At 64.1% G+C, this 55,599-nt stretch carries 55 protein-coding genes (1 of these 55 only partly in view); 29 read left to right on the top strand and 26 right to left on the bottom strand.

Annotated features, from left to right (window positions below; translation table 11 throughout):
• From B3361_RS20455 to ydcS, 5 genes are all read right to left on the bottom strand, one after another.
• A protein-coding gene (locus B3361_RS20455; RefSeq protein ID WP_286920337.1) for a gamma-aminobutyraldehyde dehydrogenase crosses the window boundary here: on the bottom strand, nt 1-631 show its start. It extends 794 nt beyond the left edge of the window; the window shows 631 of its 1,425 coding nt (coding positions 1-631); its start codon is at nt 629-631; its stop codon lies off the left edge, out of view.
• Between the two features lie 17 nt (nt 632-648).
• Complete coding sequence (locus B3361_RS20450) at nt 649-1,455, bottom strand: ABC transporter permease (RefSeq protein ID WP_009683459.1); 807 nt, start codon at nt 1,453-1,455, stop codon at nt 649-651.
• Entirely contained in the window at nt 1,445-2,356 is a 912-nt protein-coding gene (locus B3361_RS20445; protein WP_009683460.1) for an ABC transporter permease, read from the bottom strand. Before B3361_RS20445 ends, B3361_RS20450 begins: the two co-directional genes overlap by 11 nt.
• A complete protein-coding gene (locus B3361_RS20440) occupies nt 2,353-3,390 on the bottom strand; it encodes an ABC transporter ATP-binding protein (protein WP_154211456.1) in 1,038 nt (345 codons plus the stop codon). Before B3361_RS20440 ends, B3361_RS20445 begins: the two co-directional genes overlap by 4 nt.
• 102 nt (nt 3,391-3,492) lie before the next feature.
• Nucleotides 3,493-4,644: a putative ABC transporter substrate-binding protein YdcS gene (gene ydcS / locus B3361_RS20435; RefSeq protein WP_154211457.1), complete on the bottom strand. Its 1,152-nt coding sequence runs from the start codon at nt 4,642-4,644 to the stop codon at nt 3,493-3,495.
• A 157-nt stretch (nt 4,645-4,801) separates the two neighbouring features.
• On the opposite strand from ydcS, the gene B3361_RS20430 reads away from it, so the two are divergent.
• From B3361_RS20430 to B3361_RS20360, 15 genes are all read left to right on the top strand, one after another.
• On the top strand, nt 4,802-5,485 hold the full coding sequence (locus B3361_RS20430; RefSeq protein WP_029886743.1) for a tellurite resistance TerB family protein: 684 nt from the start codon (nt 4,802-4,804) through the stop codon (nt 5,483-5,485).
• Nucleotides 5,486-5,759: 274 nt separating this feature from the next.
• Nucleotides 5,760-7,382: a methyl-accepting chemotaxis protein gene (locus tag B3361_RS20425; RefSeq protein WP_029887718.1), complete on the top strand. Its 1,623-nt coding sequence runs from the start codon at nt 5,760-5,762 to the stop codon at nt 7,380-7,382.
• 5 nt (nt 7,383-7,387) lie between these two features.
• Entirely contained in the window at nt 7,388-7,894 is a 507-nt protein-coding gene (locus B3361_RS20420; protein ID WP_029887717.1) for a chemotaxis protein CheW, read from the top strand.
• Entirely contained in the window at nt 7,891-9,171 is a 1,281-nt protein-coding gene (locus B3361_RS20415) for a CheR family methyltransferase (RefSeq protein WP_154211458.1), read from the top strand. The genes B3361_RS20420 and B3361_RS20415 overlap by 4 nt, the downstream gene beginning before the upstream one ends.
• Complete coding sequence (locus B3361_RS20410; RefSeq protein ID WP_178126183.1) at nt 9,168-9,833, top strand: chemotaxis protein CheW; 666 nt, start codon at nt 9,168-9,170, stop codon at nt 9,831-9,833. The genes B3361_RS20415 and B3361_RS20410 overlap by 4 nt, the downstream gene beginning before the upstream one ends.
• Nucleotides 9,830-12,148: a hybrid sensor histidine kinase/response regulator gene (locus B3361_RS20405; RefSeq protein WP_154211459.1), complete on the top strand. Its 2,319-nt coding sequence runs from the start codon at nt 9,830-9,832 to the stop codon at nt 12,146-12,148. Before B3361_RS20410 ends, B3361_RS20405 begins: the two co-directional genes overlap by 4 nt.
• On the top strand, nt 12,145-13,158 hold the full coding sequence (locus tag B3361_RS20400; RefSeq protein ID WP_054881192.1) for a chemotaxis response regulator protein-glutamate methylesterase: 1,014 nt from the start codon (nt 12,145-12,147) through the stop codon (nt 13,156-13,158). The genes B3361_RS20405 and B3361_RS20400 overlap by 4 nt, the downstream gene beginning before the upstream one ends.
• A gap of 51 nt (nt 13,159-13,209) precedes the next feature.
• Nucleotides 13,210-14,214: a Wsp signal transduction system regulator diguanylate cyclase WspR gene (gene wspR / locus B3361_RS20395; protein ID WP_029888047.1), complete on the top strand. Its 1,005-nt coding sequence runs from the start codon at nt 13,210-13,212 to the stop codon at nt 14,212-14,214.
• A 128-nt stretch (nt 14,215-14,342) separates the two neighbouring features.
• A protein-coding gene (gene prfB / locus B3361_RS20390; protein WP_104148317.1) for a peptide chain release factor 2 occupies nt 14,343-15,438 on the top strand; the annotation gives its coding sequence in 2 pieces (ribosomal slippage) (nt 14,343-14,414 and nt 14,416-15,438; 1,095 coding nt in all).
• A gap of 92 nt (nt 15,439-15,530) precedes the next feature.
• Nucleotides 15,531-17,033 (top strand): lysine--tRNA ligase, encoded by a 1,503-nt coding sequence (gene lysS / locus B3361_RS20385; RefSeq protein ID WP_009686998.1) that lies wholly within the window; start codon nt 15,531-15,533, stop codon nt 17,031-17,033.
• A gap of 150 nt (nt 17,034-17,183) precedes the next feature.
• A complete protein-coding gene (locus B3361_RS20380) occupies nt 17,184-17,900 on the top strand; it encodes a TetR/AcrR family transcriptional regulator (RefSeq protein ID WP_029888049.1) in 717 nt (238 codons plus the stop codon).
• A 28-nt stretch (nt 17,901-17,928) separates the two neighbouring features.
• On the top strand, nt 17,929-18,477 hold the full coding sequence (locus B3361_RS20375; protein ID WP_029888050.1) for a hypothetical protein: 549 nt from the start codon (nt 17,929-17,931) through the stop codon (nt 18,475-18,477).
• Nucleotides 18,478-18,570: 93 nt separating this feature from the next.
• Nucleotides 18,571-19,890 carry a flavohemoglobin expression-modulating QEGLA motif protein gene (locus B3361_RS20370; RefSeq protein ID WP_154211460.1) on the top strand — a complete coding sequence of 440 codons (1,320 nt, stop codon included), beginning with the start codon at nt 18,571-18,573 and terminating at the stop codon, nt 19,888-19,890.
• Nucleotides 19,862-20,785 carry an alpha/beta hydrolase gene (locus tag B3361_RS20365; RefSeq protein ID WP_286920336.1) on the top strand — a complete coding sequence of 308 codons (924 nt, stop codon included), beginning with the start codon at nt 19,862-19,864 and terminating at the stop codon, nt 20,783-20,785. The genes B3361_RS20370 and B3361_RS20365 overlap by 29 nt, the downstream gene beginning before the upstream one ends.
• Nucleotides 20,782-21,108, top strand: a complete 327-nt coding sequence (locus B3361_RS20360; RefSeq protein WP_154211462.1) for a hypothetical protein — start codon at nt 20,782-20,784, stop codon at nt 21,106-21,108. Before B3361_RS20365 ends, B3361_RS20360 begins: the two co-directional genes overlap by 4 nt.
• 64 nt (nt 21,109-21,172) lie before the next feature.
• Here the strand turns inward: B3361_RS20360 and B3361_RS20355 are convergent, their stop codons facing one another.
• The 3 genes from B3361_RS20355 to B3361_RS20345 form a co-directional block, all read right to left on the bottom strand.
• Nucleotides 21,173-21,964, bottom strand: coding sequence for an OmpA family protein (locus B3361_RS20355; protein WP_009686992.1), 792 nt, complete (start codon nt 21,962-21,964; stop codon nt 21,173-21,175).
• A 50-nt stretch (nt 21,965-22,014) separates the two neighbouring features.
• The gene (locus tag B3361_RS20350) at nt 22,015-22,428 is read right to left on the bottom strand and encodes a DUF4398 domain-containing protein (protein ID WP_009686991.1); all 414 of its coding nucleotides are present in this window, start codon (nt 22,426-22,428) and stop codon (nt 22,015-22,017) included.
• 304 nt (nt 22,429-22,732) lie between these two features.
• Nucleotides 22,733-23,080, bottom strand: a complete 348-nt coding sequence (locus B3361_RS20345; protein ID WP_029885104.1) for a hypothetical protein — start codon at nt 23,078-23,080, stop codon at nt 22,733-22,735.
• 264 nt (nt 23,081-23,344) lie between these two features.
• Here B3361_RS20345 and ppc point away from each other — a divergent pair, with 264 nt between their 5' ends.
• From ppc to B3361_RS20310, 7 genes are all read left to right on the top strand, one after another.
• The gene (gene ppc, locus B3361_RS20340) at nt 23,345-25,972 is read left to right on the top strand and encodes a phosphoenolpyruvate carboxylase (protein ID WP_286920335.1); all 2,628 of its coding nucleotides are present in this window, start codon (nt 23,345-23,347) and stop codon (nt 25,970-25,972) included.
• Between the two features lie 257 nt (nt 25,973-26,229).
• Nucleotides 26,230-26,880, top strand: a complete 651-nt coding sequence (gene adk, locus B3361_RS20335; protein WP_029885102.1) for an adenylate kinase — start codon at nt 26,230-26,232, stop codon at nt 26,878-26,880.
• Nucleotides 26,881-27,112: 232 nt separating this feature from the next.
• On the top strand, nt 27,113-27,787 hold the full coding sequence (gene tsaB, locus B3361_RS20330) for a tRNA (adenosine(37)-N6)-threonylcarbamoyltransferase complex dimerization subunit type 1 TsaB (protein ID WP_029885101.1): 675 nt from the start codon (nt 27,113-27,115) through the stop codon (nt 27,785-27,787).
• 131 nt (nt 27,788-27,918) lie between these two features.
• Nucleotides 27,919-28,206, top strand: a complete 288-nt coding sequence (locus B3361_RS20325; protein WP_009686986.1) for a hypothetical protein — start codon at nt 27,919-27,921, stop codon at nt 28,204-28,206.
• 3 nt (nt 28,207-28,209) lie between these two features.
• A complete protein-coding gene (locus B3361_RS20320; protein WP_154211463.1) occupies nt 28,210-29,079 on the top strand; it encodes a DUF72 domain-containing protein in 870 nt (289 codons plus the stop codon).
• Between the two features lie 28 nt (nt 29,080-29,107).
• A complete protein-coding gene (locus B3361_RS20315) occupies nt 29,108-29,938 on the top strand; it encodes an isocitrate lyase/PEP mutase family protein (protein ID WP_154211464.1) in 831 nt (276 codons plus the stop codon).
• Nucleotides 29,938-30,624 carry an extensin family protein gene (locus B3361_RS20310; RefSeq protein ID WP_154211465.1) on the top strand — a complete coding sequence of 229 codons (687 nt, stop codon included), beginning with the start codon at nt 29,938-29,940 and terminating at the stop codon, nt 30,622-30,624. Before B3361_RS20315 ends, B3361_RS20310 begins: the two co-directional genes overlap by 1 nt.
• 2 nt (nt 30,625-30,626) lie before the next feature.
• Here the strand turns inward: B3361_RS20310 and B3361_RS20305 are convergent, their stop codons facing one another.
• A complete protein-coding gene (locus B3361_RS20305) occupies nt 30,627-31,247 on the bottom strand; it encodes an energy transducer TonB (protein WP_154211466.1) in 621 nt (206 codons plus the stop codon).
• Between the two features lie 103 nt (nt 31,248-31,350).
• Between B3361_RS20305 and B3361_RS20300 the strand changes: the two genes are divergently transcribed.
• Nucleotides 31,351-32,127, top strand: coding sequence for a class I SAM-dependent methyltransferase (locus tag B3361_RS20300; RefSeq protein ID WP_029885096.1), 777 nt, complete (start codon nt 31,351-31,353; stop codon nt 32,125-32,127).
• Between the two features lie 202 nt (nt 32,128-32,329).
• A complete protein-coding gene (locus B3361_RS20295; RefSeq protein WP_166524969.1) occupies nt 32,330-33,292 on the top strand; it encodes an RHS repeat-associated core domain-containing protein in 963 nt (320 codons plus the stop codon).
• 89 nt (nt 33,293-33,381) lie between these two features.
• Here the strand turns inward: B3361_RS20295 and B3361_RS20290 are convergent, their stop codons facing one another.
• Nucleotides 33,382-34,023, bottom strand: a complete 642-nt coding sequence (locus tag B3361_RS20290) for a TetR/AcrR family transcriptional regulator (RefSeq protein ID WP_029885094.1) — start codon at nt 34,021-34,023, stop codon at nt 33,382-33,384.
• A gap of 164 nt (nt 34,024-34,187) precedes the next feature.
• Here B3361_RS20290 and B3361_RS20285 point away from each other — a divergent pair, with 164 nt between their 5' ends.
• Both B3361_RS20285 and B3361_RS20280 read left to right on the top strand, forming a co-directional pair.
• Nucleotides 34,188-35,288, top strand: coding sequence for an efflux RND transporter periplasmic adaptor subunit (locus tag B3361_RS20285; RefSeq protein WP_029885093.1), 1,101 nt, complete (start codon nt 34,188-34,190; stop codon nt 35,286-35,288).
• A gap of 6 nt (nt 35,289-35,294) precedes the next feature.
• On the top strand, nt 35,295-38,351 hold the full coding sequence (locus B3361_RS20280) for an efflux RND transporter permease subunit (RefSeq protein ID WP_280086584.1): 3,057 nt from the start codon (nt 35,295-35,297) through the stop codon (nt 38,349-38,351).
• Nucleotides 38,352-38,408: 57 nt separating this feature from the next.
• Here B3361_RS20280 and B3361_RS20275 read toward each other — a convergent pair whose 3' ends face one another.
• The 5 genes from B3361_RS20275 to plsB all read right to left on the bottom strand — a co-directional run bounded on the left by B3361_RS20275 (nt 38,409) and on the right by plsB (nt 43,057).
• A complete protein-coding gene (locus tag B3361_RS20275; protein ID WP_029885091.1) occupies nt 38,409-38,810 on the bottom strand; it encodes a hypothetical protein in 402 nt (133 codons plus the stop codon).
• Nucleotides 38,811-38,953: 143 nt separating this feature from the next.
• On the bottom strand, nt 38,954-39,640 hold the full coding sequence (locus tag B3361_RS20270; protein ID WP_029885090.1) for a DUF4197 domain-containing protein: 687 nt from the start codon (nt 39,638-39,640) through the stop codon (nt 38,954-38,956).
• 33 nt (nt 39,641-39,673) lie between these two features.
• Entirely contained in the window at nt 39,674-40,072 is a 399-nt protein-coding gene (locus B3361_RS20265) for a YbaY family lipoprotein (RefSeq protein ID WP_029885089.1), read from the bottom strand.
• Between the two features lie 66 nt (nt 40,073-40,138).
• A complete protein-coding gene (locus B3361_RS20260; protein ID WP_286920334.1) occupies nt 40,139-40,498 on the bottom strand; it encodes a YbaY family lipoprotein in 360 nt (119 codons plus the stop codon).
• Nucleotides 40,499-40,570: 72 nt separating this feature from the next.
• The gene (gene plsB / locus B3361_RS20255) at nt 40,571-43,057 is read right to left on the bottom strand and encodes a glycerol-3-phosphate 1-O-acyltransferase PlsB (RefSeq protein ID WP_029885087.1); all 2,487 of its coding nucleotides are present in this window, start codon (nt 43,055-43,057) and stop codon (nt 40,571-40,573) included.
• A 233-nt stretch (nt 43,058-43,290) separates the two neighbouring features.
• Between plsB and B3361_RS20250 the strand changes: the two genes are divergently transcribed.
• Nucleotides 43,291-43,500 carry a cold-shock protein gene (locus B3361_RS20250; RefSeq protein WP_003252255.1) on the top strand — a complete coding sequence of 70 codons (210 nt, stop codon included), beginning with the start codon at nt 43,291-43,293 and terminating at the stop codon, nt 43,498-43,500.
• Between the two features lie 90 nt (nt 43,501-43,590).
• Here the strand turns inward: B3361_RS20250 and B3361_RS20245 are convergent, their stop codons facing one another.
• The 4 genes from B3361_RS20245 to B3361_RS20230 all read right to left on the bottom strand — a co-directional run bounded on the left by B3361_RS20245 (nt 43,591) and on the right by B3361_RS20230 (nt 48,635).
• Complete coding sequence (locus tag B3361_RS20245; protein WP_009686969.1) at nt 43,591-43,968, bottom strand: hypothetical protein; 378 nt, start codon at nt 43,966-43,968, stop codon at nt 43,591-43,593.
• Between the two features lie 17 nt (nt 43,969-43,985).
• A complete protein-coding gene (locus tag B3361_RS20240) occupies nt 43,986-44,798 on the bottom strand; it encodes a putative RNA methyltransferase (RefSeq protein ID WP_029885086.1) in 813 nt (270 codons plus the stop codon).
• Nucleotides 44,798-45,949, bottom strand: coding sequence for a succinyl-diaminopimelate desuccinylase (gene dapE / locus B3361_RS20235; RefSeq protein WP_029885085.1), 1,152 nt, complete (start codon nt 45,947-45,949; stop codon nt 44,798-44,800). The genes B3361_RS20240 and dapE overlap by 1 nt, the downstream gene beginning before the upstream one ends.
• 94 nt (nt 45,950-46,043) lie before the next feature.
• Entirely contained in the window at nt 46,044-48,635 is a 2,592-nt protein-coding gene (locus B3361_RS20230; RefSeq protein WP_029885084.1) for a glycosyltransferase, read from the bottom strand.
• Between the two features lie 119 nt (nt 48,636-48,754).
• On the opposite strand from B3361_RS20230, the gene tcdA reads away from it, so the two are divergent.
• Nucleotides 48,755-49,564 carry a tRNA cyclic N6-threonylcarbamoyladenosine(37) synthase TcdA gene (tcdA, locus tag B3361_RS20225; RefSeq protein ID WP_009686964.1) on the top strand — a complete coding sequence of 270 codons (810 nt, stop codon included), beginning with the start codon at nt 48,755-48,757 and terminating at the stop codon, nt 49,562-49,564.
• Between the two features lie 71 nt (nt 49,565-49,635).
• Here the strand turns inward: tcdA and B3361_RS20220 are convergent, their stop codons facing one another.
• The 6 genes from B3361_RS20220 to B3361_RS20195 form a co-directional block, all read right to left on the bottom strand.
• A complete protein-coding gene (locus tag B3361_RS20220; protein ID WP_125920129.1) occupies nt 49,636-50,046 on the bottom strand; it encodes a SufE family protein in 411 nt (136 codons plus the stop codon).
• Nucleotides 50,043-51,248, bottom strand: coding sequence for a cysteine desulfurase (locus tag B3361_RS20215; RefSeq protein WP_154211468.1), 1,206 nt, complete (start codon nt 51,246-51,248; stop codon nt 50,043-50,045). The genes B3361_RS20220 and B3361_RS20215 overlap by 4 nt, the downstream gene beginning before the upstream one ends.
• Before the next feature lie 81 nt (nt 51,249-51,329).
• Complete coding sequence (dapD, locus tag B3361_RS20210; protein WP_009686960.1) at nt 51,330-52,364, bottom strand: 2,3,4,5-tetrahydropyridine-2,6-dicarboxylate N-succinyltransferase; 1,035 nt, start codon at nt 52,362-52,364, stop codon at nt 51,330-51,332.
• A 31-nt stretch (nt 52,365-52,395) separates the two neighbouring features.
• Nucleotides 52,396-52,743 carry an ArsC family reductase gene (locus B3361_RS20205; protein WP_054881204.1) on the bottom strand — a complete coding sequence of 116 codons (348 nt, stop codon included), beginning with the start codon at nt 52,741-52,743 and terminating at the stop codon, nt 52,396-52,398.
• A gap of 125 nt (nt 52,744-52,868) precedes the next feature.
• Nucleotides 52,869-53,168, bottom strand: a complete 300-nt coding sequence (gene graA, locus B3361_RS20200; RefSeq protein WP_029885078.1) for a type II toxin-antitoxin system antitoxin GraA — start codon at nt 53,166-53,168, stop codon at nt 52,869-52,871.
• An 8-nt stretch (nt 53,169-53,176) separates the two neighbouring features.
• Nucleotides 53,177-53,455 (bottom strand): type II toxin-antitoxin system RelE/ParE family toxin, encoded by a 279-nt coding sequence (locus tag B3361_RS20195; RefSeq protein ID WP_029885077.1) that lies wholly within the window; start codon nt 53,453-53,455, stop codon nt 53,177-53,179.
• Between the two features lie 248 nt (nt 53,456-53,703).
• On the opposite strand from B3361_RS20195, the gene B3361_RS20190 reads away from it, so the two are divergent.
• Nucleotides 53,704-55,350 carry a Na+/H+ antiporter gene (locus B3361_RS20190; RefSeq protein WP_029885076.1) on the top strand — a complete coding sequence of 549 codons (1,647 nt, stop codon included), beginning with the start codon at nt 53,704-53,706 and terminating at the stop codon, nt 55,348-55,350.
• Here the strand turns inward: B3361_RS20190 and B3361_RS20185 are convergent.
• Nucleotides 55,343-55,599, bottom strand: a 257-nt coding sequence (locus B3361_RS20185; RefSeq protein WP_286920333.1) for a hypothetical protein, incomplete at its 5' end; no start/stop codon positions are given. The two genes, B3361_RS20190 and B3361_RS20185, sit on opposite strands and share 8 nt — an antisense overlap.

The raw sequence follows: 55,599 nt of genomic DNA, 5'->3' as shown, positions 1-55,599 counted from the left end.
GTGGGTTGCCGACCGTCTGGCCACGGCCAAACAGAATGTTGAGCACCCCGGCCGGCAGCAGGTCCTTGGCCAGTTCCCCCAGGCGCAAGGCGGTCAACGGGGTCAGCTCGGAGGGTTTGATCACCACCGTGTTGCCGGCCGCCAGGGCCGGGGCGATCTTCCAGGCCAGCATCATCAGTGGGTAGTTCCACGGTGCAATCGAGGCCACCACGCCCAAGGGGTCGCGACGGATCATCGACGTGTGGCCCGGCAGGTATTCACCTGCCGCCGAGCCGCCCAGGCAGCACGCCGCACCGGCGAAAAAACGAAACACGTCGGCAATCGCCGGAATTTCGTCGTTGCGCGCGGTACTCAAGGGTTTGCCGCAGTTCTGCGATTCCAGCCGAGCCAGTTCATCGCCATGCGCCTCAATGGCGTCTGCCAGGTTCAACAACGCCTGGGCGCGGTCCTTGGAGCTGGTTTGCGACCAGCTGTCGAACGCATGGTCAGCGGCACGCACGGCGCTGTCCACCTGGGCTTCGCTGGCTTCGTTGATCTGCGCCAGGGCGGTGCCCAGCGCCGGGTCGAGCACGGTCCAGGTCGGGCCTTGGCCGGCGACCAGTTGGCCATTGATCAGCATCTGCGTTTGCATCGGGTACTCCTCCAGGGTCATTTGCCACTGCCCGCAACGCTGTCGCCGCCACGGGTCAGGTAATAGGCGCCAAGGATCGGCAGCATGGTCACCAACATCACCAGCATGGCTACCACATTGGTCACCGGCACGTCGCGCGGCCGGCTGAGCTGGTTGAGTAGCCAGATCGGCAGGGTGCGTTCGTGGCCGGCGGTGAAGGTCGTGACAATGATTTCATCGAACGACAGGGCAAAGGCCAGCATACCGCCGGCCAGCAGTGCCGAGCCGAGGTTGGGCAGGATGATGTAGCGAAAGGTCTGCCAGCCATCGGCACCCAGGTCCATGGAGGCCTCGATCAGGCTGTGCGAGGTGCGCCGCAGGCGAGCGATCACATTGTTGTAGACGATCACCACGCAGAATGTGGCATGGCCGACCACGATGGTGAACACCCCGGGCTCCACGCCCAAGGTCTTGAACGCCGAGAGCAGGGCGATGCCGGTGATGATGCCGGGCAGGGCGATGGGCAGGATCAGCATCAGCGATATGGCCTCTTTGCCGAAAAAGCTGCGCCGGTACAGTGCGGCCGATGCCAGTGTGCCGAGCACCAGGGCGATCAGGGTCGCCAGGCAGGCGACCTGCAACGACAGCTTGATCGCGTCCAGCACATCGGTGCGGGCGAAGGCCACGGCAAACCACTTCAGGGTAAACCCCGTGGGCGGGAAGCTGAATGCTGCGTCTTCGGTGTTGAAGGCGTACAGGAAGATGATCAGGATCGGGAAATGCAGGAACAACAGCCCGCCCCAGGCCGCCAGGCGCAACCCTACAGAGGCTTGTTCAGAGTGCATCGAAGGCCCCCAGGCGCTTGACGATCGACAGGTACAGCGCAATCAGCACGATCGGCACCAAGGTAAATGCCGCCGCCATCGGCATGTTGCCGATCGCCCCTTGCTGGGCATAGACCATGCTGCCGATGAAGTAGCCGGGTGGGCCCACCAGCTGCGGCACGATGAAGTCGCCGAGGGTAAGCGAGAAGGTGAAGATCGAGCCAGCGGCGATACCGGGAATCGACAGCGGCAGTATCACCTGCATGAAGGTTTGCCCGGGGCGTGCGCCAAGGTCTGCCGAGGCCTGCAACAGCGACGGCGGCAAGCGCTCCAGCGAGGCCTGGATCGGCAGGATCATGAATGGCAGCCAGATGTACACGAACACCATGAAGCGCCCCAGGTGCGAGGTCGACAGCGTGCTGCCGCCCACGCCCGGCACCGTCAGCACGGCTTGCAGCAGGGCGTCCAGGTGCAGCTGGTGGACGAACCACTGGGCCACCCCACCCTTGGCCAGCAGCAGGGTCCAGGCGTAGGTCTTGACGATGTAGCTGGCCCACATCGGCATCATCACGGCGATATAGAAAAATGCCTTGGTCTTGCCGCGTGTGTAGCGCGCCATGTAGTAGGCGATGGGAAACGCCAGTACCGCGCTGGCCAGTGACACCGCCACCGCCATGCCCAAGGTCCGCAGGATGATGTCGAAGTTCGACGGGTTGAACAGCGCGGCGAAGTTGCCCAGGGTCAGGTCCGGGGTGACCGCCATGGTGAAGTCGTCGAAGGTGTAGAAACCCTGCCACAACAGGTTCAGCAACGAGCCCAGGTAGATGGCGCCGAACCAGGTCAGTGGCGGGATCAGCAGCAGGGCCAGGTACAGGTTGGGGCGCCGGTACAACACATCGGCCAGGCCTCGGAGCGCGCTCATGGCAATGGCCCAGCGCTTTCCTGCAGCACGGTCATCGCCTCGCGCGGCCAGTGCGCCTGCACCCGCTGCCCGGGCTGCCAGGCCTGGGGCTGTGCCTGCCAGCGGTCGTTGGCCTGGGTTACCGCCAACAGTTGGCCATTGTCCAGTTGCAACTCGTACCGGGTGGCGCTGCCCTGGTACTGCACATCGCGCAGCAGGCCGCTGACCTGGACCTCGTGGCTGGTAACCACCGGGTCGCCCAGGCGGATGTGCTCAGGGCGGATGGAAAACGGCGCCGGGTGGCCGTTGAGCGCCCTCGCCAATTCGCCACGCATCACGTTGGACGTGCCGACGAATTCGGCGACGAAGGTGGTGGCGGGTTTCATGTACAGGTTGCGCGGGGTGTCGACCTGTTCGATGCGGCCGCGGTGGAACACCGCGACCCGGTCCGACATCGACAGCGCCTCGGTCTGGTCATGGGTGACGAAGATGAAGGTGATGCCTAGCTGGCGTTGCAGCTTCTTCAGCTCGCCCTGCATCTGTTCGCGCAGCTTGAGGTCCAACGCGCCCAGCGGCTCGTCCAGCAGCAGCACACGGGGCCTGTTGACCAGTGCCCGCGCCAGGGCCACACGCTGGCGCTGGCCACCCGAAAGCTGCGCCGGCTTGCGCGCGCCGTAGCCGGCCAGGGCCACCATGGCCAGGGCTTGCTCGGCACGGCTATGGCGCTCGGCCTTGGCCACGCCTTTCACTTTCAAGCCATAGGCGATGTTGTCGAGCACGTTCATGTGCGGGAACAACGCGTAGTCCTGGAACACGGTATTGACGTCACGCTGGTAGGGCGGGACGCCGGCAGCTTCCAGGCCGTGTATACGGATCGAGCCGCTGCTTGGCTGCTCGAAGCCGGCGATCAGGCGCAGGCAGGTGGTCTTGCCGGAGCCGGACGGGCCGAGCATGGAGAAGAACTCCCCATCGCTGATGTCGATGCTGACCTGGTCTACGGCCTTGACCTCGCCGAAGCTACGGGAAACCTGGGTGAACTGGACGGCTAGGGGCATACGCGGTTCTCTGTTGTTCTTGTCTTGCCTGTATCGGCCCTGTCCCCGGCAAGCCGGCCCCACAGGGATCACACCACAGGGCCGGAACAGGCGGAAAAACCCTCAGCGCCCACCCATGATGGCAATGTAGTCTTGAGTCCAGCGGCTGTAGGGCACGAACTTGCCACCCTGGGCCTGCGGGGTTTTCCAGAAGGCGATCTTGTCGAAGTTGTCGAAGCCGTTGGTCTTGCAACCCTCGGCGCCGAGCAACTCGCTGCCACTGCAGGCTGCCGGCACCGCGGGCAACGACCCGAACCAGGCGGCCACGTCACCCTGGACCTTCGGCTGCAGCGACCAGTCCATCCATTGGTAGGCGCAGTTGGGGTGCTTGGCATCGGTGTGCAGCATGGTGGTATCGGCCCAGCCGGTAGCGCCCTCCTTGGGGATGGTCGACGCCACGGGCTGGTGCTCGGCCTTCAGGCCATTGACCATGTAGCCCCACGAACTGGAGGCGACCACGCCTTCGTTCTTCACGTCGCTCATCTGCACTGTGGCGTCGTGCCAGTAGCGATGGATCAGCGGTTGCTGCTGGCGCAGCAGTTCGAGCACCGCCTGGTATTGCGTTTCGGTCAGTTCATACGGGTCCTGGATGCCCAGTTCGGGCTTGGCCGACTTCAGGTACAGCGCCGCGTCCGCGATGTAGATCGGCCCGTCATACGCCTGTACGCGGCCTTTGTTCGGCTTGCCATCGGGCAGGTCCTGCGGCATGAACACCACGCCCCAGCTGGTCGGTGCCTGCTTGAACGTGTTGGTGTTGTACAGCAGCACGTTCGGCCCCCACTGGTACGGGGTGCCATAGACCTGTTTATCGACCACATACCAGCCACCGTTCTGCAGGCGCGGGTCGATGTTTTTCCAGTTGGGGATCAAGGCGGTGTTGATCGGTTGCACCCGTTTGCCGGCGATCAGCCGTAACGAGGCATCGCCCGAGGCGGTAACCAGGTCGTAGCCCCCCTTGGCCATCAGGCTGACCATTTCGTCCGAGGTGGCAGCGGTTTTCACGCTGACCTTGCAGCCGGTTTGCTGTTCGAAGCCGGTCACCCAGTCATACGCCTTGTCGCTTTCACCGCGCTCGATGTAGCCGGGCCAGGCGACGATGTCCAGGCGCCCTTCGCCAGGCCCCAGGGCCTTGGGCGGTTCGGCGGCCAGCAGGCCGGTACTGGCCAGCACGGCACAGGTGGTGGCGCCGAGCAATGCGGTCTTGTGCACGGGCATGGGTGTTCCCTCTTGTTGGAGATTGTGGTCGCGGCAGTGGTCGAGTCTAGTTGGCTTTTTGCCAGTCAATGCAACATCCAGAAGCAAATCCGCGCATGGTCCTTTACCGGGCAGGCCTTAATCTGGCGGATGACTTCCCATGCCTGGAGACTTGCACATGAACACCCGTGGCTTGCTGGACCAACTGCTCAAATCTGGCCAGGAGTTGCTGAACAAATCGTCTGCTTCCGGCAAACCCGGCGCTGGCGCCAGCGGGCTTGGCGGCCTGTTGTCCGGGGCCGGTGGTGGCTTGCTGGGCGGTGGCGCACTGGGCGTGCTGCTGGGCAACAAGAAGGCGCGCAAATATGGGGGCAAGGCCCTGACCTATGGTGGCCTCGCGGCACTCGGGGTGCTGGCCTACAAGGCCTACGGCAACTGGCAGGCGCGCCAGCAGGTGGCTGCCAGCGAGCCGCAGACGGTCGACCGCTTGCCGCCGGCCCAGGTCGAGCAGCACAGCCAGGCGGTGTTGCGGGCGCTGGTGGCTGCGGCCAAGTCCGACGGCCATATCGACGAACGCGAACGGGCGCTGATCGAAGGTGAGTTCACCCGCCTGGACAGCGACCGCGAGTTGCAGCATTGGCTGCACGCCGAACTGAACAAGCCGCTGGACCCGGCTGAAGTCGCCCGCGCCGCACAGACGCCCGAGATGGCTGCCGAGATGTACCTGGCCAGCACGATGATGGTCGACCAGGAAAACTTCATGGAGCGCGCCTACCTCGATGAGCTGGCCCGCCAGTTGCGTCTGGACCCGGGTTTGCGCCAGGAGTTGGAGAGCCAGGTGCGCTCAGCCGCAGGCCAGTAAGCGACGCGGTCCTTGTGGGAGCGGCCTTGTGTGTCGCGAAAGGGCTGCGCAGCAGCCCCAAAGATTTTAGCTTCGCCGCATGAAATGCCGGGGCCGCTGCGCGGCCCTTGCGCGACACAAGGCCGCTCCCACAAACGAAGCGACTTTTCCGTGATGGGCTCCGTCCATTAGCGGGGATGCCAGGTTACCCCACATTTCACCCGCAAAAGCGTAAGGCCTCTAGGCTATACTTCGGCGATTTTCCCCGCTCGTTGTGAATTCCTGAGGGCTGAATGTGAAGAACTGGACGTTGCGCCAACGGATCCTGGCAAGTTTCGCCGTGATCATCGCCATCATGCTGCTGATGATCGTGGCCGCCTACTCGCGGTTGGCCGCCATCGAAACCGCCGAAGCCGCCGTAGGTACAGACAGCATTCCCGGGGTCTACTACAGCTCGATGATCCGCAGCGCCTGGGTCGACAGCTACGTCACCAGCCAACAGTTGGTCGGGCTGTCCAACCACCGGGAAATCACCTCGGCCGACATGGAACTGTTCAAGAGTTTCGAAGACCGGCTGAAGCAATTCATGGCCAGTTACCAGAGCACCATCCAGGGCCATGACGACCAGGCCCGCTTCGACAGCTTCGTGCAGCTTGAAGAAAACTACATGAAGATTGTCGGCCAGGTGCTGGATGCCTACCGTCAGCGCAACTACGCCGAAGCCCAGCGCCTGATCAACGACGTACTCACACCCGCCTGGGTCGACGGTCGCAAGCACCTGAACGATGTCATCGAGAACAACCGCGCCTCCGCTGATGCCGCCACCCGCGATATCGTCAGTGCCGTGACCACCGCCAAGGGCAGCATGATCGTCTCGCTGTTGCTGGCCATTGTCGCAGCCGGGGTGTGCGGCCTGTTGCTGATGCGCGCCATCACCGCGCCCATGCAGCGTATCGTCCGAGCCCTCGACAAGCTGCGTTCGGGTGACCTGAGCGTGCGCCTGAGCCTGGAACGCAAGGATGAGTTCGGCGCCATCGAGAGCGGCTTCAACGAAATGGCCGAAGCGCTGGCGAACCTGGTGGCCCAGGCCCAGCGCTCGTCGGTGCAGGTCACCACGTCGGTTACCGAGATCGCCGCCACGTCCAAGCAGCAGCAGGCCACTGCCACCGAAACCGCAGCCACCACCACGGAAATCGGCGCCACCTCGCGGGAAATTGCCGCCACTTCGCGTGACCTGGTGCGCACCATGACTGAAGTCACTTCGGCCGCCGACCAGGCCTCCAGCCTGGCCGGCTCCGGCCAGCAGGGCCTGGCCCGCATGGAAGAGACCATGCACCAGGTGATGGGCGCCGCCGACCTGGTCAACGCCAAGCTGGGCATCCTCAACGAGAAGGCCAGCAACATTACCCAGATGGTCGTGACGATCGTCAAGGTGGCCGACCAGACCAACCTGTTGTCGCTCAACGCCGCCATCGAGGCGGAAAAGGCTGGTGAGTATGGCCGTGGCTTTGCCGTGGTGGCCACCGAGGTGCGGCGCCTGGCCGACCAGACCGCCGTGGCCACCTACGATATCGAGCAGATGGTGCGCGAGATCCAGTCGGCGGTGTCGGCCGGGGTCATGGGCATGGACAAGTTTTCCGAAGAAGTGCGCCGGGGCATGTTCGAAGTGCAGCAGGTCGGCGAGCAACTGAGCCAGATCATTCACCAGGTACAGGCCTTGGCACCGCGCGTGCTGATGGTCAACGAAGGCATGCAGGCCCAGGCCACCGGTGCCGAGCAGATCAACCAGGCGTTGGCCCAGCTCAGTGATGCCAGCACCCAGACCGTCGAGTCGCTGCGCCAGGCCAGCTTTGCCATCGATGAGCTTAGCCAGGTGGCCGCTGGCTTGCGTGGCGGCGTGTCGCGTTTCAAAGTCTGACCGCGATGACCGACACGCAAGCGCCGGCCGCACAGCCGGGCAACACCAAGGGGGCGCTGTACCTGCAGTTCCGTATCAGGGAACAACGCTTTGCCCTGAGCGTGCACGAGGTGGTCGAAGTGCTGCCACTTCGGCCACTCAAGCCGATTGCCCAGGCGCCAGCCTGGGTGGCGGGTATTCTGGCCCACCGTGGCCTGCTCATACCCGTCATCGACCTGGCCGCGCTCAGCTTCGGCCAGCCGGCGGCGCAGCGCACCAGCACCCGGCTGGTACTGGTGCACTACCGGGCTGGGCTGCAGTTGGGGCTGGTGCTGGAGCAGGCAACCGAGACCCTGCGCTGCCGGCCCGATGAGTTCCAGCCCTATGGTGTAGACACCAGCGAAGCCCCTTACCTGGGGCCGGTGCGGCAGGATGCCTTTGGCATGCTGCAGCGCATCGAAGTCAATGACCTGCTGCCCGACGCCGTGCACGCATTGCTGTACACGCAGGGCCCGACCGGGGGGCCGACATGACCGAACAGCGTTTTTTCCGTTTCTTGCGTGAGCGGATTGGCCTGGATGTGGAGTCTGTCGGCACGCCGATGGTCGAGCGTGCACTGCGCCAGCGCAGCGTAGCGGTGGGCGCTGCCGATCTGGACGACTACTGGCTGCGCCTGCAGCAGTCCGGTGAAGAGCAACAGGCACTGATCGAAGCGGTGATCGTGCCAGAGACCTGGTTCTTCCGGTACCCCGAGTCCTTCACCGCGCTGGCGGCCCTGGCGCACAAGCGCCGTGCCGAACTGGACGGCGCGCGGCCGCTGCGGTTGCTCAGCCTGCCGTGCTCGACGGGCGAGGAGCCCTATTCGCTGGCCATGGCCTTGTTTGATGCCGGTATGGCGCCGGGGGCGTTCCTGGTCGATGGCATGGACATCAGCCCCAGCTCGGTGGCCAAGGCCGGGCAGGCCGTGTATGGCCGCAATGCCTTTCGCGGCAGCGAGCTGGGTTTTCGCGAGCGTTACTTCGATGTGGTCGACGAAGGCCACCGCCTGCACGAGCGGGTACGCCAGCAAGTCAGCCTGCAGGTAGGCAATGTGCTCGACCCGCTGCTGGCCAGCCGCGATGGCCTGTATGACTTCGTGTTCTGTCGCAACCTGCTGATCTACTTCGACGTGCCGACCCAGCAACGCGTCTTCGAAGTGCTCAAGCGCCTGCTGCACCCACAGGGGGTGCTGTTCATCGGTCCGGCCGAGGGCAGCCTGCTGGCGCGCCTGGGCATGCGCCCGCTGGGGATCGCCCAGTCGTTTGCCTACGTACGAGACCCAGGCAGCAGCACGCCTGCGCCTGCGCCGGCGGCAGCGGCAGCACCTGCCAGGCGCAGTTGGCGGGGGGCCGGGCCTGCCGGGTATTCGCAGCCGGCCTTGCCGGAGCCGCGGCCGCAGCGTGCGCTGCCGGTGGTGGCCCGGCCAGCGCCGGCCCGCGAGGCTGCGGGTGAGGGCCCCAGCGAACTGCTGGCCGGCATCGCCCGGCTGGCCAATGCCGGCGCCAGCGCACAGGCTCGCCACGAATGCCAGCGCTACCTGGGCCAGTACCCGCCGGCGGCGCAGGTGTATTACTGGCTGGGGCTGCTCAGCGATACCGAGGGCGACGCACAGCAAGCGCTGACCCACTACCGCAAAGCGCTGTATCTGGAGCCACAACACCCCGAGGCGTTGCTGCACCTGGCGGCCCTGCTTGCGGCCCAGGGTGACCTGGCCGGGGCCCGGCGCCTGCAGGAGCGGGCGGCGCGGGCTGGGCGGGAGTCTGAACGGTGAACGGTGAATCCGCGATGCAACTGCTGGCCGATGACGATGCGCTCATCGACGACTGCTGGAACCGCATTGGTGTACATGGCAACAAGCAATGCCCGCTACTGGAGCGGCACGTGCATTGCCGCAACTGCGAAGTCTACGCCGCTGCGGCTACCCGCCTGCTTGACCGCTATGCATTGGCGCAGGAGCACTCGGCGGCCGAGCGTGAGCCGCTGCAAGAGCACATGGGTCGCTCCATGTTGCTGTTCCGTCTGGGTGAAGAATGGCTGGCGCTGGCGACCGCCTGCCTGGCCGAAATCGCCCCGTTGCAGGCCGTGCATTCGTTGCCGCACCAGCGCTCGCGGGTGTTGCAGGGGGTCGCCAACGTACGTGGGGCGCTGGTGCCATGCCTGTCATTGGCCGACTTGCTGGGGGTTCAGGCGGGTGCTGCCGAGCAGCGCAGCGGCCGGGCGATGCCACGCATGCTGATCCTGGCCAGCGAGGGCGGCCCGGTGGTGGTGGCGGTCGAGGAAATCGACGGCATCCACCGGCTCGACCCGCTGTTGCTGGGCAGTGGCCAGGACGCCACCCGCTATACCGCGGCGGTGCTGCAATGGCGCGGGCGCAGCGTGCGGGTACTGGACGATCAACACTTACTGGCTGCCGTGCAGCGGAGCTTGTCATGACCCCAGAGCAAATGCGCGACGCCTCGTTGCTCGAGCTGTTCAGCCTGGAGGCCGAAGCGCAGACCCAGGTGCTCAGCGCCGGCCTGATGGCACTCGAGCGCAACCCTACCCAGGCTGACCAGCTCGAGGCGTGCATGCGCGCGGCCCACTCGCTCAAGGGCGCCGCCCGTATCGTTGGCGTGGACGCGGGCGTCAGCGTCGCGCATGTCATGGAGGATTGCCTGGTAGCCGCCCAGGAGGGGCGCCTGAGGTTGAATGCCGAGCATATCGATGCGCTGTTGCAGGGGACCGACTTGCTGATGCGCATTGCCACACCGGGCGACAGCGCAGCGCAGGCGACCCTGCCGGTGTTTCTTGCGCAGATGGCCAGCCTGCTCGACCCAGGCGGCGCCGGCGTGCCGCCGCTGCCCGTGGCGGCAGTGGCCGTATCGCCGTCGTCGCCGTCGGTCAGCCCGCCGCCGGCACCGTTGGTGCTGCCCAGTGAGCTGTCAGAGCCCGACGCCGAGCCTGAGCCCGAGCCCGAGCCAGCGCTGCGGCGCAAGGTGGGCAAGCGCGTCGGCGATGCAGGCGAACGGGTGTTACGGGTCACTGCCGACCGCCTGAACAGCCTGCTCGACCTGTCCAGCAAGTCGCTGGTGGAGACCCAGCGCCTGAAGCCTTACCTGGCCACCCTGCAGCGCCTCAAACGCACGCACGGCCAAGGGATGCAGGCGCTCGACGGCGTGCGCATGCAGCTGGAAGACAGCGGCCAGAACAGTGAAGTGCTCGAAGCCTTGGCGCAAACCCAGCGCCTGCTGGTCGAGACCCAGCAGATCCTGCAACAGCAGGCCGCCGACCTCGATGAGTTCGGCTGGCAGGCCAGTCAGCGTGCGCAGTTGCTGTACGACACGGCCCTGGCCTGCCGCATGCGGCCATTCGCCGATGTGCTGGCCGGGCAGAGTCGCATGGTCCGAGACCTCGGCCGTTCGCTGGGCAAGCCGGTACGGCTGGTGGTGGAGGGCGAAAAAACCCAGGTCGACCGTGATGTGCTGGAAAAGCTTGAAGCGCCATTGACCCACCTGTTGCGCAATGCCGTGGACCACGGCATCGAACTTCCGGAACGGCGCCTGCTGGCGGGCAAGCCAGCGGAAGGGCTGGTGCGCCTGCGTGCCTCGCACCAGGCTGGCATGCTCAGCCTGGAGCTGATCGACGATGGCGCCGGTATCGACCTGGAGCGCCTGCGCGGCAGTATCGTCGAGCGCGCCCTGTCGCCGGCCGACACCGTGGCGCGCATGAGCGAAGCGGAACTGCTGACATTCCTGTTCCTGCCCGGCTTCAGCCTGCGCGACAAGGTGACCGAAGTGTCCGGGCGCGGCGTCGGGCTGGATGCGGTGCAACACATGATTCGCGAACTGCGCGGCTCGATCGAGCTGAGCCAGCAGCCAGGGCAGGGCTGCCGCTTCCATCTGCAGGTGCCGTTGACCCTGTCCGTGGTGCGTAGCCTGGTCGTCGAGGTCGGTGGCGAGGCTTACGCTTTTCCGCTGGCGCATATCGAGCGCACCCTGGACGTCACCGCCGAGCAGATCGTGCAGATCGAAGGCCGCCAGCACTTCTGGCACGAGGGCCGGCACATCGGCCTGGTGGCGGCCAGCCAGTTGCTCAACCGCCCGCTGGGGCAAAGCGACGGCAGCAGCCTGCGGGTCGTGGTGATCCGTGAGCGCGAGCAACTGTACGGTGTGGCCGTGGAGCGCCTGGTAGGCGAACGCGTGCTGGTGGTGATGCCGCTCGATCCACGGCTGGGCAAGGTGCAGGACATTTCTTCGGGTGCCTTGCTCGATGATGGTTCAGTGGTGCTGATCGTCGATGTCGAAGACCTGCTGCGCTCGGTGGATAAACTGCTGAGCACCGGCAGCCTGGAGCGTATCGAACGCGGCAGCGGCGGCACCCGTGGGGTGGCGCACAAACGCATCCTGGTGGTCGACGATTCACTGACCGTGCGCGAGCTGCAGCGCAAGCTGCTCAGCCACCGTGGCTACGACGTGGCGGTAGCGGTAGACGGCATGGACGGCTGGAACGCCTTGCGCAGTGAAGACTTCGATTTGCTGATCACCGATATCGACATGCCCCGCATGGACGGTATCGAACTGGTCACCCTGGTGCGGCGCGACCAGCGCCTGCAAGGCTTGCCAGTGATGGTGGTGTCCTACAAAGACCGTGAGGAAGACCGGCGGCGTGGCCTGGATGCTGGGGCCGACTACTATTTGGCAAAGGCCAGTTTCCACGACGACGCGTTGCTGGATGCTGTGGTGGAACTGATCGGAGGGGCTCAGGGATGAAGATCGCCATCGTCAATGACATGCCCATGGCGGTCGAGGCCCTACGCCGCGCAGTCGCCCTTGAGCCCGCGCACGAGCTGGTGTGGGTCGCCAGCAATGGCGCCGAGGCAGTGCAGCGTTGTACCGAGCAGCTTCCGGACCTGATCCTCATGGACCTGATCATGCCGGTGATGGACGGCGTGGAGGCGACCCGGCGGATCATGGCCGAAACCCCATGTGCCATCGTCGTCGTCACGGTCGACCGCAAGCAGAACGTGCACCGGGTGTTCGAGGCCATGGGCCATGGCGCGCTCGATGTGGTGGACACCCCAGCGCTGGGCGCGGGTGATCCCCGCGAAGCGGCGGCCCCGCTGCTGCGCAAGATCCTCAATATCGGCTGGCTGATTGGCCAGCAGCGTGCACCGGTTGCGCGCCCGGTTGAGCTGCCGCTGCGCGAAGCTTCACAGCGTCGCGGCCTGGTGGCGATTGGTTCGTCGGCCGGTGGCCCGGCAGCCCTGGAGGTGTTGCTCAAAGGCTTGCCGCCGGCGTTTCCGGCGGCCATCGTGCTGGTCCAGCATGTGGACCAGGTATTTGCCGCAGGCATGGCCGAGTGGCTCGGCACCGCCGCCAAACGGGAGGTGCGGCTGGCCCGTGAAGGCGAGCCGCCGCAGCCGGGCGTGGTGCTGCTGGCCGGCACCAATCACCATATCCGCCTGCTAAAGAACGGCCAACTGGCCTACACTGCCGAGCCGGTGAATGAAATCTACCGGCCGTCGATCAATGTGTTTTTCGAGAGCGTGGCCCAACACTGGCACGGCGATGCGGTGGGGGTATTGCTCACCGGCATGGGCCGCGACGGTGCCCAAGGCCTGAAGCTGATGCGTCAGCAGGGTTTCCTGACCATTGCCCAGGACCAGGCCACCAGTGCGGTGTACGGCATGCCCAAGGCCGCCGCAGCCATTGATGCTGCCGTGGAAATTCGCCCGCTGGACCACATCGCCGGGCGCTTGACGGAAATTTTTGGAAAATGACGACACGTATTGAATCACGCCGCCACGCCGGTAGTGATCGGGTGACCATGTATGGATGATTTACCGATCGAAGGTTTCGCGACCACCAACGAAAACGCGGCGATGGTACTGCTGGTTGACGATCAGGCCATGATCGGCGAGGCCGTGAGGCGAGGGTTGGCCAACCAGGACAACATCGACTTCCACTTCTGTGCCGACCCCCACCAGGCGGTTGCCCAGGCCATGCGCATCAAGCCCACGGTCATCCTTCAGGACCTGATCATGCCGGGCCTGGATGGCTTGACCCTGGTGCGTGAGTACCGCAACAACCCGGCGACCCAGGACATTCCGATCATCGTGCTCTCCACCAAGGAAGACCCTCTGGTCAAGAGTGCGGCGTTTGCGGCCGGGGCCAATGATTACCTGGTCAAGCTGCCGGACACCATCGAACTGGTGGCGCGCATTCGCTACCACTCGCGTTCCTACCTGACCCTGCTGCAGCGCGACGAGGCCTACCGCGCCCTGCGCGTCAGCCAGCAGCAGCTGCTGGATTCAAACCTGATGCTGCAGCGGCTGATGAACTCCGATGGCCTGACCGGGCTGTCCAACCGCCGGCACTTCGACGAATACCTGGAACTGGAGTGGCGCCGGGCCATGCGCGAGCAGCAACAACTGTCGCTGCTGATGATCGACGTGGACTACTTCAAGGCCTTCAACGACAGCTTCGGCCACCTGGCCGGTGACGAGGCGCTGCGCCAGGTGGCCGAGTCGATCCGCGGCTCGTGCTCGCGGCCCAGTGACCTGCCCGCGCGTTACGGCGGCGAGGAATTCGCCCTGGTGCTGCCCAACACCTCGCCTGGCGGGGCACGGCTGGTGGCCGAAAAGCTGCGCCAGACCGTGCATGGCCTGGGGATCCCGCACACTGCACCGGCGGCTGATGCGTTTCTGACCGTGAGCATCGGCCTGGCCACCCAGACCCCGAGTATCGGCAGCCATTGCCGGCAACTGATCTCGGCGGCCGACAAGGGCCTGTACCTGGCCAAGAATGGCGGGCGCAACCAGGTCGGCATTGCCTGACGCGCCGATAACAGCACCGGCCCTCGTGGTAGCTCATGTACAGGCTACCGCCCGGCGGGTCTGCCGCCCTGCGGCGGACTCGGTTATACTCGCAGGCTTTTCACCGAATTCGTGCGAGTAGCCAGCCCATGGAAATCCAACCGATCCTGAACACCATCAAGGACCTCACCGAGCGTTCCCAGTCAATTCGGGGGTATCTTTGACTACGATCAAAAGCATGACCGCCTGATCGAAGTCAACCGCGAGCTGGAAGACCCCAACGTCTGGAACAAGCCCGAGTACGCGCAGGCCCTGGGCCGCGAGCGTGCCATGCTGGCACAGGTGGTCGAGACCCTGGACAAGCTGTCCAACGGCCTGGGCGACTGCCAGGACTTGCTCGACATGGCTGTCGAGGAAAATGACGAAGGCGCCGTCGGCGACGTCGTGACCGAGCTGGAGGGCCTGGAAGAAAACCTGGCTCAGCTTGAGTTCCGTCGCATGTTCAGCGGCGAAATGGACATGAACAACGCCTACCTGGATATCCAGGCCGGCTCTGGCGGTACCGAGGCGCAGGACTGGGCCAACATCCTGCTGCGCATGTACCTGCGCTGGGCCGACAAGCGTGGTTTCGACGCCACCATCATCGAACTGTCCGAAGGTGAAGTAGCCGGTATCAAGGGCGCCACCGTGCACATCAAGGGCGAGTACGCCTTTGGCTGGCTGCGCACCGAAATCGGCGTGCACCGCCTGGTGCGCAAGAGCCCGTTCGACTCCGGCGCCCGTCGCCACACCTCGTTCTCGGCGGTGTTCGTTTCGCCAGAAATCGACGACAAGGTCGAAATCGAGATCAATCCGTCCGACCTGCGCATCGACACCTACCGTTCCTCCGGTGCCGGTGGCCAGCACGTCAACACCACCGACTCGGCCGTACGTATCACCCACGTACCGACCAACACCGTGGTGGCGTGCCAGAACGAACGTTCGCAGCACGCCAACAAGGACACCGCCATGAAAATGCTGCGGGCCAAGTTGTACGAGCTGGAAATGCAAAAGCGCAACGCCGCCTCGCAGGCGTTGGAAGACAGCAAGTCGGACATCGGCTGGGGCCACCAGATCCGCTCCTACGTGCTGGATGACTCGCGTATCAAGGACCTGCGTACCGGCGTGGAACGCAGCGACTGCCAGAAGGTGCTGGACGGCGACCTCGACCAGTACCTGGAAGCAAGCCTGAAGCAGGGCCTGTAAGCCGTACTCCACCGCCGCGCCATCGGCTAACCGCCGCTGGCGCGTGCCCTGCCCGAAAAGGGCAACGAATACCTGATGGAAAAAATGACCAGATGAGCGACCTCAAGACCGAATCGCAAGACCTGCAACAGGAAGAGAATGCCCTGATCGCCCTGCGCAAGGAAAAACTTGCCGCCGAGCGTGCCAAGGGCAATGCCTTCCCCAATGACTTCCGTCGCGACAGCTACTGCAACGACCTGCAGAAGCAGTACGCGGACAAGACCAAGGAAGAGCTGGAAGCAGCTGCGATTCCGGTCAAGGTGGCGGGCCGCATCATGCTCAACCGTGGCTCGTTCATGGTGATCCAGGACATGACCGGCCGCATTCAGGTCTACGTCAACCGCAAGACCCTGCCGGAAGAAACCCTGGCCGCAGTCAAAACCTGGGACCTGGGCGACATCATCAGCGCCGAAGGCACCCTGGCCCGCTCTGGCAAAGGCGACCTGTACGTCGAAATGACCAACGTGCGCCTGCTGACCAAGTCGCTGCGCCCGCTGCCCGACAAGCACCACGGCCTGACCGATACCGAGCAGCGCTACCGCCAGCGCTACGTCGACCTGATGGTCAACGAAGAAACCCGCCACACCTTCCGTGTGCGCTCGCAGGTGATCTCGCACATTCGCAAGTTCCTCATCGAGCGTGACTTCCTCGAAGTCGAAACGCCCATGCTGCAAACCATCCCGGGTGGTGCTGCGGCCAAGCCGTTCGAAACCCACCACAACGCCCTGGACATGGCCATGTTCCTGCGCATTGCACCGGAGCTGTACCTCAAGCGGCTTGTCGTGGGCGGGTTCGAGAAGGTGTTCGAGATCAACCGCAACTTCCGTAACGAAGGTGTTTCGACCCGGCACAACCCGGAATTCACCATGCTCGAGTTCTACCAGGCCTACGCCGACTACCGCGACAACATGGACCTCACCGAGGAACTGTTCCGCGAGCTGGCGCAGCTGGTTCTGGGCAGCACCGACGTGCCGTACGGCGACAAGGTGTTCCACTTCGGCGAGCCGTTCGCCCGCCTGTCGGTGTTCGACTCGATCCTCAAGTACAACCCGGAGCTGACCGCTGCCGACCTGCAGGACGTCGACCGCGCCCGTGACATCGCCAAGAAGGCCGGTGCCAAGGTGCTGGGCCACGAAGGCCTGGGCAAGCTGCAGGTGATGATTTTCGAAGAGCTGGTCGAGCACAAGCTGGAGCAGCCCCACTTCATCACCGAGTATCCGTTCGAGGTGTCGCCGCTGGCCCGTCGCAACGACGACAACCCGGCCGTGACCGACCGTTTCGAGCTGTTCATCGGTGGCCGCGAAATCGCCAACGCCTATTCCGAGCTCAACGATGCCGAAGACCAGGCCGAGCGCTTCCTGGCCCAGGTGGCCGAGAAAGACGCCGGTGACGACGAAGCCATGCACTACGACGCCGACTTCGTTCGCGCGCTGGAGTACGGCATGCCGCCGACCGCGGGCGAAGGCATTGGTATCGACCGCCTGGTGATGCTGCTGACCAACTCGCCGTCGATCCGCGATGTGATCCTGTTCCCGCACATGCGCCCGCAGGCCTGAGTGAGCTGAACGAGCCGCCTTTTCAGGCGGCTTTTCTTTGCGAGCGGCAAGCCATAAGCGGCAAGCTACAAGAAACGGCAGTCCGCGTGCATTCCGCTTTTTCTGGTGGCTTGCCGCTTGTAGCTTGCCGCTTCTTCCGTGAGGTCCCCTATGACACCCGCCACCCCTCACCAGGGCGCCGCCGGCATCGCCACCGCCGTCGCCGAAAGCGTGCAATACCAAGGCCGCAAAGCTGCCCGCCAAGGCAGCGAACAGCGTCGCCAGCAGATTCTCGATGCCGCCATGCGCATCGTCGTGCGCGATGGCGTTCGCGGCGTGCGTCACCGGGCGGTGGCTGCCGAGGCCGGCGTGCCTTTATCGGCCACCACCTACTATTTCAAGGACATCGAAGACCTGCTCACCGATACCTTCGCCCAGTACGTCGAACGCAGCGCCGCCTACATGGCCAAACTGTGGGCCAACACCGAGGTGGTGCTGCGCCAATTGCTGGCCCAAGGGGATGGCAGCCCGCAGGCGCGGGCACGGCTGGCTGACGAAGTGGCACGCATGACCGCCGACTACGTGCAGCGCCAACTGCTGAACCGCCGCGACTTCCTGATGGCCGAACAGGCGTTCCGCCAAGAGGCGCTGCTGTGCCCGCGCCTGGCGGAACTGGTCTGTGCGCACGAGCAGATCCTGCTGCACGGCACCCGTCAATTGCTGCAGGTGGTCGGCTCGCGGCAACCGGAACAGGACGCCCAAATGTTGACGGCGATTATCGAGCAGATGGAATATCAGGGCCTGCTCAAGGATGCCAATGCGCAAGCCGATGGGCAGATGCTCGCTATGCTTACCCGATACCTGCAACTGGTGCTGGCATCGGCCTGAGCGAGACCGACTTTTCAAGGAGAACCTGATGAAAGCCTGGCGTGTGGTGTTGTTGACTTTGTCATTCCTGCTGCTGGGCGGTTGTCTGGTGACCTTCCATGAGCCATTGCCCAGCAATCAGGCCGCGCCCAAGGCCTTGCTCGGCAAGTGGAGCAGCAAGGACGCCTGGGGTGAGCCGTTGAAGCTCACCATCACCCGCAGCAGTGGCAATGCCTACAAGGCGGTCGCCACGGCCAAAGGCAAGGCACCGGAAGCCTACATGTTCACGGTGTCGCGCCACGGTAACCGCTGGTACCTGTCGGCCGGTGTGCCCAAGCGCCTGGGCGGCAATTTCCTGATTGGCGGCTTCGATATCGTCGATGGCAAGGAACTGGTGCTGTACAACCTGGATGTCGAGCAGGTGCAGCAGGCAGTGGACAAACAGGAACTGACCGGGCGCAGTACCGAGGTGCCGGAAGGCAACGGCGATGGTGTGTTGATCGATAGCCCGTCGGCGCGGGTGCTGGCGTACCTGGACGACCCGGCCAACTCGGACCTGTTCGTTGAAGTGGCCCGGTTCCAGCGGTCCGGCAAATGACCGTGCTGGCTTCATCGCCGGCAAGCCAGCTCCCACAGGTACAGCACAGGGCTCCAAGGCAGTGATAAACCTGTGGGAGCTGGCTTGCCGGCGATGAGGCCGGTACAGGTTTTCTGTACTAGAAAGGAGTCCCCGGTGGACGAATACCAGCAGACCATCCGCGCCCTGTCCGACCGCATCGTCGCGGCGCAAACACCGATTCGGGTGCTGGATGCGGTGAAGTGGGACGACAGCATTCGGCAGGGCTTCCTGCAAGGCAAGGGCAAGGAGCCGCCAGCGGTCGACCGCGCCTATTACCAGTCGCGGCCCCTGTCGTTCGACTCCAGCGCCGTCAAGGCCGAGTTCCAGGGGATCGAGCGCGACATCATTCGCCAGCTAGGCCAGTTCAACCCCGTTGGGCAGATCATGAAGCGCATGTGCCGCGAGTACCGCATGGTTGTGCGCATGCTCGAAGCCCGTGGCACCGAGGAGTTCGGCCTGATCTCCCAGGAGTTGTATGGCGCCGCTTCCGACGCCTTTCATGCCGGTGACCCGACCTTGGCCGACCTCGGCCTGATGCTGTCGGACTACCTGAACAACATCGATGGCCGCGGCGACCTGAAGGACGAACCGAAGAACCTGACCGCCAAAGAGGCTGTCGATACCCTACAGCGGCGCCTGAACACGGTGTTCGGTGAAGCCGAAGGCACCATCCGTGTGTTCGAGTCCGACGGCATTGTCGCTGACGCCGCCGCCGGTGCCGACTACATCAAAGTGCGCGCCGATGCCATGTTCAATGCCCGTGACGTGCGGGCGCTGGAAGTGCACGAAGGGCTGGTGCACGTCGGCACCACGCTCAATGGCCTGAACCAGCCGATCTGCACCTTCCTGGCCAAGGGCCCGCCCTCGTCGACGGTGACCCAGGAAGGCCTGGCCATCCTCATGGAGGTGATTGCCTTTGCCTCCTACCCCAGCCGCCTGCGCAAGCTCACCAACCGCACCCGTGCCATCCACATGGTCGAGGAGGGCGCCGACTTCATGCAGGTGTACGGCTTCTTCCGCGAGCAGGGCTTCGAGATGGGGCAAAGCTACAGCAACGCCAGCCGGGTATTCCGCGGCTCGGTGCCCAACGGCCTGCCATTTACCAAGGACTTGTCCTACCTCAAGGGCTTCATCATGGTTTACAACTACATTCAGTTGGCTGTGAAGAAGGGCAAGCTCGAGCAGATACCGCTGCTGTTCTGTGGCAAGACCACCCTGGAAGACATGCGCACTTTGCGTCAACTGGTCGAGGAGGGGCTGGTCGAGCCGCCCAAGTACTTGCCCGAACAGTTCCGTGACCTCAACGCGCTGTCGGCCTGGATGTGCTTCTCCAACTTCCTCAACCACCTGAGCCTGGATCGCATTGAAGCCGACTACGCGAATATTCTCTAAGTCCTGCCGCCCGCTGCTGCTGGGGCTGGTGCTGCTGTCCCTGGCCGGCTGCAGCAGCCTGCTGTTCTACCCCGAGCGCGGGCAGGCGTTCACCCCTGAACGGGCCAAGCTGGCGTACCGTGATGTCACCCTGACCACTGCCGATGGCGTTCGTCTGAACGGCTGGTGGCTGCCGGCCAAGCCGGGTGTGGAGGTCAAGGGTACGGTGCTGCACCTGCACGGCAACGGCGGCAACCTGCCCGGGCACCTGGGTGGTAGCTACTGGCTGCCGGAGCAGGGTTATCAGGTGCTGATGGTCGACTACCGCGGCTATGGCCTGTCTGAGGGCAAACCCAGCCTGCCAGAGGTATACCAGGACATCGCCGCGGCCATGGCCTGGCTGGACCAGGCGCCCGAGGCCAAGGGCAAGCCGCTGGTGTTGCTGGGGCAGAGCCTGGGCGGCGCCATGGCGATTCATTACCTGGCAGGCCACCCGGAGCAGCGCCAGCGCTTCGCTGCCCTGGTTTTCGACGGGGTGCCGGCCAGCTACCGGGCGGTGGGGCGCTATGCCCTCAGTACCTCGTGGATGACCTGGCCATTGCAGGTGCCACTGTCGTGGCTGGTGCCCGACGGCGACAGCGCGATCCGCTCGATCGAGCAACTGCGCAGCCCGCCCAAGCTGTTCTTCCAGAGCATCGATGACGACCTGGTGCCGCTGGAAAACGGTATCCGCCTGTATCAGCACGCGCCACCGCCACGGGTGCTGCAACTGACCCGAGGTGGCCATGTGCAGACCTTCGCCGACCCTACATGGCGCCAGGTGATGTTGCGCTTCCTCGATGACCCTAGCCATTTCAACGGCCTGCGGCGGCTCGCCGAAGTGCCGGATTACCCTGACGAGAAGAACAGCCAATGAGTGAAGAACGCAACGCCATCCCGCTGATCCTGACGGGTGTGGGCAGCATCATCGTGACGGTGGGCGCCTTGTGGTACTACGGCTACCTGCATTTCGCCAAACCCGAGGATGCCCTGTTGCTGCAGGATTACACCATGCTCAAGACCGTCCCCGGCGAGGATTACAAGGTTTCGCTGGACCCGGCACCGCAAGTGGCGCAGTGCTTGGACGGGGTATTGGTGCTGTTCGATACCCAGCAGAAAGGCCTGACGGGCGTGCTGGTGGACAACCGCAAGCGTGCAGTGCGCTGCATGGGTGAGGAAACGCCGCAGCGGATACAGTGAGCGGCAGCGAAGCAAAAAAAAGCCCCGCGTCGATCGCGGGGCTTTCTCTGTCAGCCAGCCAGTATTACTGCTTGGCCTGGCTCATGGAGCGTGGCTGCACCGGCTGGTTGTCGTTGGAGATGGTCACCTCCACACGACGGTTCTGTGCACGCCCGGAATTGCTGGAGTTGTCCGCAACCGGGTACTCCTTGCCGTAGCCTTGGGCCACGATGCGCGCTGGGTCTACGCCGGCGCGCACCAGGGCCATGCGTACGCTGTTGGCGCGGCGCTCGGACAGGCTCTGGTTGTAGCTGGCCGAGCCGACGCTGTCGGTGTAGCCCTCTACGATCACCTTGCGCTCAGGGTTTTCCTGAAGGAACTGGGCCAGTTTGGTGATGTTCGGGTAGGCGTTGCTTTTCAGCTCGGCCTTGTTGAAGTCGAACAGCACGTCACCGAAGGTCACCAGCGTACCGCGGTCGGTCTGCTTGGCGTTCAGGCTGTTCTGCAGCTTGGCGATCTGGGCATCGCGGGCATCCAGCTTGGCCTGGGCACGCTGGGCGGCTGCGTTCTTAAGCTCACCCTCGGCAGTACGCAGGGCAATGGTCTGCTTGGCCACTTCGACGCGCTGGTTGGTCAGGTAGGCCAACTGGTCGACTTTCTTCTCGTCTTCACGGTCCATGTAGGCCTTGTCGGCCTTGTTCAGCCAATCCTGGGCATCCTTGGTTTCCAGCGCGGCGACTTTGCTCGCCTGTGGATCGCTCTGCAGGGCCGAGAAGTTGGTGCGCGCGGCTTCCAGGTTGGCGTTAGGGTCGTGCGAGCACGCAGCAAGACCGACGCTCAGGGCCAGCAGGGCGGGAATCATGACGTAATTGCGCATAGTGTTCATCCTTTGATCGTGTGCGAAGGCTAAGGTTGGCGGGGCAGGGCTCACTGAGCGCTGCGCAGGCCTTCCTCACGTACGTCCTGAACGCCCTGGCGGGCATCCTGCACGGCCTTCTGAGCCTTGGCCGCCTGGGCCTTGCGTTCGGCCAGGCGTGCGTCCCATTCGGCCTGTTCGGCCAGGCGCTTGGCTTCGTCGTACTTCTTGTCGTGCATGGCGATTTCAGCCTGCTTGAACTTGTCTTGCGCGGCTTTCATTTCCACGGCGGCGAACTCGGTGCCGCCAGCGCTGACAGCGGAATTCACGGCGGACTGGGTAACCGCATATTGCTCGGTAGGCGGGTTGCCCGCACAGCCGGCCAGGACCAGGCTACTGCCCAGGGCCAGCGCGGCCAGCTTGAACCCGCGCACATGAGTGGATGACGGTTTGCTAGTGCGGGTTTTCATGGTGGTCAGCTCCATTGGATCACTCCTGATAACGATGTCCGTAGCAGTCCATCGCTCATTCCCTGACAAGTCCGCGCGCTTGGAATCAACGGTGCACAACGGCAGGTGTGCAGGGTTTTAGCGTGATGGCTATTAGCTGTGACTGAGTGTTTTTTTGGATAGTTCCGAAAAATTTCTGACTCGGTGGAGGGTTTTTGCCAAGTGCCCGAGGCAATTGCAGCGGGCGGGGGGGCGCGGTGACGTGTTCGTCACGGCGCATGTAGTGCCTGGAATCAGGCGCCGCGCGCGCGGCGCTCGATCACACAAGGCTGCGCAAGGCCTACGCCCCTGCGTCCTCGCTGTCGCCGGTGGTAAGGCTGTGCAGATGCTGCTTCGACAGCGACAAAAACCGCGGTGTCGGCCCCACATCTTCATACATCGGGTCACCTTCTTCATCGGTGGCGATGACCTGGCGACCGGGCACATAGGGAAAACTGGCTTCCACTTCTTCAAGCGCGGCCGCGACCAGTTCGCCGAGCAGTTCCTCGGCGGTACGTTTGGGGTACATGTCGATCAGCGCGGCCAGGCGCGCTTCGGACTCCAGGTCCAGATGCAGGACATGGCCGGTACGGCTCAAGGTGCCGGCGGCATTCTGTTCCCAGTGCTGGGCGAGTTCACGGATTTTCATGATGACCTCTGGTTACGCCTCGAAGGCTGCATGGCATGGGAGTGCTCAACCTTCACTTTAGTTTGCTTTGGCCGATCCCTGCTTGCCATCGCTGCTTGGCTGGGGGCACTCTTGGGTGAATGTCACCGCCCCAATGTGGGAGCGGGCATACCCGCGAACACCGGCGCAGCCGGTGCCAGCCACCGCGTTGGATTTTTCGCGGGCATGCCCGCCCCCACAGGAAGGGCGTGGAGCCTGGAAGGGATGCAACGGAGAGAGGGGCCAATGACCGATATCGATGTGCGCTTGCGTGAAGATGTGCATGTGTTGGGTGAACTGCTGGGCGAGACCATCCGCCAACAGCATGGCGATGCATTCCTGCAGAAGATCGAAGCCATTCGCCACAGCGCCAAGGCCGACCGTCGCGGCCCCGGGGAGCAACTGAGTTCGACCCTGGCAGACCTTGCCGAGGAAGACCTGCTACCCGTGGCCAGGGCCTTCAACCAGTTTCTCAACCTGGCCAACATGGCCGAGCAGTACCAGTTGATCCGCCGACGCGATGCCGACCAGCCCGAGCCGTTCGAAGCGCGGGTGCTGCCCGAGTTGCTGGCGCGGCTGAAGCAGGCCGGGCACAGCAATGATGCCCTGGCCCGGCAGCTGGCGAAGCTGGATATCCAGCTGGTGCTCACCGCGCACCCCACCGAAGTGGCGCGGCGCACGCTCATTCAAAAGTACGATGCCATCGCCGGCCAACTGGCTGCCCAGGACCACCGCGACCTGACCCCGGCAGAGCGCGAGCACGTGCGCGAACGCCTGCGCCGGTTGATCGCCGAGGCCTGGCACACCGAGGAAATCCGGCGCACCCGGCCGACCCCGGTCGATGAGGCCAAGTGGGGCTTCGCCGTGATCGAGCATTCGTTATGGCACGCTATCCCCAGCCACCTGCGCAAGGTCGACAAGGCCTTGTTGGACGCTACCGGGCTGCGCCTGCCGCTGGAGGCCGCCCCTATCCGCTTTGCCTCGTGGATGGGCGGGGACCGCGACGGCAACCCCAACGTGACCGCCGTGGTGACCCGCGAGGTGCTGCTGCTGGCCCGCTGGATGGCTGCCGACCTGTTCCTGCGCGACATCGATGCGTTGGCCGCCGAGTTGTCCATGCAGCAGGCCAACGCCGCCCTGCGCCAGCAGGCCGGCGACAGCGCTGAACCCTACCGGGCGGTGCTCAAGCAGTTGCGCGACCGCTTGCGCGCAACGCGTGCCTGGGCGCACTCGGCATTGAACAGCAGCCAGCCGCCCAGCGCCGAGGTGCTGGTCGACAATCGTGACCTGATTGCCCCACTGGAACTGTGCTACCAGTCCCTGCATCAGTGCGGCATGGGCGTTATCGCCGAGGGGCCGCTGCTGGACTGCTTGCGCCGCGCGGTCACATTCGGCCTGTTCCTTGGCCGGCTCGACGTGCGCCAGGACGCGGCCCGGCACCGTGACGCCCTGACCGAAATCACCGATTACCTGGGCCTGGGCCGCTACGCCGACTGGGATGAAGAGCAGCGCATCGAATTCCTCCAGGCCGAGCTGAAAAACCGCCGGCCGCTGCTGCCGGCACACTTCAAGCCGCAGGCGGATACGGCCGAGGTGCTGGCCACGTGCCGCGTAGTGGCGGGTGCACCTGCTGCCTCGTTGGGCTCTTACGTCATCTCCATGGCCGGGGCTGCCTCGGATGTGTTGGCGGTACAACTGCTGCTCAAGGAAGCTGGCCTGACCCGGCCGATGCGCGTGGTGCCATTGTTCGAAACCCTCGCCGACCTGGACAACGCCGGGCCGGTGATGCAGCGCCTGCTGGGCCTGCCAGGTTACCGTGCAGGGCTGCGCGGCCCGCAGGAGGTCATGATCGGCTACTCCGACTCCGCCAAGGACGCCGGGACCACGGCAGCGGCCTGGGCGCAGTACCGTGCCCAGGAAAACCTGGTGCGTATCTGTGCCGAGCATCAGGTCGAACTGCTGCTGTTCCATGGCCGCGGCGGCACTGTGGGCCGTGGCGGTGGGCCTGCCCATGCGGCGATCCTGTCGCAGCCACCGGGCTCGGTGGCCGGGCGTTTCCGTACCACCGAGCAGGGCGAGATGATCCGCTTCAAGTTCGGTTTGCCGGGCATTGCCGAGCAAAATCTCAACCTGTACCTGGCTGCCGTACTCGAAGCCACGCTGTTGCCACCGCCGCCGCCGCAGCCGGCCTGGCGCGAAGTCATGGACCAGCTGGCCGCCGATGGCGTCAAGGCGTACCGCAGTGTGGTGCGGGACAACCCGGACTTCGTCGAGTATTTCCGCCAGTCGACGCCGGAACAGGAACTGGGGCGCCTGCCACTGGGCAGCCGCCCGGCGAAACGCCGCGCCGGTGGCATCGAAAGCCTGCGGGCCATCCCATGGATCTTCGGCTGGACCCAGACGCGGCTGATGCTGCCGGCCTGGTTGGGCTGGGAAACCGCGCTGAGCAATGCCTTGGCGCGTGGCCAAGGCGAACTGCTGGCGCAGATGCGCGAACACTGGCCGTTCTTCCGCACACGGATCGACATGCTGGAAATGGTACTGGCCAAGGCGGATGCGCAAATTGCCGAGGCCTACGACGAACGTCTGGTGCAACCGCAGTTGCTGCCTTTGGGGGCGCACCTGCGCGACCTATTGTCGCAGTCGTGCCAGATAGTGCTTGGCCTTACCGGGCAGCCGGTGCTACTCGCGCACAGCCCCGAGACACTGGAATTCATCAGCTTGCGTAACACCTACCTGGACCCGCTGCACCGCCTGCAGGCCGAATTGCTGGCGCGCTCGCGCAGCCGCGAAGCCGCTCTGGACAGCCCATTGGAGCAGGCCTTGCTGGTAACGGTGGCGGGCATCGCCGCCGGCTTGCGCAACACCGGTTGAGCGCAGGGCCGGGTGCGGCAGTCGGCATGCCGTAACGGCTGTACGGCAGCAGCGAAAGGGTGGTTGCGCCGGGCGCAACCACCTGCCTGCTTGGTCGCAAGTGGCGCATTCCTGCAACTTTGGGACGCTTGTCTGGCTGCCGGGCGCTGTGTATCTTGAGCAGCCCTCTGACCGAATTATGGTCATACCCGATTTTCCGGACTTGGCCCTGGTCGCCGAATCCATTGAAGTTCATAAAAAAATTTGAGGAGCACAAGATGCGCGTTATTCTGCTGGGAGCTCCCGGGGCCGGTAAAGGTACTCAGGCAAAGTTCATCACCGAAAAGTTCGGTATCCCCCAAATTTCCACCGGTGACATGCTGCGTGCTGCCGTCAAGGCCGGCACCCCGCTGGGCCTGGAACTTAAGAAAGTCATGGATGCCGGCCAGCTGGTGTCCGACGAGCTGATCATCAGCCTGGTCAAGGAGCGCATCGCCCAGCCGGATTGCGCCAACGGCTGCCTGTTCGACGGCTTCCCACGGACCATTCCACAGGCCGAAGCCATGGTTGCGGCCGGTGTCGATATCGACGCCGTGGTTGAAATTGCCGTCGACGATGAAGAAATCGTGGGTCGCATGGCAGGTCGCCGTGTGCACCTGGCCTCGGGCCGTACCTACCACATTCAGTACAACCCGCCGAAAGTGGAAGGCAAGGACGACGTCACTGGCGAAGACCTGATCCAGCGCGACGACGACAAGGAAGAAACCGTTCGCCATCGCCTGTCGGTCTACCACAGCCAGACCAAGCCGCTGGTGGACTTCTACCAGAAGCTGTCGGCGGCCAATGCTGGCAAGCCGAAGTACAGCCACATCGAAGGCGTAGGCTCGGTTGAAGCCATCACTGCCAAGGTCCTGGCAGCTCTGAGCTGATCTAGCACCTGGCGCACGGTCCGCTTTTTGTGGGGGCGGCCTTGCGTCGCGAAAGGGCTGCACAGCAGCCCCATCAATTTTTTGCCACGTCGCTGACACCCTGGGGCCGCTTTGCGGCCCTTTCGCGACGCAAGGCCGCTCCCACAGGGGCCATACAGCGGCCCCTTGGGGACACAACGGCGCAGCTGCTCTATAATGCCGCACTTTTTCTTCGCACCTGGATACCCGTTCGATGACCACCCTGTTGGCCCTGGATACCGCCACCGAAGCCTGTTCCGTTGCGCTGCTGCATGACGGCAAGGTAACCAGCCATTACGAGGTGATCCCGCGCATGCATGCCCAGAAGCTGCTGCCGATGATCAAGCAGTTGCTGGCCGATTCCGGTGTGGCACTGAATGCGCTCGATGCCATCGCCTTTGGCCGGGGCCCGGGTGCGTTCACCGGTGTGCGTATCGCCATCGGTGTGGTCCAAGGGCTGGCGTTCGCCCTCGAGCGCCCGGTGCTGCCGGTCTCCAACCTTGCCGCGCTGGCCCAGGGCGCGTTGCGCAAACAGGGCGTGCAGCAGGTCGCCGCGGCCATCGATGCGCGTATGGACGAGGTGTACTGGGGGTGCTACCAGGCCACGGCAGGGGAAATGCGCCTGGTCGGCAGGGAGGCCGTGTTGCCGCCCGAGCAGGTGGCGCTGCCGTTAGAGAGCACCGGTGCCTGGTTCGGTGCCGGCACGGGTTGGGGTTATGCCGAACGCCTGGCAGTGAAAGTCGCGGCCAGCGATGCCCAGGCCCTGCCCAGCGCTGTGGACGTACTGGCCCTGGCCGGTTTTGCCTGGGCGCGTGGCGAGGCAGTTACCGCCGAACAGGCGCAGCCGGTGTATCTGCGCGACAATGTAGCTACCCCGAAGCAGCAATAGCTGCTGTCCGTCGGTTATTGCCGATCACACTAAAACCTTTTTCGCATTCTGTGGTCAAGTTATCAATGAAGCATTAGCGACGGAGCTCTGATGCTGCTAAATTGCCATCATTGATCCCGAGTGCTCATGCCATGCGTATCGACGGTTTCTCATCGCAGTACCCGATCAAGCGCACGCCGCGCAAGGCAGCGGTGCGTGAGGATGCGGTCGATGATGCTGAGGTCGTCGATGACCTTGAAGCCGCGCCACCCGAGCCTGCCGCGCGCCGCCTTGGCGCTGGCCTGCCAGCCCGCCAGCAGGACATGGTATTCCCTCGCGCCCGTGACCGGCGTACCGCCAATGCCTTGGCCAGTTACCTGAGCACCGCCGGTTTTACCGACTGGGACATGGAAGTACTAGGGCTCGACCTGTACATTTGATGGATGAGTCCATCAGCACTGCCTTACTTTCTCGGTTGCCCGTCATGGAGTGAAAACGCCTGGCGCGACTACCTGTACCCCGCCGACGCCAGCAGCGGCCAGATGCTGGGTTTCTACAGCCAGGTGTTCAACGCGGTAGAGGGCAACACCACCTTCTACGCCCGGCCTGCTCCTGGCACCCTTGCCCGCTGGGCACAGGTAATGCCCGAGCATTTCCGGTTCACGGCCAAGTTCCCCCGCGACATCAGCCACGCCGGTGACCTGCGCGACCAGCTGGAGCCTGCCTTCGATTTCACCCGGTTGATGGCGTCATTGGGCAGGCGAGTGTCCCCCTACTGGTTGCAATTGCCGGCCCAGTTCGGCCCTGCGCGCCTGGGCGAGCTGTGCCATTTTCTGGATGAGCTGGCGGTGCCCGTGGCAGTTGAAGTGCGTAACCAGGCGTTTTTCGCCAAGGGTGAAGAAGAGCGCATGCTCAACCGGGTGCTGCACGAGCGCGGCGTCGAGCGTATCTGCCTGGACCCGCGCGCGCTGTTCAGCTGCACTTCGCGTGACCCTGCCGTGCTGCATGCGCAGTCGAAAAAGCCCAAGGTGCCGCCGCGCCCGGCCGCCTTTACCCAACACCCGCAGGTACGCTTCATCGGCCACCCGGAACTGCAAGCCAACGACGTGTTTCTCACCCCGTGGGTAGACAAGGTGGCCAGCTGGATCGAAGAAGGCCGCAGCCCCTATATCTTCCTGCATACCTCGGACAACCGCCTGGCGGCGGCACTTGCCCGGCATTTTCACCAGCGCCTGATGCTGCGTTTGCCGGGCCTTGCCGCGCTGCCGGAATTGCCGCGCGCACCCGAGGTCGAACAGCTGGGGCTACTGTGACCCTTCCCTGACTGCCGGAGGTTCTACCATGGATGTGCAAACCCTGCGAGCCGAAGCCTTCAAGGCCTTGCACCAGCGTGACGGTGCATTCGTCATCCCCAACCCGTGGGATGCCGGGTCGGCCAGGCTGTTGGCGAGCCTGGGCTTTGAAGCGCTGGCCACGACCAGCGCCGGCCTGGCCTTCAGCCTGGGCCGCCCGGATGCCGAGGGGGCCCTGAGCCTGGACGACACATTGGACAACGCCGGTGAAATCGTCGACGCCACCGCGTTGCCGGTGGCCGCCGACCTGGAAAACGGCTTCGGCGACCTGCCCGAGGACTGCGCGCAGACCATTCTGCGTGCCGCCGAGGTTGGGCTGGTGGGTGGGTCTATCGAAGACGCCAGCGGCCGCCATGATGCGCCCATCTATGATATCGGCCTGGCGGTGGAGCGTGTACGCGCCGCAGTGCAGGCTGCCCGGAGCCTGCCGTTCCCGTTCACCCTGTGCGCCCGTGCAGAAAACCTGCTGCACGGGCGCATGGACCTGGACGACACCATCCTGCGCCTTCAGGCCTACGCCGAAGCGGGGGCCGATGTGCTGTATGCGCCTGGCCTGCGAACGGTGGAGGAAGTACGCGCGGTGGTGCAGGCCGTGGCCCCGCGGCCGGTGAACGTGCTGATGGGCATGGCCGGCGTGGCGTTGAGCGTCAACCAGTTGCAGGACCTTGGCGTGCGCCGCATCAGCCTTGGCTCGTCGCTGGCCCGCGCGGCCCTGGGTGCGTTGCAGCGGGCCGCACTGGAAGTCCATGACCAGGGCACCTTCGGCTACGCAGACCAGGCTTTGCCGTTCGCTCAGCTCAACGACCTGTTCCACCGTTGATGCGGGCCCTGACGCTGCTGGCCGGCCTGCTGTTGTTGGCCGTGCTTGCCTGGCAACTGGGCTGGCGCCTGCCCGCGCCGTGGAACCCCTGGGCGCCGTTGGATGTGCGCCAACCACCCAATTGGCTGACCCCCTACAAGCTGGCGCGGCTGCGGGATGACCCCGCGCTGTGCCGCCAGGCACTGGCCACCAGCCAACTGCGCTACCGGTCACAGGCCGACAGCCCGGCCTCGGCCAACTGCCCGCTGGAAAATGTGTGGCGTATCGAAGCCGGCAAGGCGCGCCTGAGCAGCAGCTTTCTGGCCACCTGCCCACTGGCGGTGGCGTATGCGCTGTTCGAACACCACGCCTTGCAGCCTGTCGCGCAGCGGGTGTTGGGCCAGCCGGTGACCCAGGTCGACCATGTGGGCAGCTTTGCCTGCCGCAACGTCTACCACCGCAAGCAGGGCCGCCTGAGCCAGCATGCGACGGCCAACGCACTGGACATCAGCGGCTTTCGCCTGCAGGACGGTCAGCGCATCGTCCTGGCGCGTGACTGGCAGGCGGGTGGGGCCAAGGCGCAATTCCTGCGCGAGGTGCAGCAGGCTGCCTGCCAAAGCTTCAGCACTGTGTTGGGGCCCGACTACAATGCCGCGCACCACAATCACTTCCACCTGGACATGGGCCGCTGGCAGGTCTGCCGCTAAGGTCAGGCGTAGGCGCGCACGTTGTTCAGCACCACCGGGCGCGCCCAGTGGAGGTCGAATGCCAGGTCGGTCTGCTGCTTGCTCAGCGTGGCATCGTCGAACGGTTCGGCGGCGGGTGGCAACAAGTCGCTTTCCAGTTCGGCGATGGGCAGGAACAGCGGGCGTGGGCTAGGGCCCGGTCCGGGCTCGGGCAGCGTCTGACCCTGGCTCATCACCACCGGGCGCAGCCAGCTGTTGTTGATGTCGAGCTGGCGCTGCTGTTCGATCAGTTCCATGGCGCTGAAAGGCTCGGGGGCCGGCGGCAAGAGGCTGGCTTCCAGCTCGGCCTTGGGTAGAAACAGCGGCTCGGGTGGGACTACGCGGGTATCCTGCACCGGGCAGGCGCGCTGCGCGTCGATCATGGCCAGCGCGCGGGCGCCGCCGATCGGTTCGCCGCTGTCCTGGTCATACTTCACGAACGACTGGCTGATGCTGTCTACCGGCTCTTCCTGGCGCTCGGCCATGGCCCGAGCGAAAAAATCCTGCCACAGGTGGCTGACGCCCCCGAGTGCCTGGGTGTTGTGCTGACTGTAGTTGCCGACAGGCGACAAATAGGTCAAGCCGATGGGAAGAGTATCTGACATGGCAGTCGCGCGCGTTGTGCTCTGGCAGAATAGCGGGATATTGCCTGTATCGGCCGTGGCGGCCGATACCTTAACGGCGGGGTTCAATTTCTAGGTGTTGAAGATGGAAGAGCAGGGCACAGGTATCCGGGTCGAGGCGCTAACGGCCGAATTCGCAGGGCAGGCCGCTGCATGGGCCGAGCGCCTGGCGCTGCCGTTGCAGGACGATGATGCCGGATTTGCCGTGCAGGTGGGCGTTGATGGTTTGCAGATCCAGCAATTGGGCCCGCAGGCACCGGGGCCGGTGCGGGTGGACTTTGTCGAAGGCCAGGCCGCGCACCGGCGCCAGTTTGGCGGCGGCAACGGGCAGATGATCGCCAAGGCCGTGGGCATCGCCCAAGGCGTTCGACCGCAGGTGCTGGATGCCACGGCGGGGCTTGGCAAAGATGCGTTTGTGCTGGCCAGCCTGGGCTGCCAGATGACCCTGATCGAACGCCAGCCGCTGATTGCCGCGCTGCTGGAAGATGGTCTGGCGCGGGCGCGCTCGGATGACGTGGTGGGCCCGATTGTCGGGCGCATGCGCCTGCTGACCGGCAACGCCATCGAGCGTATGCGCAATTGGGAAGGCGAGGCGCCGCAAGTCATCTATCTCGACCCGATGTTCCCGCACCGCGACAAGAGCGCACTGGTGAAAAAGGAGATGCGCGTGTTCCGGCCCTTGGTGGGGGACGACCTGGATGCCCCGGCCCTGCTCGAAGCAGCCCTGGCGCTGGCCAGCCACCGGGTGGTGGTGAAGCGGCCGCGCAAGGCGCCGATCATCGACGGGCCGAAGCCGAGCCATAGCCTGGAGGGTAAGTCGAGCCGGTATGACATCTACCCGAAAAAGGCCCTGAAGCCCTGAGCTGCCCCAACCGGTCCGGCTAACACGGTCATTGTAGGAGCGGCTTTAGCCGTGAACATCGGCAACGCCGGTGCCAATCACCGCGTTGCCTTCTTCGCGGGTAAACCCGCTCCTACAATGACCTATTATTTTTGCCAGTAGTCATTTGTTGACTAAGGGCGCGACCATAACGGACATTCAAACCTGACTGAGGGTAATGTTCATGTCGCCTGCTCCCTATACCCGTGAAGCTGGCCGCCAGCTTTTTTACTGTAACGGCAAGATCGCTACTGAGTTGAATGGCGACGCCCGCTGGCGTTTGCTTCAGGCTGATGGTCTGGTGCTGGCTCAGCAAAATCACCGATCCTCGGGCTTGCCCAGCATGCTGGCGGCATGCGACCAGCAGCGCTCGGTCTTGTCCATTTATGAGAGGAAACGCCAGGAGGCACAGGCTTACTCGCCCTATGGGCATCATATTCAGGGCAGCGGTTTGCCGTCGTTGCTTGCCTTCAATGGCGAGCGGCCGGACGCGATCACGGGGCGTTATCATCTGGGGAATGGCTACCGGCAGTTCAGCCCGGTCATGATGCGCTTTTGCAGCCCGGACAGTTGGAGCCCATTTGGGGCAGGTGGTTTCAATGCGTATGTGTATTGTGCGGGAGATCCCACCAACCGTACTGACCCGACCGGGCATTTCTGGGGGATTGGGACGTTCTTCAGAGGAATATTGGGCAAGAAATCCAAAGCGCCAAAGCAGGCGAAGATTGGCGTGCCAGTAACCAAAACAAATCCGACTCCAGATAACCGAACCAATAGCATAAGCCAAAAAGTTGCACCGACAGCGGATGGCATCAATCCATTCGAGCAGCTTACTGATTTGGAAATTAATCAGCAGTTGGAATTGTTGAATCAATTTGGCGCTAAACGCGAGTCGTCTCGGCAGGCAAGCAGTTCAGTACGACCAGAAAGCTCGTTAGTTGGCAGCGCCCCCACGCCAAGGCCAAAAACAACGCTGATGGAGCGAAGAAGGGCGCAGGAAAACCTCAATAGAGAGCGTGCGATTGAAAGGGATACGGACTTACTGCAAGTACTCAGCCAGATCCAAGAAGCAGGGCAGGGCACAGACGAAATCGTGGCAGAAATTGGAAGATTGCAAAAGAATATTCGCCAGTGGGTTGGGAATTGAGACGCTAGGCTGATTTTCTACCTTTCGCTGGTTGGTGCGGAAGGTAGAGATTGGAATCAAGTGCTCCGGGCCTGTAACTAGCCATGCCGTCAAGGCTCGAACGCCCGCAAGAACACCCCCACCACCTCGCGCACATGCGCCTCGGCCTCTTCGCCTGCCAATGGCCCCGCACACCCCAGCAGCAACCGGTAATCCGGGGCCCCCTTGACCAGGCAGAAGAAGTGCTCAGCTGCCCGCAGTGGGTTGTCGATGCGCAGCAGCCCACGCTCATCCGCCTCGCGCAGCAGCGCTTCCATCCCGGCCAGCACGCGCTTGGGCCCGGCTTCGTAGAAGTACTGGCCAAAGCTCGGGTCCAGGCTGCCTTGGGCCATGATCAGGCGGCTGAGCTTGACCGCTTCGTCACTGCTGATCAGCGCCTGGAAACCACGGGCGATATTCAGCAGCACGTCTTCGACCTGCGCACCGGCGGGGTACTCGAACAACAGGTCCGGCAGCTGGATCTGGCACGTGGCCATGACCGCTGAACAGAACAGCGTCTGCTTGTCGGTGAAGTGGCTGTACACGGTGAGCTTAGAAACACCTGCCGCCGCAGCGACCGCATCCATGCTGGTGTTGGCGTAGCCAAGGCTTAAGAACAGCGACTTGGCAGCTTCGAGAATCGCCTCGCGCTTGGCCAGGTCCTTGGGCCGGCCTGGGCCGATGGGTGCGTCGTTGGACATTGTGGTCTGCATGTGGTTGATCAAGCTCCCATATTACCGGCTGGAGCGGTTTCCAGCAGTGATCGTAGCCATCGTCAGGCGATTTCTTATCGACACTGGCTTCTCGGCAGCAGTTCCCTGACTTAATATACCCGCCAGTACAAATATTCGAAGTACCCTCTGCGAAAGGATTCATCATGTTGCGCCAGGCCTTGTCCATCGCGTTGCCCGCCGCCGTCGCCGTGCTTCTGGCGGCGTGCGAACAGGAAGCCGCCGCCCCCGCCGCCCCGCGCCCGGCGTTGGTGGTGCAGCCGCAGCCAGCCGAAGCGGGGGCCGCCAGTTACCCCGGTGAGGTGCGTGCGCGCTTCGAGCCGGAACTGGCGTTCCGTATTGCCGGCAAGGTCAGCAAGCGGCTGGTCGAAGAAGGGCAGCGGGTCAAGGCCGAGCAGCCGCTGGCCGAGCTGGACCCGCAGGACGTACGCCTGCAACTGGAAGCTAACCGCGCACAACTGGCCGCCGCCGAAGCCAACCTGGCACTGGTGCGCACCGAGCGTGATCGCTACCAGAAGCTGCTGGACCGGCAAATGGTCAGCCATTCTCAATATGACAATGCCGAAAACCTCTACCGTGCCGGCCTGGCCCGCCTGAAGCAGGCCAAGGCGCAGTTCGACGTGGCCGGGAACCAGGCAGCCTATGCCGTATTGCGTGCGCCCCAGGCCGGGGTGATTGCCAAGCGCCAGGTGGAAGTGGGCCAGGTGGTTGCCGCTGGGCAAACCGCCTTCACCCTCGCCGCCGATGGTGAGCGCGAGGTGGCCATCGCCCTGCCAGAACAGCAGTTCGCCCGGGTCGCCATCGGCCAACCGGTGAGTGTGGAGCTGTGGTCGCACCCGCAGGCGCGCTTCCAGGGGCGCATCCGCGAGCTGTCACCCGCGGCCGATCCGCGCTCGCGCACCTTCGCCGCCCGCATCGCCTTCACCACGTCGGCTGCCCCGGCCGAACTGGGCCAGAGCGCCCGGGTATTCATTGCTACCGAAGGCCTGATCCCATTGTCTGTACCGCTGTCGGCGGTCACCGCCGAAGACGGCCAGGCCTATGTCTGGCGGGTGAACAAGGACAGCCGCCTGGAGCGGGCCGTGGTGCGCCTGGGTGCGTACGGCAACGATAGCGTGCCCGTGCTCGATGGGCTGGCCGCCGATGACTGGGTGGTGGCCGCCGGTGGCCATGTATTGCGTGAGGGGCAGCAGGTACGCCCCGTCGACCGCAGCAACCGCGTAGTGAACCTGACGGCCAAGGAGTAAGTCCCGATGGGTTTCAACCTTTCTGCCTGGGCGCTGCGCAACCGCCAGATCGTCCTGTTCCTGATGATCCTGCTGGCGGCCATTGGCGCCATGTCCTACACCAAGCTGGGCCAAAGCGAAGACCCGCCGTTCACCTTCAAGGCCATGGTCATTCGTACCCTGTGGCCCGGTGCCACGGCCGAGGAAGTGTCGCGGCAGGTGACCGAGCGCATCGAGAAAAAGTTGATGGAAACCGGTGAGTACGAGCGGATTGTCTCGTTTTCCCGGCCTGGCGAATCGCAGGTCACGTTCATGGCCCGCGACTCGTTGCACTCCAAGGACATTCCCGAGCTGTGGTATCAGATCCGCAAGAAGGTCGCGGACATTCGCCATACCTTGCCGCCGGAAATCCAGGGCCCCTTCTTCAACGACGAATTCGGCACTACCTTCGGCAATATCTATGCACTGACCGGCAAGGGCTTCGATTACGCCGTGCTCAAGGACTATGCCGACCGGATCCAGATCCAGCTGCAGCGGGTCAAGGACGTGGGCAAGGTCGAGCTGATCGGCTTGCAGGACGAGAAAGTCTGGATCGAACTGTCCAACCTCAAGCTGGCCACCCTGGGGGTGCCGCTGCAAGCGGTGCAGAACGCCCTGCGCGAACAGAATGCAGTCAGCACCGCCGGCTTCTTCGAAACCCCCAGCGAGCGCCTGCAACTGCGGGTAAGCGGTCGCTTCGACAGCGTCGAGCAGATTCGCCAGTTCCCGATTCGGGTGGGCGACCGCACCTTCCGCATTGGCGATGTCGCTGAAGTGTACCGTGGCTTCAATGACCCACCCGCACCGCGCATGCGCTTCATGGGCGAAGAGGCCATTGGCCTGGCGGTGTCGATGAAGGATGGCGGCGATATCCTGGTGCTGGGCAAGGCGCTGGAAAGCGAGTTCGAACGCCTGGCGCACAACCTGCCGGCCGGCATGGAGTTGCGCAAGGTCTCGGACCAGCCCGCGGCGGTCAAGGCCGGTGTCGGCGAGTTCGTGCAGGTGCTGGCCGAGGCGCTGGTCATCGTGCTGCTGGTCAGCTTCTTCTCCCTGGGCCTGCGGACCGGCCTGGTGGTGGCGCTGGCCATCCCCCTGGTGCTGGCCATGAGCTTCGCGGCCATGCATTACTTTGGCATCGGCCTGCACAAGATTTCGCTGGGGGCGCTGGTACTGGCCCTGGGCTTGCTGGTAGACGATGCGATCATTGCCGTGGAAATGATGGCGATCAAGATGGAGCAGGGCTACGACCGCCTCAAGGCGGCCAGTTACGCCTGGAGCAGCACGGCCTTCCCGATGCTCACCGGCACCCTGATCACCGCAGCGGGCTTCTTGCCCATCGCTACGGCGGCCTCCAGCACCGGCGAATACACCCGCTCGATCTTCCAGGTGGTGACCATTGCCTTGCTGGCATCGTGGCTGGTCGCCGTGGTGTTCGTGCCTTACCTGGGCGAGCGCCTGTTGCCCGACCTGGCCCGGCTGCACGCCGCCCGTCATGGCCAGGCGCCAGACCCTTATGCCACGCCGTTCTACCAGCGTGTGCGGCGAGTTGTGGCGTGGTGTGTACGGCGCCGCAAAACGGTGATCCTGCTGACCCTCGCGGCCTTCATCGGCAGCCTCCTGCTGTTCCGCTTCGTGCCCCAGCAGTTCTTCCCGGCGTCCGGGCGCCCGGAACTGATGGTCGACCTGAAGCTGGCCGAAGGTGCATCGCTGGCCAATACCGCCGAGCGCGTCAAGCAATTGGAGGCGCTGCTCGCGCAGCAGGATGGCATCGACAACTATGTGGCCTACGTGGGCACCGGTTCGCCGCGCTTCTACCTGCCGCTGGACCAGCAACTGCCGGCCGCCAGCTTCGCCCAGTTCGTGGTACTGGCCAAGTCGATGGACGACCGCGAGCGCCTGCGCAGCTGGCTGATCGCCACGGTGGACCAGCAGTTCCCCGAGTTGCGCGCCCGGGTCACCCGCCTGGAAAACGGCCCGCCCGTGGGTTACCCGGTGCAGTTCCGCGTCACGGGCGAGCATATCGAGAAGGCGCGGGCACTGGCCCGTGAGGTGGCGGCCAAGGTACGCGAGAACCCGCATGTGGTGAATGTGCACCTGGACTGGGAGGAACCGAGCAAGGCGGTGTTTCTGAGCATCGACCAGGACCGTGCCCGTGCGCTGGGCGTGAGCACCGCGCACCTGGCGAGTTTCCTGCAAAGTTCGCTGACCGGCACCACCGCCAGCCAGTACCGCGAAGACAACGAGCTGATCGAGATACTGCTGCGCGGTACGCTGCAGGAGCGCAGCGAGCTGGGCAACCTGGGCAGCCTGGCGTTGCCGACCGACAACGGCCAGAGCGTGGCGCTGTCGCAGGTCGCGACCCTGGAGTATGGCTTCGAGGAGGGCATCATCTGGCACCGTAACCGCCTGCCGACGGTGACCGTGCGGGCAGACATCTACGACAAGGCGCAACCTGCGACACTGGTGAAGCAGATTCTGCCATCTTTGCAGGGCATCCGCGCCAAGCTGCCCGACGGTTACCTGCTGGAAGTGGGCGGCACGGTGGAAGATGCCGAGCGCGGGCAGAAATCGGTGAACGCTGGCATGCCGCTGTTCATCGTGGTGGTGTTGAGCTTGCTGATGATCCAGCTGCGCAGCTTCTCACGCACGCTGATGGTGTTCCTGACCGCGCCGTTGGGGTTGATCGGCGTGACCCTGTTCCTGCTGGTGTTCCGCCAGCCGTTCGGCTTTGTCGCCATGCTCGGCACCATTGCCCTGGCGGGGATGATCATGCGCAATTCGGTGATTCTGGTTGACCAGATCGAGCAGGACATTGCGGCAGGGATGGACCGCTGGCAAGCGATCATCGAGGCCACGGTGCGGCGCTTCCGGCCGATCGTGCTGACCGCGCTGGCCGCGGTGCTGGCCATGATCCCGCTGTCGCGTAGCGTGTTCTACGGGCCGATGGCGGTCGCGATCATGGGTGGCCTGATCGTGGCCACGGTGCTGACGTTGTTGTTCCTGCCGGCGTTGTACGCGGCCTGGTTCAGGGTAAAGCAGCGTTGAAGACCCAGGCGCGAGCGTGCAGGCAGCTTGCGCCCTGGGTGTTGAAGGCGCCGGCCCTTACCAGCTCAGGCAGCTGTTGGTGCGGCCTTTGCACGGGCCATGGCCGCTGACGGCGGCAGGTGCAATGCGGGCCTGGTCCTGAGCGACGAAAGTCTCTTTCCAGGCCAGGCGCTTGCCGTGCGGGTTACCGTTGGTGGCCTGGTAGCGCAGGCTCACCTGGTAAGCATGGCCTTCCTTGAGCGTTGCCCCATCGATCATGAAACTGAAGGTCTGGGGCAGCGCCAGTTCGCCTTGCTGCTCGAGGGTAAGCACGGGCTGCAGGACGGAGCTGCCTTTGGCAGCGCCGAAGCCCTCCAGTTTTTCACTCAGGACCAATACGTAACTCGCCGAAGCGTCCGGTGTTATCCGGTCTTGGCTTTCGCAGTCGATGAAGATCTGGAAATGTGGGGTGGAGGGCATAACGGAAACTCCTCGTCGAAAAGAGCCGCCATCCTGCACCTTGCTGTTGGCCGAGGGAGCGGGGAAAGGCGGTACAGCCAAAACGACGCAGAGGCAGCGGCCGCGCGGGTTCACGCAGACCGCTGCTGTGGCACCACGCGTTATCAGAGCGTGCCGAAAACCTTCTTGGCCAGGCTGGTAGCTGCGGCGGCCGGGTTCTGGCGAATGTTCTGCTCTTGCTTGCCGATCATCTCGAACAGGCCGTCCAGCGCCTTCTCGGTCACGTAGTTCTCGATGTTGGCGTCATCCTTGACCAGCCCCAGGCCTTTGGCCTGCGCGGCGAAGGCGTTGTACTGCTGAGCCACACCAACCTGGTCGGTGGCCTGCTTGACGACCGGCAGGAACTTGGCCCGAATCTGCTCGCGGCTGCTCTTGTTCAGGTACTGGGTGGCGGAGTCGTCACCGCCGCTGAGAATGCCCTTGGCGTCGGTCACGCTCATGTTCTTCACGGCGTCTACCAGAATCGCCTGAGCCTGCGGCACGGCCTTTTCGGCGGCCTTGTTCATGCTGGCTTCCAGGGCTTCGACCTGTTCGCCCTTGCCGAACATCTTCATCGCTTTGGCGGCCTTGCCCAGGTTGCCCGGCAGTTCGATACGCACGTCCGGGTTGTTGCTGAAGCCGCCTGGGGTGCTGAGCTGCTTGACCGCCAGTTGCGCACCTTGGGTGAGGGCATCTTTCAGGCCGCCGGTGGCGTCCTTCTGGCTCAGGTCGCCCAGCGACAGGGCCAGCGCGCTGGCCGACAGCAGCAGGCCGGCGCACAGGGTGGTGAAGCGCAGGGAAGTGCGGATCATGAAGCGTTCCTTGTAAACAGATGAATACGGGTATCAGCGAACCTGGTCGAGCTTGACGCGCACGGGTTGCGGGTCGGAGCCGTCGAGCAGCACGCCATGGTGTTCGGTATTGATGAACAGCAGTTTGCCGCCCAGCTCGATGCGCGCGCTCAGCGCATAGCGGTGGCCGGGTTTGACCTGGCGCGGATCGTAGGTGAGGTGGAACGGCAGCGGCACGTTGCCTTTGACCGGGCCGGCCTGGCGGGCCAGGGTCACTGCCGGGGCGTCCAGCAACGACACGTCCTGCAGTTCGACGCTCAGGGTGGCGGCCGGGGGCAGGGCAATGCGCTGCAGGTAGAAGACTTCGCCATCCAGGCTGGCCTGGGCGGGCGGGGTTTGGCTGGAGCAGGCTGCGAGCAGGGATGCGCAACACAGCATAAAGAGCTTTTTCATGGAATCTCCGTTGTCCTTGGAGCCGGCTTGTGGCCAACCCCAGGGACTTTAGCGGATTTTCCCTAATCAATCATGGAGCACGACCGGGGGCGTCGCCACGTTATCGACCACCACGCGTTCGGTGCCAGACAAGGTGTGAGGGTTTACGGCGTGATTGGCGTTGTTGATGAACTGCAGTTGCCCGTTCTGCTCGATGCGCACGGCCAGCACGTAGCTGCCGCGCGGGTCGAGCTGGCTGAGGTCGCAGGCCAGTTGCAGCTTGATCGGCAGTACACCGGCGCACTGAAGGCGCAGCTCGGCCTGGCTGACGGCCGGCGCGTCGGCACGGGACACGTCGAGCAGGCTCAGTAGCACCTGGGCGGAGGCTGGCAGGTAGTTGTCGCTGGAAGAAACGATTTCGACGTCGATCGATTTGATCTGGTTCATGGTGGTGCTCCTTGAGAGGGGGAAAGCACGGCGATGCTGTCCCCTCTCAAGGCCTGGCGGCAGACAGAAAAGCTACCCTTGCACCACGTCTGAAGGCTCGTCGCGATGCAGCGCCACCTGGCGGATGGACAGGCGCAGCTCGGCCGACAGCACGCGCTTGGCCACGCCCTCGGCCAGTTCGCCGAGCTTGTCGTGGTAACCCAGCTTGCCTTGGGCATCGGCATGCAGCACGCCTTGCTGGAGCAAGGTCTGGATGAAGTGGCGGAACAGCGTCTTGTCGAAGAACTCCGGGGCGTTCAGGCCATGCAGGATCGACAGGCGCTGGGCCATTATCACACACAGGTCTTCCAGCGCTTCGGCGCTGAGGCTGTTCTGCCCGCTGTTGAGCAGCAGGGATGTGGCCATGTAGAAACGCTGCAGCGTCTGGGTGATGGTGCGGGCCAGCAGGGTCAGCAGCACGAACTGCCGCGAGCTCGGCGGCGGGCGCACATAGATGTCGTTGTCCTGGCGCAGCAGGCCTTGCTCGACCAGCGCCGCCAGCCACTGGTCGATGACGTCGTCCAATTGCTGCGGCGCCCAGCGCAGGAACAGTTCGGCCTGCAAATACGGGTACAGCGCGTGCACATACTGCCCCAACAGTTCGCGGCTCATGCGCGAGCTGCTGAGGAAGAAGCTGGCCAGCAGCGCCGGCAGGGCGAAGATGTGCAGCACGTTGTTGCGGTAGTAGGTCATCAGCACCGCATTGCCTTCGTCCAGGTACAGGATGCGGCCCAGGGCGTCCTTCTGCTCGGCGACCAGGTTCATGCCGCGCACGTGTTCGATCAGGGCCTGGCCGTCACCCTCGGGCAGGGTGATGTGCGGCGAGTAGGGCACCTGGCGCAGCAGGGCCAGGTACAGGTCGAGCACGCGGACCAGGGCGCGTTCATCCAGGGCCAGGCGGCTGGTGGACAGCAATGCCATGGCCACCAGGTTGACCGGGTTGATGGCCGCCGCCTCGTTGAGGTGGCGGGCCACGGTCTCACCCAGGCGATGGGTAGTGGCGTTAAGCCAATCCGGGCGGTATTGCGGGCCATGCTCCTGCTCACGCCAGCCGGGTTGTTGGTCGTCGAGGAAGCCGGCCAGGCGGATCGGCTCGCCAAAGTTGACCGACACCTGGCCAAAGCGCTGCCTCAGCGCGCCGAACACCTTGAAGATATCGAATATCGACTCTTTCTTCTTGCTGGCACCGCGCAGCTCGCCCAGGTAGGTGCGGCCTTCGAGCACGCGCTCATAGCCGATGTAGACCGGCACGAACACGATAGGCGTGCGCGACGAACGCAGGAAGCTGCGCAGGGTAATGGCCAGCATCCCGGTGCGCGGTTGCAGCATGCGCCCGGTACGGGAACGGCCGCCTTCGACGAAGTACTCCACCGGGAACCCCTTGGTGAACAGGGTGTGCAGGTATTCGTTGAACACCGCGGTATAGAGTGGGTTGCCCTTGAAGGTGCGGCGCATGAAGAACGCCCCGCCACGGCGCAGCAGGTTGCCGACCACCGGCATGTTGAGGTTGATGCCCGCGGCCACGTGCGGTGGCGTGAGGCCGTTGCGGAACAGCAGGTACGACAGCAGCAGGTAGTCGATATGGCTGCGGTGGCAGGGCACGTAGATCACTTCGTGGCCGGGCGCGATGCCCTGCACCTGCTCGATGTGGTTGACCTTGATGCCGTCGTAGATCTTGTTCCAGAACCAGCTGAGCACCACTTCCAGGAAGCGGATGGCAGTGTAGGTGTAGTCAGAGGCAATCTCGTTGCCGTAGCGCAAGGCCTGGGCTTCGGCCTTGGCCAGCGGCAGGTTTTCGCGCTGCGCCTCCTCGGCGATGGCCTGGCGCACCAGCGGTGCATGAACCAGCCCCTTGACCAGGTTGCGGCGGTGCGAAAGGTCGGGGCCGATGACCGCGGTCTTGAGGTTGCGAAAATGCACGCGCATCAGGCGCTGGGCCATGCGCACAGTGCGTTCGTGGCCTTTGTTGTGCTGCACCAGTTCGCGCAGGTGGATGGGGGCAGAGAACTGCACGCGGGTCTTGCGCCCGAGTATCAGTACGGTCAGCAGCCGCCGCAAACGCCCGGTCACTGCCCAACTGTCGGCAAACAGCAGTTTCCACGGGCTGGACTCGCTGGCCGGGGTCTGGCCCCAGAACACGCTGACTGGAATGATCTGCGCATCTTCCTCGGCATGCCGGGTAACGGCAGCTACCAGGCGCTCGAGGGTGGGCGGGGCGCCACGCTTGTCCTGGCGGCCCAGCCAGTCGGGGTCGGGGGTCAGGTAGAAGAACGCGGCGGGTTCCTGCAGCGGACCGACCGTTACCGGCAGCACCGGGCGCGGCAGCCCTGCCTTGGTGCACTCGTGGTCGAGTACGACCAGGTCGGTGAGCGCCGGCGTAGGCAAGGCGTAGATCACTGGCCGGCTGCGGTCCAGGTTCAACGACATGGCCGACTGGTTGATGGTTTCGGAGCGCACCCACAGGTACAACAGGCGACGCAGGGCGCCGAAAATCAGGCGGCGCAGGGGGGAACGGGTCATGGGGTGTGTGCCCTGGGTGTGATGTTCAGGTGAGTATCCAGTTAATTAGTCTGCCGTATGTGCGTAAGTTCAGCAAAAATCGGCCAACAGCGGGACCGTCATCAATTTTTTTTGTGCTGTGGCATATACTCGGCCTGCCACTTGCAGGTTATTTCGGCAAGCGGCGTTGGCACGGGGCAGGTAAGCCCATGCCTGCACGGCGATCTTCACAATAAAAAACCGGAGTAGTTCAGATGTCGTCTCGTGAGACTGGGAATGTAAAGTGGTTCAACGATGCCAAGGGTTATGGCTTCATTCAGCGCGAAGGTGGTGCGGATGTATTCGTCCACTATCGGGCGATTCGCGGTGAGGGGCATCGTACCCTGGTCGAAGGGCAGCGGGTTGAATACGCTTGCGTGCAGGGCCAGAAAGGCCTGCAAGCCGAAGACGTGGTAGGCCTCTGAGCCTTAAGCTATAAGCTTCAAGCTGCAAGTGACCGTGTACTTGCAGCCTGATGCGAGCCTTCTTGAAACTTGCAGCTTGAAGCTTCAAGCTCAAGACGTACGCCAGGTGATTTCCTCTTCACCGTCGGCGCTGATGCGGACCCAGCGGTCGGCATCTTCCTCGCCGTCTTCCTCGACCCAGCCACCCGGTGCGCAGCGTACTTCCACCCCCAGTGCGGCGAATGCAGCGCGGGCGCAGGCAATATCGTCGGCCCAGGGGGTCTGGTCGCTTTCCAGGTACAGGCTGTTCCATTTCCCTACAGCCTTCGGTAACCAAGTGACCGGAATGTTACCGGCCTGGCATTTGAAGGTCTGGCCTTTCTGCTTCCATTCGCTGCACGGGCCGATCGCCTGGGCAAGCCACCCGGCAATCTGTTTGTGGTCGACGTCGGCGTCCTTCAGGTAGATCTCGATATCAGGTTGGCGCATAAGGGCTCCGGGTGTGCTCAGTCTTGGCGCACAAAATAGTCATAACGCATGGAAACCGTTACCTCGAACGGCTCGGGCTGGTCGATTACCCGTGCACGTTTTTCGGCGCTGGCGCGCCAGCCGTGTGGGGTCATGGCCAGCAGGTCGGCGCGGGCTTTGGGGGCTGCCAGGCTCAGGCGCAACGCCAGGGTTTCGCTGTGGGCATGGACCATGCCCTCGGGGACCAGGGCCAGGTGCTTGTCGTCGGCGTAAGGGCGTACTTCATCGTAGAGCACTTCGCGCAGTTCCATCAGGTGGCCGCTGGTCGGGCCTACCCGCATCAGGCCACCGCCGGGGCTGAGCAGGCGTTTGGCTTCGGCCCAGTCCAGCGGGCTGAATACGCTGGCGATGAACTGGCAGCTGGCATCGGCCAGCGGCACCCGGGCCATGCTGGCGACCATCCAGGTGACAGCCGGTGCGCGGCGGCAGGCACGCTTGACCGCCTCGCGGGAGATATCCAGGGCGTAACCGTCGGCTGCGGGCAGGGCCTGGGCCAACTGCGCGGTGTAGTAACCCTCGCCGCAGCCAATGTCCAGCCACGAACCGGGCTGGCGCTCGGCGGCCAGTTCGGCCAGGCGCTGGGCCACCGGCGCGTAGTGGCCACCGTCGAGAAAGTCGCGACGCGCCTCGACCATGGCCTGGTTGTCACCCGGGTCACGGCTGTTCTTGTGCTGCACCGGCAGCAGGTTCAGGTAGCCCTGGCGGGCCCGGTCGAAGCGGTGGCCTGCCGGGCAGGCAACGCCGTTGTCGACTTGCGCCAGCGGCGCCTGGCAAAGGGGGCAGGCAAGCATCAGGCGAGCAACCGGACCAGGGTCTGGTAGTAGATTTCGGTCAGCAGGTCGAGGTCGCTGGCCAGAATCCGCTCGTCCACCTGGTGGATGGTGGCGTTGACCGGGCCCAGCTCGACCACCTGGGTGCCCAGGGTGGCGATGAAGCGGCCATCGGACGTGCCGCCGCTGGTCGACGGTTGGGTGTCGCGGCCGGTGACACTTTTGATGCTGGCCGAAACGGCACCCAGCAGCTCGCCCGGCTCGGTGAGGAACGGCAGGCCTGACAGCGCCCAGTCGATCGACCAGTCCAGTTCGTGCTTGTCGAGGATCGCCGACACCCGCGCCTGCAGGCCTTCGACGGTGGACTCGGTGGAGAACCGGAAATTGAACAGCGCAGTCAGCTCGCCCGGGACCACGTTGGTGGCACCGGTGCCGGAGTTGAGGTTGGAGATCTGGAAGCTGGTCGGCGGGAAGAATGCATTGCCTTCGTCCCAGTGCTCGGCTGCCAGCTCCGCCAGGGCCGGTGCGGCCAGGTGAATGGGGTTGCGCGCCAGGTGAGGGTAGGCCACATGGCCCTGTTTGCCGCGCACGGTCAGCTTGGCGCCCAGCGAGCCACGGCGGCCGTTCTTGACCACGTCACCCAGCAGGGTGGTGCTGGACGGTTCGCCGACGATGCACCAGTCCAGGCGCTGGTTACGTGCTTTGAGGCGTTCGACCACAGCCTTGGTGCCGTGGTGGGCCGGGCCTTCCTCGTCGCTGGTGATCAGGAACGCGACCTTGCCGCGGTGGTCGGGGTAATCCTGCACGAAGCGTTCGCTGGCAACCACCATGCAGGCCAGGCTGCCTTTCATGTCGGCTGCGCCGCGGCCGCAGAGCATGCCGTCGGCGTCGATCAGCGCTTCGAACGGTTCATGCTGCCATTGCTGCACCGGGCCGGTGGGCACCACGTCGGTGTGGCCGGCGAAGCACAGTACCGGGCCTTCCTGCTGGCCATGGGTCGCCCAGAAATTGTCGACGTCTTCGATGCGCATCGGCTCGAGCTGGAAGCCCACGGCGCCGAGGCGGTTCATCATTTGCGCCTGGCAATCGGCGTCGACGGGGGTGACGGAGGGGCGACGGATCAGGTCGCAGGCCAGTTGAAGGGTAGGCGAGAGCTCGGCAGGGGCCGTCATGGGGAACTCCGGGGCAAGGCAAGGCGGGGAAATCTGAGGGGCGTTATCTTATAGCAAACCAGTCGCGAAAGGGGCGCCAAGCGCCCCCAACATCTCAAGCCTGCTGCGCCTCGGCAGCCTTGTGCGCAGGCTTGGGCAGCGACGACAGCAGCGCCATCACCAGTGCCGCCACGTACGGCAACGACTGCACCAGCAGCATGGCCATCCAGAAGCGCATGTCCGAACTCGGCAGCCCCTGCACCAGGTAGATACCCAGCGCTGCGCCCCACAACAGCAGCATGATGAACAGTTCCTCGCGCGCCTCGGCAATCGCCACCAGCAAGCCATGGCTGTCGGCATGCTTTGGCGTGCGGATGAACGGCATGCTGCTGGTGAAGAACCCGTACAGCACCGCTTTGGCGATGGTATGCGACAGCGCCAGCCCTGCCAGCGCCGCCGCGAAGGCATCCTTCATGTTCACCCCCACCGCACGCCGGTAGAGGAACAGGATCTTGCCGACCTTGAAGAAGAACAGCGCCAGCGGCGGGATGGCGAAAATCATCAGTGGCGGGTCGACCCGGTGCGGCACGATGATCATCGCGGCCGACCACAGCAGCGCGCCGATGGTGAAGAAAATGTTCATGCCATCGGCGATCCAGGGCAGCCAGCCGGCCAGAAAGTGGTAGCGCTGGCCGCGCGTCAGCTGGCTACCCGTGCCGCGCAGCAGGGCGCCGGCGTGGTGCTTGATGATCTGGATGGCACCGTATGCCCAGCGGAAGCGCTGTTTCTTGAAATCGATGAACGTGTCGGGCATCAAGCCCTGGCCATAACTGTTGTGGGCATAAGCGGCCGACAGGCCCTTTTCGAACACGCGCAGGCCCAGTTCGGCGTCCTCGCAGATACACCACTCGGCCCAGCCCAGTTCTTGCAGCACGCTGCGCCGGGTCATGGTCATGGTGCCATGCTGGATGATCGCGTCACGGTCGTTGCGGGTGACCATGCCGATGTGGAAGAAGCCCTTGTATTCGCTGTAGCACAGCTTCTTGAATGCACTTTCGTGTTGGTCGCGGTAGTCCTGCGGCGACTGCACCACAGCAATTTTCGGGTCGGCGAAGTGCGGCACCATGTGCTTGAGCCAGTTGCGGTCGACGCAGTAGTCCGAGTCGATCACCGCGATCACTTCGGCGTCTGGCGCGGTGTGCGGGATCAGGTAGTTCAGCGCGCCGCCCTTGAAGCCAGCCAAGGGCGCGACGTGGAAGAACTTGAACCGCTCGCCCAGTTTCTCGCAATGGGCCTTGAGCGGTTCCCACACGGCCGGGTCCTTGGTGTTGTTGTCGATCACCAGCACTTCATAATCGGGGTAATCCAGCGCGGCCAGGGCGTCGAGGGTCTGCTTGACCATTTCTGGCGGCTCGTTGTAGCACGGTACATGCACCGACACCTTGGGCCGGTAGGCGCTGTCGGCCTGTACCGGCAGGAACTCGCGGCGGCGCTTGTGGATCCACACCGCCTCGGCCAGTTCATGCGCCTCGGTGAGCAGCACGATGAACACCCCCAATGCGCCGAGCGCCAGCAACACGCCGACGGTCAGGCTGAACCAGGTGCTGTATTGCTGGCTGTAGTCGTAGGCGATCCACACCAGCACCGACCCGCACAGGAAGGTGATGAACGTCAGGAAGGTCCGGCCGCGTTGGCGCAAGGCCGAGCCGTCGATGAACAGCACCATCAGCGCGATCATGGCCAGCACCACCGACGCGACCGCCAGGGCGCGCCACTGCGGAATCGCCACCACGGGCCCCTCGAAGTTGAACTTCTGCTGGCGCTCGGCGTTGTAAACGCCCCAGTAAGCGCCTACCGAGCCTTCGTCACTGGCCTTCCAGGGCTGGTCATAGGCTTCGATGACGAAATAGTTGTAGCCACGGCGGTTGAGCGTGTTGACCAAGGTGCGCAGGTAGATGGCCTGATCGGCCTGGGTGGCATCGGCGCCCCCGCGCATGCGGCCATTGCTCGGCCAGCCGACCTCCGACAGCAGCAGCGGCTTTCGCGGGAACTGCTGCTTCAGCTCGCGGGCACGGTCGAGCACAAACTCCACCGAGTCTTTCATCGGCACGAATTCCCAATAGGGCAGGATGTGCGCGGCAATCAGGTCGACGTGCCTGGCCAGCTCCGGGTGTTCCTTCCAGATATGCCATTGCTCACTGGTGGTTACCGGGACCTTGACCGCGGCACGTACCCTGTCCAGGTACTTGATGAGGTTTTCCGGTGTCACTTCTTCGCGGAACAGCGCCTCGTTACCCACCACTACGCGCACCACGCTGCGCGAGGTATTGGCCAACTCGATGGCGGTGGCAATTTCCCGCTCGTTGCGTTCGAGGTCGGGGCTGATCCAGATGCCCAGTGTCACCCGCAGGCCGAACTCCTCGGCCAGCCGTGGGATGTCTGCCTGGGTGCCTTCCACGGTGTAAATGCGGATGCTGTCGGTCAGTTTGCTGAGTTGTTCCAGGTCCTGACGCATTTCTTCGTCACTGGGGTACTGGCCCTTTTGCGGGCTTTCACCCAGGCGGAACGGCGAATACGAGAAGCCAGAGATTTGTTCTGGCCAGGCGGGCGCGGAAACCGGGCGATTGATCAGCGCCCAGAAGCCGGTGAACAACGCAGCGATGGCCAGCACCACAACCAGGTTCAGGCCGAATTTACGTGAAGACATTGTCGTCCATTTCTGTCGAAGTGATAGGACATTAAAGCAGGGTTAGTAGTCCATTTCCTAACGGTGCAGGCCTTGGGCTCGCTGGCATATAATGCGCGCCGGTTTTTTGGGGTATGAACATGAGTACAGAAGATCCACGCTTCGCCGGCGTTGCCCGGCTGTACGGCGACCAAGGCCTGCAACGCCTGGGCCAGGCCCATGTGGCGGTGGTCGGGATTGGCGGGGTGGGTTCGTGGGTGGCCGAAGCGCTGGCGCGCAGTGGCGTGGGCGAAATCACCCTGTTCGACCTGGACGATGTCTGCGTCAGCAACACCAACCGCCAGGCCCACGCCCTGGAAGGGCAGGTGGGGCGCCCCAAGGTCGAGGTCATGGCCGAGCGCCTGCGGGCGATCAACCCGGCCTGCACGGTGCATGCAGTCGCCGATTTCGTCACCCGCGACACCATGGTCGAGTACATCACCGAACACCTGGACTGCGTGATCGACTGCATCGACAGCGTCATGGCCAAGGCCGCGCTGATCGCCTGGTGCCGCCGGCGCAAGATCGCCATCGTCACCACCGGGGGGGCCGGCGGGCAGATCGACCCCACGCAGATCCAGATCGCCGACCTCAACAAGACCTTCAACGATCCGCTGGCCTCGCGGGTCCGCTCCACGTTGCGGCGTGACTACAACTTTTCGCGCAATGTCAGCCGCAACTATGGCGTGCCATGTGTGTTTTCCAGTGAGCAGCTGCGTTACCCCAAGGGCGATGGCAGCGTGTGCCTGCAGAAAAGCTTCGTTGGCGAAGGCGTGCGGCTGGATTGTGCCGGCGGCTTTGGCGCGGTGATGATGGTGACCGCCACCTTTGGCATGGTGGCAGCGAGCAAGGCGATAGAGAAACTGGTGGCCGGTGCGCGACGGCCATCGGAGCGGGTCAAGCCCGTGTAAATCCCTGTAGGAGCGGCCTCGTGTCGCGATGGGGCGCGCAGCGCCCCCAACGATGTTGGCCCCCACCCCAGTTAACGTTTGACCACCAGCTCTGCCATGCGCTGCAACACCGCATGCAGCCCGTTGCTGCGCGACGGCGACAGCTGGCGCTCCAGCCCCAGCTGGCTGAACCACCCCCGCAGGTCAAGCGCCAGCAGTTCACCGCTGGTCAAACCCTGCACCCGCACCAGCAACAAGGCCAGCAGCCCGCGTAACAAACGGGCATCGCTACCGGCCTTGAACCGCCATGCGCCATCGGCCTGCTCGGCCACCAGCCACACCAGGCTTTCGCAACCGTGCACCCGGTTGGCCTCGGTTTTTTCGTTGGCAGCCAGCGGCTCCAGCCGGTCGCCCCATTGCATCAGCAAGCGAGCACGCTGTTCCCAGCCCTTGCCCTGTTCGAACGCGGCCAGCGCCTGTAGCGCCTGTTCCGGCAGGCTCATCGCAACAACTCCAGGCCTTGGTCCAGCGCGTCGAAGAAGCGCTGCAGGTCGCTGCTGTCGTTGTACAAGCCCAACGACACACGGATCGCACCCTCCAGGCCCAGCCCCTTCAGCAGCGGCATGGCGCAGTGGTGCCCGGCACGCACGGCAATGCCCTGCTCGGTGAGCAGGTGGGCGATATCGGCATTGTGCACGCCCTCGATGACGAAACTGGCCAGCGCCGCCTGTGGCGTGCCCAGCACCCGGATACCCTCGCGGTCGGCCAGGCCGCGCAGCAGTTGCTGATGCAGGCTGTTTTCGTGGGCGGCGACCGCGTGGCCATCGAGGCTGGCCAGGTAGGCAAGGGTCGCGCCCAGGCCGATCACCCCGGCAATGGGCGGGGTGCCCGCCTCGAAACCCAACGGCGCCGGGCGGAAGCTGGCGCTATGGTAGTCGGCCAGTTGCACCATCTCACCGCCAAACTGCCAATGGCGCAGCAGCTCGAAAGCCTGGCTGCGGCCGTAGAGCACGCCGACACCGTCCGGGCCATACAGCTTGTGGCTGGAAAACACATAGAAGTCGCAGCCCAGCTGCTGCACATCATGGCGCCCATGGACCACGCCCTGGGCGCCGTCGACCACGGTCACGGCACCTTGCGCACGGGCATGGGCCAGCAGGGCAGGCAAGGGCTGCCAGGTGCCCAGCACGTTGGACAACTGGCTGACGGCCAGTACCCGGGTGCGTGGGCCTACCAACTGCAGGGCCTGGTCCAGGTCGATGTGGCCGTGAATGTCCAGCGGCAGTACCACCAGGCGCAGGTCGTGCCGCTGCGCCAGTTGCTGCCAGGGCAGCAGGTTGGCATGGTGCTCCAGCGCGCTGACGGCAATTTCGTCGCCCGCCTCGAAGCGGTGCTCCAGGCCATAGGCCAGCAGGTTCAACGCCGAAGTGGCGCCATGGGTGAACACGATTTGCTGGGCATCGGCGGCGTTGAGCCAGGCGGCCACCTTGTTGCGGCTGGTTTCGAAAGCCTGGGTCGCCAGTGCGCCGGGCAAGTGCTGGGCGCGGTGCACGTTGGCCGCGCCATGGGCGTAGTAATGGCCCAGGGCATCCAGCAAGGCTTGCGGCTTCTGGGTAGTGGCGGCGCTGTCCAGGTAGGTCTGGTGCTGCCGTTGCAGGGCGTCGATGGCGGGGAAATCGGCACGCCAGGGGGAGGGCTGGAACATGATCGCGGGGCCTGGAATGAAAAACGGGTCTGGCGTGTTGGCGCCAGACCCGATGTTAACACCTCAAACCGTGCAAGGTTCTCAGTTGTGGGCGTGCAATGCTTCGTTCAGCTCGATGGCCGACTTGTGGGTCTTGCATTCCACTGCGCCGTTCAGCGAGTTGCGGCGGAACAGCAGGTCGGTCTGGCCTGCCAGGTCACGCGCCTTGACCACCTTGACCAGTTCGTTGTTCTCGTCCAGCAGGTTCACCTTGGTGCCGGCAGTGATGTACAGGCCCGCTTCGACAGTGTTGCGGTCACCCAGCGGGATACCGATACCGGCGTTGGCGCCGATCAGGCAGCCTTCGCCGACCTTGATGACGATGTTGCCGCCACCGGACAGGGTGCCCATGGTCGAGCAGCCGCCGCCCAGGTCCGAGCCCTTGCCGACGAATACGCCAGCGGAAACCCGGCCTTCGATCATGCCCGGACCTTCGGTGCCAGCGTTAAAGTTGACGAAGCCTTCGTGCATGATGGTGGTGCCTTCGCCAATGTAGGCGCCCAGGCGCACACGGGCGGTGTCGGCGATACGCACGCCGGCGGGGACCACGTAGTCGGTCATTTTCGGGAACTTGTCCACCGAGAACACTTCCAGCAACTCGCCTTTGAGGCGTGCTTCGAGTTGCAGTTCGGCCAGTTCGCTCAGGTCGACCGCGCCTTGGTTGGTCCACGCCACGTTCGGCAGCAGCGGGAAGATGCCGGCCAGGCTCACGCCGTGTGGCTTGACCAGGCGGTGCGACAGCAGGTGCAGCTTGAGGTAGGCCTCCGGGGTCGAAGCCAGCGCAGCGTCTTCGGCCAGCAGGGTGGCGACCAGCGGCTTGTGGCTTTCGGCCAGGCGGGTCAGCAGCGCGGCCTGGGCGGCATCCACGCCTTTCACCGCTTCGGCCAGTTGGGCGGCCTGAGCGTTGCTGAAGGCGATGGCCTGGTTGCCACCCTGGTAACCAAGAACAGGCGCGACTGCGGCGACCAGTTCGGCGCTTGGGTTGAGCAGGGGTTGTGCGTAGAACACTTCCAGCCAGGCGCCCTGGCGGTTCTGGGAGCCGACACCGAAGGCCAGGCTGAACAGGGTATTGGACATGTGATTACCTCGTGCGAAATAGGGTAGGGGCTCAGGCGAAGGCTGCGGCGTACAGGTCAGGCTTGAAGCCGACCAACGTGCGCGCGCCAAGGTCGAGCACCGGGCGCTTGATCATCGACGGCTGGGCCAGCATCAGCTCGACGGCCTTGGCCTGGTCGAGGTCTGCCTTGCTGGCGTCGTCCAGCTTGCGGAACGTGGTGCCGGCACGGTTGAGGATGACTTCCCAGCCGTGTTCGTCGCACCAGCGGTTCAGGCTGTCACGGTCGATGCCTTGGGTCTTGTAGTCGTGGAATTCGTAGGCGATGGACTGGTCTTCTAGCCAGGTACGCGCTTTTTTCATGGTGTCGCAGGCTTTGATGCCGTAGAGCGTGTAGGTCATTGTGTGCATTGGGGATCACAGGTTGCCCCAACCTCTCCGTTTTTCGATTTCAGTCGCGGGATTATGCGGGAAGCAACCTCGCGGCGCCACGCCTGAGACGTCCATGTCTATTGATCAAGGCGTGTTCAGGCGACCAGGCGCTGTACCGCCCCGATGATCTCTTCACCGTGTCGCTGTTCGGCGGTGCGCAGATCGAAGGCGGTCTGCAGGTTGAGCCAGAACTCGGGGGTAGTATCCAGGCAAATGGACAGACGCAGCGCCATATCGGCGGAAACACCGCCCCGTTCGCGCAGGATATTGTTGACGGTTGGAGTGGCGACGCCCAGCGCCCTGGCCAATGCCGCAGCACTGAAGCCCATTTCTTTCTGGAAGTCCTCACGCAGGACTTCACCGGGATGGATTGGACGCATACCGTTCTTGAGCATGATGCACCTCAGTGGTAATCGATAATTTCAACGTTGGCCGGCCCGTTGTCGGTCCAGGTGAAGCACAAGCGCCATTGGTCATTGACGCGAATGCTGTGCTGACCGGCACGGTTGCCGCTCAACGCCTCGAGGCGGTTGCCAGGTGGCGATCGCAGGTCTCGCAGCTCTGTTGCGGCATCGAGCATGGCCAGTTTGCGCTCCGCGACTGATTTGATATCTGACCAACGTCGCGTTTTTCCAGTAACAAATAGTGCTTCCGTGTCGGCACAGCTGAAGCTTTGAATCATGAGATTGAATGCATAACGTTATTCGTTACGCTTGATTATACGACTTCATCGCGGTAGTTCAAGGGCTTCGCTGCACGTTGCTCGGGTAACGCCGGCCATGATTGCTGGGTATCATCATGTTACATATTCATCCGCCACCTGCGACTATCGTGCAGCGGCCCTGGTTCGCCGATCGCCGCTAACATATTGTTTCAATGGCGATGTTTCGCCCTGTTGTCGTTTCTGGTTCACAAAGGAAGCCTTACCGGATGCAGTCCGCCTACACCGTCCTCATCCTGTTGACCTTGGTCAGCCTGTCGAAACTGGTCGGTCGCCTGATTCCGCTGCCCTTGCCGCTGGTGCAGATCGCCGCTGGCGCCTTGCTGGCGTGGCCGACCCTGGGCCTGCATGTGGCGCTGGACCCCGAGCTATTCCTGTTTCTGTTCCTGCCGCCACTGCTGTTCGCCGATGGCTGGCGGATTCCCAAGCGCGAACTGTGGCGCCTTCGAGGGCCGGTGGTAGCGCTGGCGGTAGGGCTGGTGCTGTTCACTGTGGTCGGAGCCGGTTACTTCATTCACTGGCTGATGCCCAGCATCCCGCTGCCGGTGGCCTTCGCCTTGGCCGCCGTGTTGTCGCCGACCGACGCCGTCGCCGTATCGGCCATTACCCAAGACCGCCTGCCCACCCCGCTGATGCATATGCTGCAGGGCGAGGCGCTGATGAACGACGCCTCTGGCCTGGTGACCTTCAAGTTCGCCCTGGCGGCGGCAATCACCGGGGCCTTCTCGCTGGCCGACGCCAGCTTCAGCTTCGTGCTGGTAGCACTGGGGGGCCTGGCAGTGGGCGTGGCCCTGAGCTGGCTGATCGGCCGCCTGCGCATGTGGATGATCACCCGGGGCTGGGACGACCCTGCGACCCATGTCGTGTTCATGCTGCTGTTGCCGTTCGCGGCTTATGTACTGGCCGAGCGCCTGGGCGTGTCGGGCATTTTGTCGGCAGTGGCCGCCGGCATGATGCAGAGCTGGCTCGACCTGCTGCCACGCCAGACCAGCACCCGCCTGCTCAACCGCAGCGTCTGGTCGCTGCTGGAGTTCGCCTTCAATGGCCTGATTTTCCTGCTACTGGGCCTGCAGTTACCGGACATCATCAAGGCTGTGGTCAGCCACGAAACCACCGTGTGGCCGACCCTGGCCTACCGCTGCCTGGATGTGCTGGCGATTTTTGCCGCGCTGATCCTGCTGCGTTTCATCTGGGTGCAGAGTATCTGGCGCGCGATCGGCGTGCTGCGCCGCTGGCGCGGTAAGCCGGCGCTGGTGCTGGTGCCTACGGCGCGCTCCTGCTGGCTGCTGACCTTCGGCGGCGTGCGGGGTGCAGTGACCCTGGCGGGTGTGATGTCGGTGCCATTGCTGATGGGGGCAGGCAAGGCGTTCCCGGAACGGGACCTGCTGATTTTCATCGCGGCAGGGGTGATCCTGCTATCGCTGGTCAGCGCCTGTATCGCCTTGCCGCTATTGCTGCGCGGGGTGACCAAAAGCGCCGACGAGCGCTTGCAACAGGAGGTGCAGGAAGCCTGGCGGCGCACGGCAGAAGCGGCGATCCATGCCCTGGAGGCGGAGGAAGTGATCGACAGCAATGCGCCGCAGGATGCAGACCAGGCAACCATGGCCACGGAACTGAAGGCGCGCCTGATGGCGGAGTACCGGGCTGAGCTGGACAGTTATAACGACACGGCCGAAGCCAAGGCACTGGCCGAGCAGATGGATTTGCTGGAGCGCCGCTTGCGCCTGCGGGCGCTAAGGGCGCAGCGGCTGGAGCTGTACAACCTGCATCGTCAGCACGAGGTGGGCGATGAAGTGGTACGGCAGGTGCTGGGCGAGCTGGACATGAGTGAGGCGAACCTGGGCCAGGTCAAATAAAGCGCTGGGGCTGCCTTGCAGCAACAGGTATCTCACCTACCCCGGTAGGAGCAACTGTTTTTACTGCAAATTTGAAAAGCCTGCGCGATTCACCTGTGGGAGATTCTATGGTTTCTGGCAAGGGTAGCCGCAGCATCTTCAGCGCCTGTGAGATCGAGCGCCGCCCGCGCGGCGCATCGCGAGCTGCGCTCGCTCCTTGTATGTTGTGACTGACCTGGCGGGAGAAGTTATTCTCGTCAGGCTGAAGAA

Origin of the sequence: Pseudomonas sp. UBA6699 (assembly GCF_002454615.1) — a bacterium.
Classification (GTDB): domain Bacteria; phylum Pseudomonadota; class Gammaproteobacteria; order Pseudomonadales; family Pseudomonadaceae; genus Aquipseudomonas; species Aquipseudomonas juntendi.
The sequence above is the reverse complement of the archived record's forward strand: the minus strand, read 5'-3'. Positions and strand labels throughout refer to the sequence as shown.

What these genes read in the sequence shown, in the direction of transcription:
- B3361_RS20450 (WP_009683459.1), bottom strand. Translation starts at nt 1,455, where the DNA reads ATGCACTCTGAACAAGCCTCTGTAGGGTTGCGCCTGGCGGCCTGGGGC.
- B3361_RS20445 (WP_009683460.1), bottom strand. Translation starts at nt 2,356, where the DNA reads ATGAGCGCGCTCCGAGGCCTGGCCGATGTGTTGTACCGGCGCCCCAAC.
- B3361_RS20440 (WP_154211456.1), bottom strand. Translation starts at nt 3,390, where the DNA reads ATGCCCCTAGCCGTCCAGTTCACCCAGGTTTCCCGTAGCTTCGGCGAG.
- ydcS (WP_154211457.1), bottom strand. Translation starts at nt 4,644, where the DNA reads ATGCCCGTGCACAAGACCGCATTGCTCGGCGCCACCACCTGTGCCGTG.
- B3361_RS20430 (WP_029886743.1), top strand. Translation starts at nt 4,802, where the DNA reads ATGAACACCCGTGGCTTGCTGGACCAACTGCTCAAATCTGGCCAGGAG.
- B3361_RS20420 (WP_029887717.1), top strand. Translation starts at nt 7,388, where the DNA reads ATGACCGACACGCAAGCGCCGGCCGCACAGCCGGGCAACACCAAGGGG.
- B3361_RS20415 (WP_154211458.1), top strand. Translation starts at nt 7,891, where the DNA reads ATGACCGAACAGCGTTTTTTCCGTTTCTTGCGTGAGCGGATTGGCCTG.
- B3361_RS20405 (WP_154211459.1), top strand. Translation starts at nt 9,830, where the DNA reads ATGACCCCAGAGCAAATGCGCGACGCCTCGTTGCTCGAGCTGTTCAGC.
- B3361_RS20400 (WP_054881192.1), top strand. Translation starts at nt 12,145, where the DNA reads ATGAAGATCGCCATCGTCAATGACATGCCCATGGCGGTCGAGGCCCTA.
- wspR (WP_029888047.1), top strand. Translation starts at nt 13,210, where the DNA reads ATGGATGATTTACCGATCGAAGGTTTCGCGACCACCAACGAAAACGCG.
- lysS (WP_009686998.1), top strand. Translation starts at nt 15,531, where the DNA reads ATGAGCGACCTCAAGACCGAATCGCAAGACCTGCAACAGGAAGAGAAT.
- B3361_RS20380 (WP_029888049.1), top strand. Translation starts at nt 17,184, where the DNA reads ATGACACCCGCCACCCCTCACCAGGGCGCCGCCGGCATCGCCACCGCC.
- B3361_RS20375 (WP_029888050.1), top strand. Translation starts at nt 17,929, where the DNA reads ATGAAAGCCTGGCGTGTGGTGTTGTTGACTTTGTCATTCCTGCTGCTG.
- B3361_RS20370 (WP_154211460.1), top strand. Translation starts at nt 18,571, where the DNA reads ATGAGGCCGGTACAGGTTTTCTGTACTAGAAAGGAGTCCCCGGTGGAC.
- B3361_RS20360 (WP_154211462.1), top strand. Translation starts at nt 20,782, where the DNA reads ATGAGTGAAGAACGCAACGCCATCCCGCTGATCCTGACGGGTGTGGGC.
- B3361_RS20355 (WP_009686992.1), bottom strand. Translation starts at nt 21,964, where the DNA reads ATGCGCAATTACGTCATGATTCCCGCCCTGCTGGCCCTGAGCGTCGGT.
- B3361_RS20350 (WP_009686991.1), bottom strand. Translation starts at nt 22,428, where the DNA reads ATGGAGCTGACCACCATGAAAACCCGCACTAGCAAACCGTCATCCACT.
- B3361_RS20345 (WP_029885104.1), bottom strand. Translation starts at nt 23,080, where the DNA reads ATGAAAATCCGTGAACTCGCCCAGCACTGGGAACAGAATGCCGCCGGC.
- ppc (WP_286920335.1), top strand. Translation starts at nt 23,345, where the DNA reads ATGACCGATATCGATGTGCGCTTGCGTGAAGATGTGCATGTGTTGGGT.
- adk (WP_029885102.1), top strand. Translation starts at nt 26,230, where the DNA reads ATGCGCGTTATTCTGCTGGGAGCTCCCGGGGCCGGTAAAGGTACTCAG.
- tsaB (WP_029885101.1), top strand. Translation starts at nt 27,113, where the DNA reads ATGACCACCCTGTTGGCCCTGGATACCGCCACCGAAGCCTGTTCCGTT.
- B3361_RS20325 (WP_009686986.1), top strand. Translation starts at nt 27,919, where the DNA reads ATGCGTATCGACGGTTTCTCATCGCAGTACCCGATCAAGCGCACGCCG.
- B3361_RS20320 (WP_154211463.1), top strand. Translation starts at nt 28,210, where the DNA reads ATGAGTCCATCAGCACTGCCTTACTTTCTCGGTTGCCCGTCATGGAGT.
- B3361_RS20315 (WP_154211464.1), top strand. Translation starts at nt 29,108, where the DNA reads ATGGATGTGCAAACCCTGCGAGCCGAAGCCTTCAAGGCCTTGCACCAG.
- B3361_RS20310 (WP_154211465.1), top strand. Translation starts at nt 29,938, where the DNA reads ATGCGGGCCCTGACGCTGCTGGCCGGCCTGCTGTTGTTGGCCGTGCTT.
- B3361_RS20305 (WP_154211466.1), bottom strand. Translation starts at nt 31,247, where the DNA reads ATGTCAGATACTCTTCCCATCGGCTTGACCTATTTGTCGCCTGTCGGC.
- B3361_RS20300 (WP_029885096.1), top strand. Translation starts at nt 31,351, where the DNA reads ATGGAAGAGCAGGGCACAGGTATCCGGGTCGAGGCGCTAACGGCCGAA.
- B3361_RS20295 (WP_166524969.1), top strand. Translation starts at nt 32,330, where the DNA reads ATGTCGCCTGCTCCCTATACCCGTGAAGCTGGCCGCCAGCTTTTTTAC.
- B3361_RS20290 (WP_029885094.1), bottom strand. Translation starts at nt 34,023, where the DNA reads ATGCAGACCACAATGTCCAACGACGCACCCATCGGCCCAGGCCGGCCC.
- B3361_RS20285 (WP_029885093.1), top strand. Translation starts at nt 34,188, where the DNA reads ATGTTGCGCCAGGCCTTGTCCATCGCGTTGCCCGCCGCCGTCGCCGTG.
- B3361_RS20280 (WP_280086584.1), top strand. Translation starts at nt 35,295, where the DNA reads ATGGGTTTCAACCTTTCTGCCTGGGCGCTGCGCAACCGCCAGATCGTC.
- B3361_RS20275 (WP_029885091.1), bottom strand. Translation starts at nt 38,810, where the DNA reads ATGCCCTCCACCCCACATTTCCAGATCTTCATCGACTGCGAAAGCCAA.
- B3361_RS20270 (WP_029885090.1), bottom strand. Translation starts at nt 39,640, where the DNA reads ATGATCCGCACTTCCCTGCGCTTCACCACCCTGTGCGCCGGCCTGCTG.
- B3361_RS20265 (WP_029885089.1), bottom strand. Translation starts at nt 40,072, where the DNA reads ATGAAAAAGCTCTTTATGCTGTGTTGCGCATCCCTGCTCGCAGCCTGC.
- B3361_RS20260 (WP_286920334.1), bottom strand. Translation starts at nt 40,498, where the DNA reads ATGAACCAGATCAAATCGATCGACGTCGAAATCGTTTCTTCCAGCGAC.
- plsB (WP_029885087.1), bottom strand. Translation starts at nt 43,057, where the DNA reads ATGACCCGTTCCCCCCTGCGCCGCCTGATTTTCGGCGCCCTGCGTCGC.
- B3361_RS20250 (WP_003252255.1), top strand. Translation starts at nt 43,291, where the DNA reads ATGTCGTCTCGTGAGACTGGGAATGTAAAGTGGTTCAACGATGCCAAG.
- B3361_RS20245 (WP_009686969.1), bottom strand. Translation starts at nt 43,968, where the DNA reads ATGCGCCAACCTGATATCGAGATCTACCTGAAGGACGCCGACGTCGAC.
- B3361_RS20240 (WP_029885086.1), bottom strand. Translation starts at nt 44,798, where the DNA reads ATGCTTGCCTGCCCCCTTTGCCAGGCGCCGCTGGCGCAAGTCGACAAC.
- dapE (WP_029885085.1), bottom strand. Translation starts at nt 45,949, where the DNA reads ATGACGGCCCCTGCCGAGCTCTCGCCTACCCTTCAACTGGCCTGCGAC.
- B3361_RS20230 (WP_029885084.1), bottom strand. Translation starts at nt 48,635, where the DNA reads ATGTCTTCACGTAAATTCGGCCTGAACCTGGTTGTGGTGCTGGCCATC.
- tcdA (WP_009686964.1), top strand. Translation starts at nt 48,755, where the DNA reads ATGAGTACAGAAGATCCACGCTTCGCCGGCGTTGCCCGGCTGTACGGC.
- B3361_RS20220 (WP_125920129.1), bottom strand. Translation starts at nt 50,046, where the DNA reads ATGAGCCTGCCGGAACAGGCGCTACAGGCGCTGGCCGCGTTCGAACAG.
- B3361_RS20215 (WP_154211468.1), bottom strand. Translation starts at nt 51,248, where the DNA reads ATGTTCCAGCCCTCCCCCTGGCGTGCCGATTTCCCCGCCATCGACGCC.
- dapD (WP_009686960.1), bottom strand. Translation starts at nt 52,364, where the DNA reads ATGTCCAATACCCTGTTCAGCCTGGCCTTCGGTGTCGGCTCCCAGAAC.
- B3361_RS20205 (WP_054881204.1), bottom strand. Translation starts at nt 52,743, where the DNA reads ATGACCTACACGCTCTACGGCATCAAAGCCTGCGACACCATGAAAAAA.
- graA (WP_029885078.1), bottom strand. Translation starts at nt 53,168, where the DNA reads ATGCTCAAGAACGGTATGCGTCCAATCCATCCCGGTGAAGTCCTGCGT.
- B3361_RS20195 (WP_029885077.1), bottom strand. Translation starts at nt 53,455, where the DNA reads ATGATTCAAAGCTTCAGCTGTGCCGACACGGAAGCACTATTTGTTACT.
- B3361_RS20190 (WP_029885076.1), top strand. Translation starts at nt 53,704, where the DNA reads ATGCAGTCCGCCTACACCGTCCTCATCCTGTTGACCTTGGTCAGCCTG.